Source organism: Reyranella sp. GW821-FHT14A01, assembly GCF_058803965.1.
In genome coordinates this window covers 1-56,694 of record NZ_JBXAPM010000016.1, presented here as the reverse complement: position 1 = coordinate 56,694, position 56,694 = coordinate 1, and the positions used below count along the sequence as shown (strand labels likewise).

Genomic DNA, 56,694 nt, shown 5'->3' with positions numbered 1-56,694 from the left:
CCGGCGTGATCCAGCGGCCGACGCAATCGATCGTCTCCGCGGCGGCGAGCGCCGGTGCCTCCGCCGCCGCGCCGGCATAGACGATGCGCCCGTCGCGCGCGGCCACAAGCCCGTCTTCGACGAGGCCCAGCCCCTCGCCCGTCAGGGTCGCGAGGCGTGCGTTCTTCCAGAGGCGGTCACATTGCATGGCGGCCTTATTATGACTATACATAATGGCATGTCCAGAACCGGTCTCTGGTTTCGCTCCCTGCTCCTGCCCGACGGCTGGGCCGACGGCGTGCGCCTCACCATGGTGGACGGCCGGATTGAAACCTTGATGAAGGACACCCCGGCCGAGGCGGGGGATGAAATCCACGGGATCGGCCTGCCCGGACTGCCGAATCTGCACAGCCACGCCTTCCAGCGCGGCATGGCGGGTCTGACGGAGCAGCGTGGCAGCACGAGCGACAGTTTCTGGACCTGGCGCGAGGCGATGTACCGCTTCGTCGACCATATGGGGCCCGAGGAGGTCGAGGCGATCGCCACCCAGGCCTTCCTCGAAATGCTCGAAAGCGGTTTCACCCGCGTCGGCGAGTTCCACTACGTGCATCACGACCCGAGCGGCGTGCCCCATGCGAATATCGCGGAACTGGCGACGCGGATCGCCGCAGCGGCCGGCGAGACCGGCATCGCGCTGACGCTCCTCCCTGTCTTCTATCTCCATGCCGGATTCGGCGGCCTGCCCGCCGCGCCGGGCCAGCGGCGCTTCATCAACGATGTCGATCGTTACGCCAGACTGATCGAAGCCAGCCGCAAAGCCGTGTCATCGTTACCCGGTGCAGTGGTCGGCATCGCGCCGCACAGCTTGCGCGCGGCGACGCCCGAGGAGATCACGGCCATCCTGCCGCTCGCGGATAGTGGCCCCGTCCACATCCATGTTGCCGAGCAAACCAAAGAGGTCGAGGACTGTCTCGCCTGGTCGGGCAAGCGGCCGGTCGAGCTTCTGGTCGATCGCCTGCCGGTCGATGAGCGTTGGTGCCTCGTCCATGCCACGCATGTCACCGAGGCCGAGAGCGCCGGCATCGCGGCCCGTGGTGCGGTCGTGGGCCTCTGCCCGATCACCGAAGCCAATCTCGGCGACGGACTCTTTCCTGCGCAATCCTTCATGGAACGTGGCGGCCGGTTCGGCGTCGGCTCGGACTCGAATGTCCTGATCGATGCCGCCGAGGAGCTGCGCCTGCTGGAATACGGCCAGCGCCTCGCCCTGCGCACGCGCAATGCGCTGGCAAAGGCGTCGACACTGTCGGTGGGACGCAGCCTGTTCGACGCAGCCCTTGCCGGCGGCGCACAGGCGCTCGGTGCGTCGTCGACGCTCGCCGTCGGACAGGCGGCTGATCTCGTCAGCCTGAAGGCCGACGACAACGCGCTAGCACATCGCCGTCGCGACCGGTGGCTCGATGGCTGGATCTTCGCGGGCGGCCAGCAAACCGTGGACTGTGTCTGGCGGGCCGGCGCCAAGCTCGTTAAGGACGGCCGGCACATCCATCGCGACGCGATCGGCAAGCGCTACCGGCAGGCGCTGCACAAGGTGCTGCAAGCCTCATGAGCAGTACGCCCGCCTCCCTTCACCAGAAGATCCTCGGCGACCTGCAGGGCAAGATCCTGTCGGGCAAGCTGGCGCCCGGCGCGCGCATCGCCACCGAGCACGAGCTGGCCGAGGCCTACGACTGCTCGCGCATGACGGTGAGCAACGTGCTGGCCAAGCTCGCCCGCGCCGGCCTGATCGAGCGCCGCCGCAAGGCCGGCACCTTCGTGACGCGCCCGCAATCGCAGGCGGCGGTCCTCGAGATCCACGACATCAAGGCGGAAGTGCTGGCGCTGGGCCTGCCCTATCGCTTCGAGCTGGTGTCGCGAAACGCGCGACGCAGCACCGCAGCCGATCGCGAGCGGCTCGACACGAAATCGACCGGCCGCCTCATCGAGCTCGTCGCCCGTCATTTCGCCGGGCCGAAGGTCTTTTGCCTGGAAGAGCGATTGATCAACCTGGAAGCGGTGCCCGAGGCCGCCCGCGAGAGTTTCCAGGACGTGGCGCCCGGGCGATGGCTGCTCGACAGCGTCCCCTGGACCGCGGCGGAACATCGGATCAGCGCCAGCAACGCGTCGGGATCCGTGGCCTCGTCCCTGTCGGTCCGGTCCGGCACGGCCTGCCTGATCGTCGAACGCCGCACCTGGCGCGCCGCCCTGCCCGTCACGCACGTCCGTCTCACCTATCCGGGCGATTCCCACCAGCTCGTCGCGCATTTCACCCCCACGTCCGTCTAACGCCGGCGGAGAATGGCCCGTATCCTGCTCCGGCGGCGCCAAGGAGCGTGAGATATGTCGGAAAGTGGCTGGCAGGTCGGGATCGACATCGGAGGAACCTTCACCGATCTGGTGGCCTTGCTGCCGTCGACCGGCGACGTGCGCTCGATCAAGGTGCCGACCCAGCGCAACGATCCCGTTGCCAGCATCCGCGCCGCCCTCGCGGCGGCCGATCTCGCCGCCGAGTCCGTCGACGATCTCGTCCATGGAACGACGCTCGTCACCAATGCGATCGTCGAGGACAGGGTCGAACCCGTCGCCCTGGTCGCGACTGAGGGCTTCGAGGATGTGCTCGATATCGGCCGCGCGGGTCGCCAGCATCTCTACCGGCTCGACCTGCCGCCACGACGCGAGGCGCAGGTGCCGCCGGAACGCCGCATCGCCCTGGCCGAGCGCGTCGACTTCACCGGCGCAGCCATCCTGAAGCCCGACGGTGCCGCGATCAACGAGGTGGTGATGCAGGCGAAGGCGATGGGCATCGAGAGCATCGCCGTGTCGCTGCTCCACGCCTATGCCAACGCCGACCATGAGCGCACCGTCGGCGCGGCGCTGGCCAAGGAATTTCCCTTCGTCTCGCTGTCGCACGAGGTCAATCCGGAGACGCGCGAGTTCGAACGCACGGCGACCACGGTGCTCAATGCCTCCGTCATGCCCATCGCGGCGCGCTATCTCGATCGCCTGCAGCGCGAGGTGAAAGGCGCCCGCCTGCACGTCATGCATTCGGCGGGCGGCATGGCCTCGCCCGAGGCCGCCGCCAAGCGACCGCTTTCGATGGCGCTGTCCGGCCCGGCCGCCGGTATCTCGGCCGCGGCCAGCGTCGCCGCGTCGCTCGGCCTCGAGAAGGTGCTGAGTTTCGACATGGGCGGCACGACGACCGATGTCTGCCTGATCCTGAACGGTGCGGCCGAGATCTCCACCGATTCCAAGCTCGCGGGCCGGCCGGTGCGCCAGCCCATGGTCGCCGTCGAATCGATCGGCGCCGGCGGCGGCTCGCTGGTGACCTTGGGGACCGGCGGCCTCTCCATCGGTCCGCAAAGTGCCGGCGCGGAGCCAGGCCCCGCCGCCTATGGGCGCGGCGGGACTCGCGCCACCGTCACCGACGCCAACGCGGTCCTCGGCTATCTCGACGCGACGAAGCGCTTGGGTGGCGCCATCTCGCTCGACGTCGCCGCGGCCGAAGCCGCCCTCGCGCCGCTCGCCGCACGTCTGGGCGTCGGCATCATCGAGTTGGCGCTGGGCGTGCAGCGGGTCGCCAACGCCGCCATGGTGCGGGCGCTGGCGAGGGTCACCGTGGAGCGCGGCGTCGACGGGCGTCAATGCACGCTTCTCGCTTTTGGCGGCGCCGGCCCCATGCATGCCGTGGGCCTCGCGCGCGAATTCGGCATCGCCGAGATCGTGGTGCCGCGCTTCTCCTCGGGCTTCTCCGCCCTGGGCTGCATCGTCGCCGACATGAGCTACACCCAGCAACAGGCCGTGCGAATGCTGAGCACGAGCTGGGACGCGACCCGCTTCGCCACCCTCCATGACGGCATGCTCGCCGCGCTGATGGCGCCGCTGCACAGCCACGGGCACGGCGCCGACGAGATCACCGTCGAACGTACCGCCCTCGTCCGCTATGTCGGCCAGAGCTACGCCGTCGAGGTGCCGTTCGCCCAGCCGCTCGACCTCGAACGCCTGGGCCGCGACTTCCGCAAGCGCCACCATGAGATCTACGGCTACGCGACCGAGGAGCATTGGGAGATGCAGAGCCTGCGCATGCGCGCCCTGGTCGCGCGGCGTACGACCTTCGGCCCGCTCGGCATCTCGGGCGAAAGCGCCGTGCCGACTTCCGTCACTCCGTGCTGGTTCGAACCTGCCGCGCCACATCCCACGCCACGTTACGATCGCGACCGGCTGCCGACCGGCGTGCGCATCTTGGGTCCCGCGATCGTCGAGGATGCCTGGTCGACCATCGTCGTGCCGCCCGGTTACACGCTCAGCTCGGACGCGATGGGCCATCTCTGGATTCGCGAGGATGCACGATGAGAAACAGCGTCGATCCCTTCACCGTCGAGGTGATCCGGCATGCGCTGACCGCCGCCGCCGAGGAGATGTCGTTCGTGGTCATGCGTTCGGCGCGCTCGCCCCTGCTGCGCGAGGCCGGCGACCTGTCGTCGGCCCTTACCGACCACAAGGGCGACCTGATTGCGCAGGGCCGGGACATTCCGATCCATCTCGGCGTCATGAGCTTCACGGTGAAGAAGTTCCTGGAACGCGTGCCGGCCGAGCGGCTGCGGCCAGGCGACGTCTGGTTCCTCAACCTGCCCGAGGTCGGCGGCAACCATTTGCCCGACGTAAAGGCGATCCGGCCGATCTTCCTCGAAGGCCAACTGTTCGCCTTCGCCGTCAGCCTCGCCCATTGGGGCGATATCGGCGGCGCCTGGGCCGGCAGCTACTTCGCCGCCGCCACCGAGACCTGGCAGGAAGGCGTGCGCATCCCGCCGCTGCGCCTCTTCACCGCCGACGGCATCGACGAGGAGAAGCGCGACTTCCTGCTGGCCAACCTGCGCGGACCGGCCGAGCGCGAGGGCGACCTGATGGCCCAGATGGCCTCGACCCGCGCCGCCGAGGGACGGTTGCTGCGGCTGGGCGAAGAGCACGGCGCCGCGACCCTGCGCGCCGCGCTCGACCGGCTCGACGACCTGTCCGAAGCGCAGATGCGCGAGGCGATCGCCGGCCTGCCCGATGGCGTCTACGAGGGCGAGGACTTCCTCGACGACGACGGACCGGGAGGACGGCCCGCAGCCATTCGCGTGCGCGTGGAGATCGCGGGCGAGACGGCGAAGTTCGATTTCTCCGGCACCGACGACGCCGTCGCCGGTCCGCTCAACACCACGCCGTTCGTGGCGATGGCGGCCGTCTACTATGCGATCAAGGCGGTCGCCGGGCCGGAGATCCAGCCCAATGGCGGTTGCTATCGTCCGCTGGAAATCCGCACGCGGCCGGGCTCCATCCTCGAACCCGGCATCGACAAGCCCGTGGTCGGCGGCAACCACGAGACCTCGCAGCGCGCGGTCGATGCCATCATGCGGGCCTTCGAGAAGGCCGTGCCCGAGCGGCTCACCGCTGGCGGATCGACCACTGCGGGCCTGCTGATCTTCGGCGGCAAGCGGCGCGACGGCGCCATCGGCACCTTCTATGAGACGCATGGCGGCGGCGAAGGCGCTCGCGTGGATCGCGACGGCACGCCCGTCGTGCGCGTCCATCTCACCAACACGATGAACACGCCGGCCGAGATCGTCGAATCGGAATACATGATCCGCGTCGACGAGCAGCGGCTCCGGCGCGACTCCGGCGGCTCCGGCCGCCATTGCGGCGGCGACGGCATGCGCCGCGCCTATACGGTGATGGAAGACGGGCTTTCGCTCACCACCATGTTCGAACGGCGCGTGATCGCACCCTACGGGCTGCAAGGCGGCGCCGACGGCGCGCCGTTCCGGGTGACGCTCCATCGCGCCGCGGGCGGCAGCCGCGAACTCTCGGGCAAGGAGAACCTCACCCTGGCCAAGGGCGACCGGGTCGTGATGGAAACGTCGGGTGGCGGCGGCTACGGCACGCCCGCCGGGGAGTGAAGCGATGACCTCTGCGAAAGAAGTGCTGTTGCGCCGCGCCGTCGACTGCCATGTGTCGCGCATCTCGCCGGCCGACACCAACAAGTTCGCGATGCTGGTCGATCCCCTCTCCGATCGAACGCCCTTCGTCTCCGCAGTAGAAATCTTCGAGGTCGGCGGCAAGACACCGCCGCACTTCCATGCAACGGCACACGAGATGTTCTACGTGCTGAGCGGAATCGGCCGTTGCCGCTGCGACGACGGCAGCGTCCACGAGATCGCCCAGGGCGATGCGCTGGTGCTGCCGCCCGGCCGCGAGCATGTGATCGAAAACACCGGCACCGAACGGCTCTATTGCCTCACGGTCATGGTGCCCAACGAAGGCTTCGCCGAGATGATCCGCAACGGCCAGCCGATGGCACTGGACGAAGCGGACCGCGCCATTATCGCCGGCCCTCACGCTCCTTAGCGGGCTCCTCACCCGTCGCCATCCGGCTCCAGTCCAGCTCGACCTGCTTGACGTCGTAGGCCTGCAGCGATTCCCAGTGCCGCTGCAGGTCGCCGGCGAACAGGCCGCGCGTGACACCGGCCACCACCTTCGGGATCGCGGTCGTCATGGCGTTGATGCTGCTGCCCGATGGGCCGAAGCTCAAGGTGGCGCCGATGCCGAAGACATGGATGTCGGACAGCCACGGCGCTTCGCCCGGCTTGCGCTCGAGCAGGGCATAGTCCGGGCCGAGATAGGGATAGGCCGCGAGAAGTTCGTCCTCCTCGCCGGGCGGCGGCGTATAGCGGTCCTTCCAGAGCGCGATCTTGTCGGCGAAGGCGGCGAGTTCGGGACGCTGCGCCGGGTCCTGGCGGATGCCGGTGCCGCAGATCGCATAGTCGGCGTGAAACGGCCCGCGAGTCGTTTCGATGCGAATGCGGTCCCCCTCCATGCGCGTATCGGTCCAGGCGCGGTTGAGCTGCATGGTGAAGTTCGGGAAGGCCATGACCCGCTTGTAGGTGTCGGTCGGGAAGCCTTCGCGGGCGGTGAGGATGTTGCCCATGATCCGCCAGCGCCATTCGTCAGGCATCTCGCCGATATGCTTCAGGAAGCCGGCGAAGGTGAGCCAGCGATAGCGCTGCACGACCGACGGCTCGGCCCGGCGCACGAAGAGATGCACGTCGGCGCCGTGTTCGAGCGCCACCGCGGCATTGTCCATCGCCGAGGCACCCGAGCCCAGCACGGCAACGGTCTTCCCGCGCAGGCGCTCGAAGTCGATCATCTCGCAGGTATGGGCGCGGCGGTCCTGTGGCAGCGCGCGCACGAAGTCGGGCATCCACCATTCGCCGGTGCCGTCCTGGCCGGTGGCCAGCACGAGCTTGCGTGCCGCCAGGACTTCGCCGGTCGATAGGGTGACCAGCAGGCAGGTGCCGCCATCGTCGAGCCGGCCGGGTTCGATCGCCGTGGCGGCCACGTCGTTGCGCACGGGGATGTCGAGCACGCGGCGATACCATTGCAGATAGTCGTGCCACGCCCCGCTCGGGATGAGATGCAGGCCCGCGAAGCTGCCGGGCCCGCGCAGCGCGTCGTACCAGGCCTCGAAGGTGAGACTGGGGATGCCCTGATCCGGCCCCGTCTGGTCCTTCGGGCTGCGCAGGGTCGGCATGCGGGCGAAGGTGACCCAAGGTCCTTCCCGGCCGGCCGGGGCGCGATCGATCAGCAGGATGTTGTGCACGCGATCGCGCATCAGCGCGAAGCCGATGCAGAGGCCCGACTGGCCTGCACCGACGATCAACGCGTCGAGGGCCGGCTTGCCCTTGTAGAGTCGCGACGCCATCCACTCCGTACGGGGATGCGCGGTCATTTCGAGGTCCCGCTTCACGCGGGCTTCGAGGGAAGAGAGATCGCCTGTCGTCATGACATCACGCCGTCTTCAAAAGCTCCGTGCGCTGCGGATCGAAATAGGGCACCGCGTCCAGGAGCATACGCGTGTAGGCCGCCTGCGGCCGCTGGAAGATCGACTGGCTCGGTCCCGCTTCGACGACCTTGCCGGCCTGCAGCACCACCAGATCGTCGCACAGCATGCGCACGACGTTGAGATCGTGGCTGACGAACAGCAGGCCGATCCCGTCCTCGCGCCGCAACCGGTCGAGCAGCTGCAGGATGACGGCCTGCACCGACACGTCGAGCGCCGCCGTCGGCTCGTCCAGGATCAGCAGGCGCGGGCGCGGCGCGATGGCCCGGGCGATGCCGACCCGCGCCTTCTGGCCGCCGGAGAGCTGGTGCGGGAAACGTTCGAGCAGGTCGAGCGGCAGCCCGGCCCGGCTGGCGGCCTCGCGCACCCGCGTCTGCAGCGCCGGTCCGTCACGCAGGCCTTCGAGGCGGCGCAGCGGATAGGCGATGCTGTCGAACGCGGTGTGGCGCGGATTGAGACTGTCGTTGGGATCCTGGAACACGATCTGGATGTCGCGGCGGCGCGGCGAGAGGTGGAACTCGCGCGCCGGCGTCCGCGCGATCGACTCGCCGCCGAACACGATGTCGCCATCGTCGGGGTCGATCAGCCGGCAGATCAGGCGCGACAGGGTGCTCTTGCCCGATCCCGACTCGCCCACCAATCCCAACGCGCCGCCCTGGGGAATCTTGAACGACACGTCGTCAACGGCACGCGTCGGGCTGCCGAACGATTTCACGACATGCACCAGTTCGAGCAGCGGCGGCGTACCCGGCTTGCGCTCACGTGGTGCCGTCACGACCGGCGGCGCGTCCGGCGCGAGGTCGGCCAGGGTCGAGGCCCGAGTCGGCGAGGCGGCCACGAGGCGCTTCGTATAGGGATGGGAGGGCGCCTGGAACAGCGCCACGGTCTCGCCCTGCTCGACCACGCGGCCCGCTTCCATCACCGCGATGCGGTCGCACCAGCGCGCGGCAAGGCCGAGATCGTGCGTGATCAGGATCATCGCCATGCCGCGTTCGGACTGGATGCGGGCCAGCAGTTCCATGACCGTCTGCTGCGTCGTCACGTCGAGGCCGGTGGTAGGCTCGTCGGCGATCAACAGGACAGGCTCGCAGGCGATGGCCATGGCGATCATGACCCTCTGGCACATGCCGCCCGACAGTTCGTGCGGATAGGCGCTCAATCGCGCTTCAGGATCGCGGATCAGCACAGCCTTCAACAGGTCGAGCGCCTGGGTCCGCGCATTGGCGCGCGACAGCTTGCCGTGGGCTGCCAGCACGTCGACGATCTGCTGCTCGACCGTGCGGATCGGGTTCAGTGCCGCCCGCGGGTTCTGGAAGATCATCGACAGCGCCGATCCGCGTAGCCGCCGCAGGTCGGCGTGGCCCGCATGCGTGATGTCCCGCCCCTCGAACGTGACGCGACCGCCGGTGATTCTGCCGGCGCGGTCGAGCAGGCGCATCACGGCGAGCGAAGTCACCGACTTGCCCGAGCCGCTCTCGCCCACGATGCCCAGGGTCTCGCCGGCCTTCAGCGCGATGTCGATACCGTGCAGCGCCGTGACGGTGCCGTGGCGCGTCGAGAAGGCGACCTGCAGCTTCTCGACCCGCAGCAGGTCCTGCGTCATGTCCGCATCCGCGGATCGAGGATGTCGCGCAGCCCGTCGCCCAGCAAGTTGAAGCACAGCACCGTCAGCATCAGCGCGAGACCCGGCATCGCCACCAGCCACCACTTGCCGGTGGTGATGAAGCGCGCGCCCTCGGCCACCATGATCCCCCATTCCGGGGTCGGCGCGGTGACGCCGAGGCCGATGAAGGAGAGGCCGGCCGCATTCAGGATCGCCCAGCCGAGATTGAGCGAGATCTGCACCGCCATCGCCGGCAGGACGTTGGGCAACAGCACACGCAGCACCACCGAGAGATGGCTGTCGCCGCAGGCCCGTGCCGCCTCGACCCAGCCGGCGTTGCGCCGCACGTTCACCTCGGCACGCGCGAACCGGATGTAGAAAGGCAGGTTGATGACCGCCGTGGCGATGATGATGTTCTCGACCCGGTTGCCCAGCGCGGCGACCAGGGCCATCGCCAGCACGAACAGGGGGAAGGCCATCAGCACATCGACGAAGCGGCCGACCCAGCGATCGAGGCGCCCGCCACGATAGCCGCAGAAACCGCCGATGACCGCGCCGGCGACGAACGACAGGCTGACCGCCGAGACCGCAATGATCAGGTCGAGGCGCGCCGCCCACATGATGCGGCTCAATATGTCACGGCCGAGCTGGTCGGTGCCGGCGAGATGCACGCGGGACGGCGGCTGCAGCGCCTTCGGCACGTTCGAGGCCACGGGATCGTAGGGTGCCAGGACGGGAGCGAGGATCGCGATCAGGACCAGGATCAGCGTACCCGTGGCCGCCAGCGCCGTGACCGGGTTGGAGCGCAGCACATAGACGATGTGGCGACCGGTGGAGGAGCGGCCCAGCGCAAGATCGCTCATCCGACCGATACCCGCGGATCGGCGATGCCGTAGAGCACGTCGATCGTGACGTTCACCAGGACGAAGATCATCGCCATGAGGAGCACGAAGGCTTGCACCGGCGCATAGTCGGAGGCGAGCAGCGCATCGAGCGCATAGGAGGCGACTCCGGGCCAGGAGAAGACCTTCTCGACCAGCACATTGGCGCCCAGCATGGTGGAGAAAACGATGCCGGTGATGGTCAGCACCGGCAGCAGCGCGTTGCGCAGCGCATAGGCCACGATGATGCGCAGCCGCGACAGGCCCATCGCATGCGCGGTGCGGATGAAGTCGCTGCCCAGCACCGCCAGCATCGAGGCGCGCGTCATGCGGGCGAGCGGCGCCAGCACGAACAGCGCCATCGTGCAGGCCGGGAGCAGGAGCTGCGAGAAGGCCGCCATCCAGCCTTCCCAATCGCCCTTCAGGGCGAAGTCGATCAGGAAGAAGCCGGTGATGTCGGGCGGCGCGGAGGCGAAGATGTCGATGCGTCCCGTCGGATCGGGCGCCCAGCCCAGCAGATAGTAGAAGGCATAGATCAGCAGCAGGCCCGACACGAAGGTCGGCACGCAGACCCCGAGCGTACAGAGCATGCGCACGATATGGTCGATCGCGGTGCCCGGCCGCAGCGCCGCCGCCACGCCGAGCGGGATGGAGAAGATCAGCGCGATGAAGAGCGCCGTGCAGGTGAGTTCGAGCGACGCCGGCAGCCGGCGCGTCATGTCCGATACGACGGGCTGACCCGTCGTCATCGAGCGGCCGAGGTTGCCGGTGGCGACCTCGCCCAGGTAACGCACGAGCTGCACCGGGATCGGCTTGTCGAGACCCATGCTGCGGCGCAGCTCCTCGATCTCCTCCTTGCCGGCGGAGGGGCCAGAGGAGAAGAACACCGCCGGATCGCCCGGCAGCACGCGCATCAGCACGAAGGTGACCACCACCACACCGAACAGGGCCGGGATCGAGGCCAGCAGTCGGCGGCCGACCCGGCGCAGGATGCCGGCCAGCACGGCGCTAGACCCGCTTGAGGTCGCGGAAGTCGGCCTGGCGATAGAACTGGTAGGTGTAGCCGTCGACCGACTTGGCCATCACGGCGTCGTGGTTGGGCTGCCACAGCATGACCAACGGCGTCTCGGCGTTGAACAGCTCGATCATCTGCTTGCAGCCCTCCTCGTACTTCGCCTTGTCGGTCTGGTAACGGGCGTCGAGCGTCAGCTCCTCCATCTTCTTGCTCTTCCAGCTCGCGAAGTTCCAACGCTGGTCGCGCGTGAAGTAGAGATAGAAGAAGTAATAGGTGTAGGGCAGCCACGCGGTTGCGCCGTCGGTGAAGAGCGGCATCTTCTTTTCCGACTCGAGCGTGTTGAACTCGGCGTCGGGCTTCTTCTGGATCTCGACCTGGATGCCGATCTTGCCCAGCGACTCCTTGACCAGCGCCGCCATCGGCTCGGCCGTCGCCGTCTGGCCCGCGGTGAAGGCGAAGGTCGTGGAGAAGCCGTTGGGATGGCCCGCTTCGGCCAGCAGGGCCTTGGCCTTCGCGAGGTCGGTCTTGTTGGGGATCGCCTGCGGGAAGCTCGCATCCGGCGGCACGGTGGCCCAGGTGCCGTTGTAGAGCTTGGTGCCGCGGCCGAAGATCGCCGCCTTGAACATGTCCTCGTAGGGCAGCGCCATGGCAACGGCCTGGCGCACCTTGAGATTGTCGAACGGCGCCATCTGCGTGTTCATCGAGATGTGCGTGAAGCCGTTGGTCTGCGGGATCGAGACGACCTTGGACTTGGCCGACTTCTCGATGGTCGGCAGATCGCTGGCCGCCAGGTCGATGGCGAGGTCGGCATCGCCGCGCTCGATCAGGTTGGCGCGGGTCGCGGGCTCCGGCACGGTCTGGATGATGATGCGCTTGAAGAAGGGCAGCGCGCTGCCGGCGCCGCCGACCCACTTCTCGTTGCGGCGAAGCACAGTGCTCTCGCCCGGCTTGTGGCTGTCCACGATGTAGGCACCGCTGGCGGCGGTGTTGGTCTTCATCCACTCCATCGCCCACGGGTCTTCGGCCGTAGCGTTCTTCTTCGCCAGCTTGCTGTTGATCATGATGGCGTAGCAGACGCACAGGTTCGCGAGCGCCAGCCGATCGGGCTTGTCGAGTGTCACCGTCAGCGTCTGCGGATCGACGATCTTGAACTGGTCGGCGCTGGTCAGCGAGCCGGTGGTGAACTGCGGCGCGGCCAGCGACTTCGCCGTGACGTGCCGGTCGAGCGACCATTTCACGTCCTCCGCCGTCACCGGCGTGCCGTCATGCCAGGTCGCATCGGTGCGCAGGGTGATGGTGATGACCTTATTGTCCGGACTGATGCTGTAGGACTTGGCCAGCTCGCCGCGGATCGTGTCGGGATCGAATGCCCAATTCTCGCCCACCTTCTTGCGGCCGAAGCTGAACAGGCGGTCGTAGACGTTCATGCTGAGGCCGAACGCCTCGCGCGTCGCGCCGGGCATGGTCGTGTCGAGCGTGTTGATGGTTGCGCCCGTCACATAGCGCAGGGTTTCTGCGCGGCTCTGCGCCATCGCAGGCGCCCCCGTGCCCGCCAGAAACGCTGCACCCGCCGCACCTTGCAGAAGAACTCGCCGCTTCATGTCGCCACCATTCGTCGGATGAAAGGACGCCGTCCGCCGCTTTCACGTCACCGATCGCCAGCGCCCCCAGACACTTCGACGATGACGGCATCCCCATGCCCACCCGTTCCAACGGGCCGCGAAACGCGAACAGTCTTTGCGGAATCGACGCAATTCCCATGCCACTGAAGTGACGAATTGAGGGCTAGCGGTTCGCCCGGGTAACGGCAGCGTTCAACAGGAGATTGGCACCCGGCACCGAGCGGGTGAGCTCGATCGCCTCGTTCACGTTGTGGCTGATGCCCTCGAAGCAGGGTGTGAAGATCATCGCGGTCGGCGCCATCGTCGCCACCGCATAGGCATCGTGGCCGGCCTGGCTGCGCATCTCTCGATAGGGCAGGCCGAGTTCCTTTGCGGTCGACTTCAGCAGCTCGATGCATTCGGGCGCAAACAGCTCGCTGCCCCAGCTCCAGCCTTCCGCGACCTCGATCTCGACATTGGCCTTCTTCGCGGCCGCGACGATCGCGGCGTCGACCTCGGCGCGCATCGCCTTGAAGCGTTCGGCATCGATGTGGCGGAAGTCGATGGTGAGCTTGACCTGCTCGGCATAGGTGCCGGCCAGGTTGGGGAAGCTCTCGATCCGCGTCGTCGTGGTGCGGCCTTCGTCGACGGCATAGGCGAGGCCAATATCGTTGACCGCGGCGATGACGTAACCCGCGCCGACCAGCGCGTTGCGCCGCATCGCCATCGGCGTGCCGCCGGCATGGCCGGTATCGCCGTTGATCGTGAGCCGCAGCGCCTGGGTCTTGTAGCCGCCGACCACGATGCCGACGTCGCAGCCCTCGCGGTCCAGCACCGGCGCCTGCTCGATGTGCAGCTCCAGATAGGAATCGAAGGTGCGGCCCACCGGCGCGGAACCGGCATAGCCGATCTCGTCGAGCGCCTGCTCGACCGTGATGCCGGCATCGTCGGTGGTGGCCAGCACGCTTTCCAGGGAGATCACTTTGGCGAAAGCCATGGAGCCCATCATCGGTGGGTTGAAGCGCGCGCCTTCCTCGTTGGTCCAGCAGATGACCTCGATGCCGCGCTTGGTCTGCAGGCCGCGATCGTTCAGCGTGCGCACGACCTCCAGGCCGCACAGAACGCCCAGGATGCCGTCATAGCGGCCGCCGCAGATCTGCGTGTCGAGATGGCTGCCGATGGCGACCGGCGGCAGCGACGGATCGGTGCCCGGCCGCCGCGCGAAGATATTGCCCAGGCGATCGACCTCGACCGTGCAGCCCGCCGTCTTCGCCCAGTCGACGAAGAGGTCTCGCATCTGCTTGTCCTCGGCCGACAGGGCGAGGCGACGCAGGCCGACATCGCGGAAGCGTCCGATCTCCGCCGATCGCTCGAGACTGTCCCACAGGCGCTCGGGATTGACCTCCAGGACATTTGCGACCATGCGGCGCTCCTTTTGCGTGCGGCTTTCTGAACGGGCGGTGGCATTCTACCAAGAAGCATGCCAGCCCTTCGAGAGCAGTGAGCCTTCATGGACAACGAGTACGATTACATCATCATCGGTGGCGGTTCGGCCGGCGCGACGCTCGCCGCGCGGCTGAGCGAGGATCCGGCACTGCGCGTGCTGCTGCTCGAAGCCGGCCGCGACTTTCGCACGGCCGAGACGCCGCATCATTTGCGCATCCCCAATCCATTGCGCGCCATCGGCGACGACAATTACCGCTACCCGAAGCTGCTGGCGCGCCGCACCGAACGGCAGGAGCCCAAGCTCCTGTGGCGCGGCCGCGCGATCGGCGGCAGCTCGACCATCAACGGCCAGATCGCCATCCGCGGCATCCCGGAGGATTTCGAGGACTGGGCGAGCTTGGGCGCCACGGGCTGGGACTGGGACGCCTGCCTTCCCTACTTCCGCAAGCTCGAAACCGATGTCGATTTCGGCGACGCGCCCTATCACGGCAATGAGGGCCCGCTCCCGGTCTATCGTGCGCCCATCGATCAATGGGGCACCGTCGACCGCGCCCTACGGGAGGCGGCGCTCGGCCTCGGTTATCCGTGGTGCGAGGATCACAACGCGCCGACCGGCACCGGCGTCGGGCCCTACGCGATCAACAGCCGGCAGGGCCTGCGCATCTCGACCAACGACGGCTATCTCGAACCGGCGCGCGGCCGGTCCAACCTCACGATCGTCGGCGAAGCCATCGTCGACACGCTGCAATTCGAAGGCAATCGCCCGCATGTCAGCGGCGTCCGCGTGAATATCGGCGGTGAAGCCCGCGACGTGCGGGCGCGCCGCGAGGTCATCCTGTCGGCGGGCGCCATCCATTCGCCGGCGATCCTGCAGCGCTCCGGCATCGGCCCGCGTTCGTTGCTCGCCAGCCTGGGTATCGAGGTCGTGGCCGAGCGGCCGGTCGGCGAGCATCTGCTCGACCATCCGATCCTCGGCCTGATGCTCGACCTGCGCGACGATGCGCGGGTCAGCACGCTGATGCACCGCCACACCAATTGTTGCCTGCGCTATTCCTCGGAGCTGGCGGGCGCGGGCATCAACGACATGATCATGATCGCCGGCAACCTGCGCCCCGAGGAAGATGGCGGCACCGCGCGGGCGCGCCTCGCCGTCTCGGCCTTCCAGGCCTTCAGCGAAGGCACGGTGCGCATCACGACGCGCGATCCCGCCATCGATCCGCAGGTCGACGAACGCATGCTGTCGGACGAAAGCGACCTTGTACGCATGCGGGACGGCGTGCAGCGGATGCGGATCCTTTGTTTGCAGCCCGCCTTCAAGGCGATCTCGACAAGGGTCGAGTACGGCACGACCGGCCGTTCGATCGAGGACCCGTTCGACGCGAAGGCCCTGGACGGTTGGATGTTCGACGAGTGTTCGGATGCCCAGCATGCCAGCGGCACCTGCCGCATAGGCGCGGCGGACGATCCGCACTCTGTGGTCGATCCGGAATGCCGCGTGATCGGCGTCTCAGGCCTGCGCGTCATCGACGCATCGATCATGCCGACCGTCGTGCGCGCCAACACGCATTTCACGACGGTCATGATCGCGGAGAAGATGGCGGACGAGCTGAAACAGTCCCGTCCGCGCAATGTCTTTTAGATAGCGGCGCCTAGGACGGAAGCGCCTTCGCCCGGGCCTTGTTCTGGGCGTCGATGCAGTTCTGGCCCTTGAGCGGGGCGCGAAGCTTCCAGCACATCGTCTCGTCGTCCCGCGTGACGCCCGAGTTACAGAAGAAGACATCCTTCTTCTTCTGCAGCCAGACGCCGCCCGGAACGGCCGCCTTGATCTCGTAGCTGTCGGCCAGCAGGTCGGAGGTCGAGAGGCCCGGCCGCTCCTGATGCTGCGACGCACAAGTCGTTTCACCCGGCATGCTCGACGACTGGGTCACCGCCGCGATCTGAGGGGCGGCCTGCGGTCCGGTCGAATCGGCGAACACGGCCGTCTGGGCATAGGCAAAAGCGGCAATCGACAGGACAGCGCCAGCCACAGCCGAAACGATCAATTTCGTCTTTGTTTCCATAGTTTTAGATCCCAAAAGGTCCCGGGTCGGCGTTCCCACACGCCGACCCGAAAACTCAATTTTCCCACAACACGAACTTAATATTGCATCCTTACAGCAACCTTTCAAGTGGCATTGAAAGTGAAGAAATATACTTGCCGAGTGAGGAAAACCGGGATCAGGCGAGGCTCTTGGAGGCGATCTCAAAGACATCCCGGGACAGGCCCGGCTCCGCGACGATCCGCTGGAGCTCGCGTCTCATCAGCTCCTGGCGTCCCTTGTCGTAGCGGCGCCACGAACCGAGGGGGCTCAACAGGCGCGCGGCGATCTGCGGATTGAGCTTGTCGGTGGCCAGGACCTGGTCGGCGAGGAAGCGGTAGCCGTCGCCGCCGGCCGCGTGGAACTGCACCGGATTGCCCGAAGCGAAGGCGCCAATCAGCGAATAGACGCGGTTGGGGTTCTTGCGGTCGTAGGACGGATGGTCGACGAGGCGCTTCACGCGCTCGAGCGTCCCGTCCGTCGGCGTGCGCGCCTGGATGCCGAACCACTTGTCGAGGACCAGAGGCTCATCCTTCCAGCGCTCGTAGAAAGAGGCGAGCGCCGCCTCGCCTTCGGCGCCGCCCAGTTCCGCCAGCACGGTGAGGCCCGCGATCGATTCCGTCATATTGCTGGCGCGCTGAAAATATTCGACGGCTCGCCGCCGCGCCGCATCGCCCTTGTCGGTCGACAGGTACGACAGCGCCGTGCTGCGCAGGCGACGGCGACCCACATCGTCGGGCGTGAATCGGTAAGGCCCTGTATCGTGGTTGGCGTCGTAGACGGAGCCCCAGCGATCGGCGAGCTGATCGGACAGGACGCCGCGAACGCGCTGCTGCGCAGCCCACAGCCCCTCGATGTCGATCTCCGGCATGAGTTCGCCGAGGAAGGCGAGGCCCGGCAGGGTCACCGCGTCGGCGATGAAGGAACGATCGAGCCGCTGGTCGTCGAGCGTGCGGCGGATGGCGTCGACGAACAGATCCGGCACGGCCATGGGCTGCCCGACCCTGCGCGCCTCGACCATTTCGAGGATCAGCCGGGCGCCGAGCTGCTGGCCCGCTTCCCAGCGCGCGAAGGGATCGCTGTCGTGCGCCATCAGGAAGGTCAGCTCCTCGTCGGAGCGCGGCGCGTCGAGCTTCACCGGCGCCGAGAAGCCGCGCAGCAGTGAGGCGACCGGCTTCTCCGGCACATCCTCGAAGACGAACACGTCGCGCGTCTGGCGCACGTCGAGCACGCGCGTCGTACCGCCGGCTGCCGTTTCGCCGACGAGCTTCAGCGGCAGGTCGCGACCGGCACTATCGAGCAGGCCGACCGACAGCGGGATATGCATCGGCTTCTTCTCGGCCTGTCCCGGCGTCGGCCGCAGGTTCTGTCCGACCGTCATCGTGTAGCGCCGGCTGGCGGCGTCGTAGCTGCCCTCGACCCTGAGGTCCGGCGTGCCGGCCTGGGCGTACCACAGGCGGAACTGGCCGAGATCGACGCCAGATGCATCTTCCATTGCGCTCGCGAAGTCGTCGCAGGTGACGGCGTGGCCGTCATGGCGCTGGAAGTAGAGATCCATGCCCTTGCGGAAGCGCTCCGGCCCCAGCAGCGTGTGCATCATCCGCACCACCTCGGCGCCCTTCTGGTAGACGGTCGCGGTGTAGAAATTGTTGATCTCGATATACGAATCCGGCCGCACCGGATGGGCCATCGGCCCGGCATCCTCGGGGAACTGGCCGGCGCGCAGGCGGCGCACATCGTCGATGCGGGCATCGGCCGCCGAGCCCATGTCGGCCGAGAATTGCTGGTCGCGCAGCACGGTCAGCCCTTCCTTGAGGGAGAGCTGGAACCAGTCGCGGCAGGTGACGCGGTTGCCGGTCCAGTTGTGGAAATATTCGTGGCCGATGACGGCCTCGATCGAATGATAGTCGAGATCGGTCGCCGTCTCGGGATTGGCCAGTACGAGCTTCGAGTTGAAGACGTTCAGCCCCTTGTTCTCCATCGCGCCCATGTTGAAGTCGTCGATGGCGACGATCATGAACATGTCGAGATCGTATTCGAGGCCGTAGACATCCTCGTCCCACTTCATCGACTTCTGCAGCGACTCCATGGCGTGGCCGCAGCGTCCGACATCGCCGGGCCGGACGTAGATGCGCAAGGTCACCTCGCGGCCGGAGCGGGTCGTGAACCGATCCTCCAGGCATTCGAGGGGACCAGCGACCAGGGCGAAGAGATAGGACGGCTTGGGAAACGGATCTTCCCACCGGGCGAAGTGCCGGCCGTCGTCCAGGGCGCCGCTGTCGACCAGGTTGCCGTTGGACAGCATCACCGGCGCCAGCGCCCGGTCGGCCACGATGCGGGTGGTGTAGCGCGCCATCACGTCGGGACGGTCGAGGAAGTAGGTGATCCGGCGGAACCCCTCGGCCTCGCATTGCGTGCAGAAAAGATCGCGGGATTTGTAGAGGCCCGTGAGCTCGGTATTGTCCTGCGGGCGAAGCCGTGTCGCGATCTCGAGTGCAAATTTATCGGGAACGGCACGGACGGTCAGCGTCTCTGCCGTCACCTCGTGCACGGCTGGCTGGCCATCGAGTCGGACGGACAGCAGTTCCATCTTCTTGCCGTCGAGGACCATGTCGGCGGGTTTCGTCACGGCCGCCGGATTGCGCCGAACGACAAGGCGCGCGACGACGCTGGTGGTCTCCTTCCCGAGTTCGACATCGAGGTCGACGGTATCGATCAGGAACGGCGGCGGCGTGTAGTCGACGCGGCGGATCGCCCCCGGCGCAGTGGTCATGTCCTTGCTGATGTCCATGGTTTCTCCATACGGCGGACGCGTCTCTTACCCTAAATCGTGCTTGCCCCGGGTGACGACTCACCGCAATCCTGAGAGATAGATGGCGCTCTTCCCATGGGAATCGCGCTGTTTTGGCACGACACCGTGCCGCAAACCCGCCACATGGCCAATTTAGGCGTCTCAGCAGGTTTTCTCGGATGCGGATGACGATTGGAACCTTGGCGGTACGGACCCTGGGCGTGGGACTGGGAGTGCTCCTTCTCTCCGGATGCGAGGTGTTGCAGGCGGCGCGCAACGATCTCGCAAGCATCGGTTCGTCGCGAGCCCCGCCTTCTGCAGCGACCGCGCGCACGCCCACGCCCCCACCGCGCCCTCCAGCACCCGCACGCCCAGCGAGGCCAACCGGCGTCGTTGCCAGTGCGTCAGCCGATGTTGCGGCCGACGTTGCTCCAGCTCCCGCTCCCGCCGTCGAGACTGCGCCCCCGGTTCTCACGGGCTATCGTGAATCCGAACTGCGCGCCGCGCTCGGTCCTCCGGCAAGCGAGGAGACGCGCCCTCCCGGCAAGCAGTGGCGCTACCGCTTCGACAAGTGCACTCTGGACATCCAGCTCTATCCGGATGTCGAAACCAAGCAGTACGGAACCCTCTCGTACAAGGTGAAGAGCGATGACGACACAGATGAAGGACGACGCCTCTGCCTGGCCCAGCTCCGAGCCCGGCTTCCGGCCGGACGCTGAAGCCGAGGCCGGGCGGCGGGTCCGCATCGCCTTCGTGGAAGACGATGACGATTTCCGCGAGGCCGCCAGCGGCGAGCTGGGCGACTACGGCTTCGATGTCGCGGCCTTCCGCGATGGCACCGGCCTGGTCGAGTTCCTGGAAACCGCCGGCGACATCGAGATCGTCGTCCTCGACTGGAGCCTGCCGCGCGTCTCGGGTATCGACCTGCTGCCCAAGCTGCAGCGCGCCGGCATCAACCTGCCGGTGGTGTTCCTGACCGGGCACAGCGAGCCCAACTACGAGCAGCTCGCGCTGGAGCGCGGCGCCATCGACTTCGTCGACAAGTCGCGCGGCGTGCCGATCCTCGCCCGTCGCCTGCGCCTGATCGCCGATCGCGCCGACAAGCCGGTGAGCGCCGACGGAGAAGGCAACTTCCATTGCGGCCGCCTGCTTCTGAAGCCCACGGTCAGCCGCGCCTTCTGGGACGAGACCGACCTCAACCTGACGGTGACCGAGTTCAAGATCGTGCATACGCTGGCCGCCAACATCGGCAGCTACGTCAGCTACCGCGCCGTCTACGACTGCATGCATTATGTCGGCTTCATCGCGGGGAGCGGTGAGAATGGCTATCGAACCAACGTCCGCTCCTGCATCAAGCGCATCCGCAACAAGTTCCGCGCCATCGATCCGGAGTTCGCCGAGATCCAGAACTACCAGTCGTTCGGCTACCGCTGGGGCAAGGACTAAGCTCCCGGTGCTGCGCCGCCTCGCCGCGTCGCTCACCCTGAAGCTGGTGGCGCTGATCGGCCTGTTCGTGGCGCTGCCCATCGTCCTCTACGGCCAGTTCGAAAGCGCCGACAGCCAGATGCAGATGCTGGTGACGCGCGCCCTCCAGGACCGCAGCGCCCTGATCGCCGAGGCGCTGGCGCCGGTGCTGCGCGAGACCGATCCTTCTGAGCCGATGAGCCTCAACCGCGAACTCGAAAAATATTCGAGCAGCGGCACGGTGCTGAAGCTGATGTTCCAGCCACCCGACGCGCGCACGACGAGCCGTTTCTACCTGGTCGCGTCGGCGCCGCCGCTGGGGCCCGAGGCCGTGACGGCCGAGCTCGAGGAGCTGGGCCAACGCGGCATCCTGCAACGCCTGTCCGAGGCCTGCACCTGGAACGCGTCCGACGAGATGCGCTACCGCCGCGCCGACGGCACCGTCGAGCTGCTGACCTCGATCATCCCGATCCGTGCCCGCGGCAATTGCTGGATCCTGACGACCACGCATGCCGCCTCGGACTTCCTCAATACCTCGATCGGCCGTCCCTACTGGGAGACGCGCGAGATCCGCATCGCCGCCGCGATCTATCTCGTGGGCGCGCTGCTCGCCGTGCTGGTGGCGCTGGGCATCCGCCTCAGCCTCCGCCGCTTCCGCAACGTCGCCGACGAGATCGCGCTGGGCCGCGCCGTCGATGCGACCTTCGTCCAGCGCAACACCGTACCCGAGCTGACGGGCGTGGCGCGCGACTTCGACCGGCTGGTGCACGAGCTGCGTCGCGTGTCGCGGGAGATCCGTCAGTCGGCCGAGGACAATGCGCACTCCTTCAAGACGCCGCTCGCCGCCGTGCAGTCGGCGCTGCGTCCGGTGCGCCGCGTCGTACCGGAGGAAGACCAGCGCGCCCGGCGTGCGCTCGAGATCGTCGATTCCTCCCTCGCCCGCCTGCTGAACCTCGTGAATGCCGCCCAGCGCCACGACATGGGGACGGCCGACCTGATCGACGCGCCGCGCGTGCCCACCGACCTCGCCCTCCTCGTCGAGGATGCGGCGCGGCATTTCCGCGAGATCCTGGCGGCGCGCGACATCGGGCTCGTCGTGAAGCTCGACCGCGGCGCTGTCGTCCGCACGGCGACGGGCATGATGGAGATCGTCCTGCAGAACGTGCTGGAGAATGCCATCAGCTTTTCGCCCAACGGCACGAAGATCGCCGTTTCGCTGCGCGTCTCCACCGACACCGTCGAACTGACAATCGACGACGAAGGGCCGGGCATCGATGCCGAGAAGATCGACAGCGTCTTCCAACGCTACTTCTCTTTGCGTCCCGAGGATGGCATAGGCAGCGACCGTGCCGTCGAGCATTCGGGCCTCGGCCTGTGGATCGTGCGGCGCAACGTCGAGGCACTGGGCGGCCAGGTGATCGCCGCCAACCGCCCGGGCGGCGGCCTGTCGATCAGGATGCTGCTGCCGCGGTTCGTCATTCACTAGCAGCCGTTCGAGAGGTCAGGACATCATGAGCGCTGTCACCGCCGCCCGGAGAATCAGCACGCCGCAGATCCGCGCCCGCAAGGGCGGCGAGCCGATCGTCTGCCTGACCGCTTACACCACGCAGATGGCGCGCTGGCTCGATCCGCATGTCGACTTTCTGCTGGTCGGCGATTCGCTGGGCATGGTGGTCTACGGCTTCGAGAGCACGGTGCCCGTGACGCTCGACATGATGATCGCCCATGGCTCGGCGGTGATGCGGGGTTCGTCGCGCGCCTGCGTGATTGTCGACCTGCCGTTCGGCAGCTACCAGGCCAGTCCCCAACAGGCCTTCCATAGCGCCGCGCGGATCATGGCCGAGACCGGCGCCAGCGGCGTGAAGCTGGAAGGCGGCGAGGTCATGGCCGAGACGGTGCGCTTCCTCACCCAGCGCGGCATCCCGGTCTGCGCCCATGTCGGGCTGATGCCGCAAGCTGTGAATGTCGCCGGCGGCTTCAAGGCGACCGGCCGTTCCGAGGAAGAGGCCAGGCAGGTCACGCGTGATGCCGAAGCAGTGGCCGAGGCCGGCGCCTTCGCGGTCGTGCTGGAAGGTACGCTGGAGCCGGTGGCCGCCGCCATCACCGCATCGATCTCGATCCCGACCATCGGCATCGGCGCCTCGCCGGCCTGTGACGGCCAGGTCCTGGTGTCCGAGGACGTGTTCGGCCTGTTCAGCGATTTCACCCCGCGGTTCGTGAAGCGCTATGCCGACCTCAGCGGAAAGATCTCCGAGGCCGCCGCTGCCTATTCAGCCGACGTGAAGGCCCGTCGTTTTCCCGCGATGGAGCATTGCTTCCTGCCCAAATCCGGTGGTCAATCCAAACCATAAGGGAGGAAACAACCGGATGGAGAGTTTCGACTATGTGATCGTGGGCGCCGGCTCGGCGGGCAGCGTGCTCGCGAGCCGGTTGAGCGAGGATCCCAACGTCACGGTGTGCGTGCTCGAAGCCGGTCCGCGCGACTGGCATCCCTTCATCCATATTCCGGCCGGCTTCATGTACACGCTGGTCGATCCCAAGGTGAACTGGCTCTACAAGTCCGAGCCCAGCGAATGGACCGGCGGCCGCGCGATCGCAGCGCCGCGCGGCAAGACCCTGGGCGGATCGAGCTCGATCAACGGCCACATCTACAATCGCGGCCAGCGGCTCGACTTCGACGGCTGGGCCCAGCGCGGCAATCGCGGCTGGGGCTATTCCGACGTGCTCCCCTACTTCCGCCGCAGCGAGCACCGCATGGCGGGCGATGCCGATCCGACCTTCCGCGGCAGCGAGGGGAACCTGCCGATCACCGATCTCGAATGGCGCGATCCCTTGTGCGAGGCCTTCATCGAAGGCGCCGTCGAACAGGGCATTCCGCGCAATCCGGATTACAACGGCACCAAGCAAGCCGGCGTGAGCTACGTCCAGCGCATCATCCGGAACGGCCGCCGGATCAGCGCCGCCCGCGGCTACCTGCATCCCGCCATGTCGCGGTCCAACCTCACGGTGCGCACCCATGCGCAGGCGACGTCGGTTGTGCTGGAAGGCAAGCGCGCGGTCGGCGTGCGCTACCGCAAGGGCGGCCGCAACGGCACGCCGATGGAAGTGCGCGCCCGCAAAGAGGTGATCCTGAGCGGCGGCACGGTGAACTCGCCGCAGCTCCTGCAGCTTTCGGGCATCGGCCCGGCGCCCTTGTTGAAGTCGCTCGGCATCGAGGTGAAGCACGAGCTGGCGGGCGTCGGCGAGAACTTGCGCGACCATTATGCGCCGCGCTTCGTCGCCCGCGTGAAGAACGCCACCAGCATCAACGAGCGCTCCAAGGGACTGCGACTGGCCGGCGAGATCCTGAAATACGTCACGACGCGCAAGGGCCTGCTGACCCTCAATCCGACGCTCATCTACGTCTTCTGGAAGTCCGACGAGAGCATCGAGAATTACGACCTGCAGCTGACCTTCACGCCGGCCAGCTACAAGGAAGGCGTCCAGTCGACGCTCGACGATTTCCCCGGCATGACCATAGCCTCGTGGCAGCAGCGCCCCGATTCGATCGGCTATGTCCGCGCGCGCTCGGCCGATCCGTTCGAGCATCCCATCATCCAGCCGAACTATCTCGGCGCCGAAAGCGATCGTCGCGTGCTGCTGGCCGGTATGAAGCTGGCGCGGCGCCTGCTGGGTTCGAAAGCACTCAGCAAGTATTACGACCGCGAGGAGTTCCCCGGTTCGGAGAAGCAGTCGGACGCCGAGCTGATGCAGGCGGCCAAGGAACGCGGCACCACGACGTTCCACCTGATGGGCTCCTGCCGCATGGCGCCGGACAACGACCCGACCGCCGTCGTCGACGATCAGCTCCGCGTGCGCGGGCTCGAAGCGCTGCGCGTGGTCGACGCTTCGATCATGCCGACCATGCCGTCCGCCAACCTCAACGCCTCGGTCCTGATGATCGCCGAGAAGGCGGCCGACATGATCCGCGGCAAGCCGGCGCTCGACGCCGTGATGCTGAAGGACTGATGACCGAAGAGGCCGCCATCGACGCCCTCTCCGCGCTGGTGCCGGCGACGCTCCGCGCGCTGCACGCCATCGAGTTCGCGGCGCGGCACCTGTCGCCGCACACCCTGCCGCAGATCCTCGACGCCCTGGCCGGCCGCAACGACGATCTTGGTCCTGCCCTGGCCGCCTCGCGCGCGCTCGACTGGCCGGGACGGCTGGCGCCGGTGCGCGACCATCTGGAGCGGGCGGCGGTGTTTGCCGGCGAGGCCATTGCAGGCCTTCTTGCCGCTCCCGAGGCGCCGCAGCCGATCGTGGCCGCCTATCGCAGCCTGCGCGGCTACCCACGGGCCTGCGAGGCGCTCTATCCGCTGTCGCCCTATCTGAAACCCATCAGCAATTTTTTCCTCGAACAGGACGCGCGCGGCGATGCGGATCTTCAGGCACGCCTGGCCGCCGCCGATCCGACACGCGAAGGCGTCGGCTTCATGCACATCGCCGGGCCGTCCGGCACGCGCGGTGCCTTCTCGCTCTACGTGCCCGAGTATTACGACCCGGCGCGAAGCTGGCCGCTGGTCGTGGCGCTGCATGGCGGCAGCGGCAATGGCGGCGCCTTCCTGTGGAGCTGGGTGCGCGAGGCCCGCACGCGCGGCTTCATCGTGCTGGCGCCCACGGCCTCAGGCGCCACCTGGTCGTTGATGGAACCCGAGATCGATGGTCCGCGCATCGACCGCATGGCATCGGATGTCGCCAGCGACTGGAACATCGATGCGTCGCGCCAGCTCCTCACCGGCATGAGCGACGGCGGCACCTTCACCTATGTCATCGGCCTGCACGGCGATTGCCGCTTCACGCATCTCGCGCCGATCGCCGCCAGCTTCCATCCGATGCTGATGACCTTCGCCGATGCTGACCGCCTCCGCGGTCTGCCGGTGCATATCGTCCACGGCACACAGGACTGGATGTTTCCGCCCGAGATGGCGCAGGGCGCGGAGCGCGCACTGCAGCAGGCCGGCGCCGATGTGACCTATCGCGAGATCTCCGACCTCTCGCACACCTATCCGCGCGACGAGAATGCGCGGATCCTCGACTGGTTCCTGCGGGACGCTGCCTCCTAAACCAACCCCGTCGTCTCGACCGGATTCGAGGTTATCCGGGAAGTCAAGCGACCAAAACCGGGGATTCTTCGGGGGGCCAAGTTCGTTTCATTTGTTTCGGTTATTTCGTTTATTTCGTTTACGAACCTTTACGATGTCGTCGGCGGAAGCCCTGCGGGACGCTACCTCCCAAACAAACCCCATCGTCTCGACCGGAGCGTTTTTTGTCCGCTCTAGGAACGGCGTCCCTCGTCCACCCCAACCGGCGACAGCACACCGGTCGTGACGGGCGGCGGCGGCACCTTGCCGGCGAGCCGCAGCGTGCGCTCCAGCAGCAGCTCGTAGATCGGCCGGCCGCCCAGGGCCTGCGACACGGCGTTGGCGGTCACGCAGGTCACGATCAGCGGCAGGATCAGCGCGTAGCCGTTGGTCAGCTCGGCGGCCAGAACGACGCCGACCAGCGGTGCGCGGATGGATGCGGAGAACAGGCCGCCCATCGCGGCGATGGCGAAGGCGGCTCCCGCCAGCGGCGGCATCGGCACGGCCATCTGCAGCAGCGACGCCGCGATCAGGCCCACGGTGGTGGCAAGGGTCAACAGCGGCGCGAAGATGCCGCCGGGAACGCCCACCGGATAGCTCAGCATCACGCCGACGAAACGCAGCAGGCAGAGCAGCAGCAGGATCTGGATCGGCAGATTGCCGGTGACGATACCGGGGATCAGCAGCTCGCCGCCGCCCACGGCCTGCGGCAGCACGAGCGCCAAGGCGCCGACCGCGGCTCCGACCAGAAGTGCCGGTACGAACGGCACCTTGCGGAAGGTGGCCGCCACCCAGTCGAGCAGGAAGAGCAGCGTGCGGTTGAAGACGATGCCCAGCCCGCCCAGGAACACGCCCAGCACGAAGAAGGCCGGCAGCAGCGACAGCGGCATCTCGGCATTGTCGAGCTTGAGCTGCGGCGCGGTGCCGCCCACCAGCTCCATGCCGATGGCGCTCGCGGTCGAGGCGATGATGACGACGGTGTAGGAACGGAGCGTGTAGCGGAACTGCTTGCGCGTCTCCTCGATCACGAAAAGGATCGCCGCCAGCGGTGCGTTGAAGGCGGCGGCGAGGCCGGCCGCCGCACCGGCGGCAAGCAGGCTGCGCAACTCCGCGTCGCTGAGCTTCATGCGCTCCGAGACCGCCTGAGCGATCGATGCACCCATGTGGATGGTCGGGCCTTCGCGTCCGGCGACAAGACCGGACGACAGTGCGAGCACGCCGCCCACGAACTTCACCGGCAAGACGCGACGCCAGCGCACGTCGCGCAGCCCTTCCATCGCCCCTTCGATCTCCTGCACGCCGCTGCCGGCCGCTTCGGGCGCAATGCGGCGCGTGAGGAAGAAGGCCGCGACCAGCGCAACGGCGGCGATCGCGGCCGCTGCGGCGACGGTGCGAGCCCCGGGGCCCATATACGCCACCAGCCAGGACGGCCAGCGGACCAGCGTATCGACGACGAGATGAAAGGCAGCACCCACGACGCCGGTAGCCAGCCCGCACAGGGCCGCCAGAAAGTAGATGGCGCCATCGGAGATCGATTGCTCTGCCGGCCGATCTCCTGAAGTCACGCGACGCCTCCTCTGGTGCGGCGCAATAATGCCCGGCGAGAGGGACCTGTCAAAGCGTCAGCGCGTGAACACCACGTCGCTGAGGTCGCTGCGCACTTCCCAATGATGCCGCTCGAGTTCGGGATCGAGATGCTCCTCGGCTGGAAAGCCGAGACAGAGATAGGCGACGAGGTTCCAGCCGGCCGGCACGTCGAGCGCCCGCGTCACCTTCTTCGGATCGAGGATCGAGACCCAGCCCATGCCGATCCCGTCGGCGCGTGCGGCCAGCCACAAGGTCTGGATCGCGGCGACGACAGAGTAATGCAGCGTCTCGGGCATGGTCTGCTGGCCGAGGCCGCTGCCGGTATGCGTCCCGTCATCGGAGAAGACCGCGAGATGGACCGGCGCTTCCTTGAGGCCCGCGAGCTTCAGCCCGGCATAGATCGCATGCTTCTCGCCGTCGTAACCGGCCAGCGCCTGCTCGTTGGCCTGCGTGAAGCTCTCGACCACGGCACGGCGGCGCCCGGCCGATTCGACATGCACGAACCGCCACGGCTGGCTGAGCCCGACCGACGGCGCATGACTGGCAATTTCCAACAACGCGTCGATACGCTCGCGCGCCACCGGATCGGTACGGAAACGCCGCACGTCGCGCCGCCACAGGACGAGCTCGCGGAACTCGGCCCGGAAGGCCGCGTCGAAAACCGGATGTGTCATCAACTCCACCGAATGAATGAAAGGAAGAGGACGCTCACCGCCCCTCGCCGATGGCAATGGCGCAGGTCGCCCGCTCCGTCGCCACGCGCGTGCCGAGCAGGCGGCCCTCAGGGCCGGCCACGACCAGAGCCGACGCCTCGGCGATCGAGGGCAGGCTTCCGGCCTTCAGCACCATCTTCGACGGTGTGAGCACACGGCCCGCGACCCTGTCGAGATCGTTGACCGTGCAGGCGACCAGCCTCACCGACAGCCGCCGCACCGCTTCGGCGAAAGCCGGATCGGTTGCCTTCTCCGACTGCGTCGCGACGGCGTCCAGCCGTTCGACGGGCAGGTCGAACATACCGAGCGCCATGCGCACGACCCGCTCGATCTCGTCAGCCGACGTTGCGCGTCGGCAGCCCACGCCTGCGACGATCATGGATACCAGTCTAGCTGATCAGGCCGGCCGCTTCGATGGCGGCAACGCCGCCCGCCACCATCACGAGGCATCCGGCGATCATCAGCGCGGTGCGTTGCGCCGGCCACTTGGTCGCGCCCAGGGTGATCGCGCAGGACGCGACGCCCAGAGCCGTCTGGGCGACCAGCAGGCCCGCGACATAGGCGACGATCGGCACGGCATCGGCGCCGACCAGGACCGCGCCCAGTGAGTAGCCATGCACCAGCCCGGCCACGGCGAAGACGATCGACGCCACCTTGGGGCTCAGCGGCTGGCGCAACAGGATGAGGACGCCGATGACCATCGTCGTCAGCGCCACGAAGGCACCGTCCGCGGGAATGTCGACGGGGCTGAGCTGAATCGCCACGCCGGCGATGGCCGCCAGTCCGAAGGCCAGCACGGGCACGATGCCCCGCGCGGCGATGCCGACCAGGATACCGATGCCGATCATCGCGGCGAGATGGTAGATGCTGATGACGGGGAGGCCGACGCCCTGGATGAAACCTTCGGCAAAGGTCTTGGGCGGATCTTCCTCGATCAACGTCTCGGCAAAGGCCGACACCTGCCCGGCTGCGAGGAACGCAGCCGTCAACATACCCAACCATCGAGTGGAAACCGACATCACCTTCCCAGGGCAAGCTTCTTGGACACGCGCTTGGGACGCGCGTCGGTTCCAGATAGGGTCCGGCATCGTCGCCCGTCAACTCGACTGTTCGCAATGGCGATGAAAATATTGCGAAATTGCGTTCTGCTCTTTATCGGAGGCCCATGCGAGCACGCGCGCTGATGATCCAGGGGACCGGTTCCGATGTCGGCAAGTCGCTGCTGGTCGCGGGCCTCGCCCGGGTTTTCACCCGGCAAGGCCTGCGGGTGCGGCCGTTCAAACCGCAGAACATGTCGAACAACGCGGCCGTGACGGAAGACGGCGGCGAAATCGGCCGCGCCCAGGCCCTGCAGGCGCGGGCTGCGCGTGTTGCCGGGAGCGTCCACATGAATCCAGTGCTCTTGAAGCCACAGAGCGATACCGGTGCCCAGGTCGTGGTTCAGGGTCGCGTGGTGGGCAACACCGAGGCGCGCGACTACCAAGCGATCAAGGCCGGCCTGCTCGGCGCCGTGCTGGACAGTTTCAGCCGTCTCGCCGCCGAGGCCGATCTCGTGCTGGTCGAGGGCGCCGGCTCGGCGTCCGAGGTCAATCTGCGCGCCGCCGACATCGCCAACATGGGTTTCGCGCGGGCGGCGGACGTGCCGGTCGTGCTGGTGGGCGACATCGACCGCGGCGGCGTCATCGCCAGCCTGGTCGGCACCAAGGCGGTGATCGATCCCGACGATGCCGCGATGATCGTGGGCTTCCTGGTCAACCGCTTCCGCGGCGATCCCAGCCTGTTCGCCGACGGCATGTCCTGGATTGCGGCGCGGACCGGCTGGCCCGCGCTGGGCCTCGTCCCCTACTTCGCCGACGCGATCAGGCTGCCCGCCGAGGATGCGCTCAGCCTGCCCGGTCGCACGACAACGAACGGCGCGGTGAAGATCGTGGTGCTGGCCTATCCCCACCTGGCCAACTTCGACGATGTCGATCCGCTGCGGCAGGAGCCCGGCCTCGACGTCGCCTTCGTGCGACCGGGCGAGCCGATCCCCGGCGATGCGACCTTGGTGATCCTGCCCGGCTCGAAGGCCACCATCGCCGACCTCGCCACCCTGCGGGCGGCCGGCTGGGACATCGACCTCAAGGCGCATCTGCGCCGCGGCGGCCATGTGCTGGGCATCTGCGGCGGCTATCAGATGCTGGGCCGGCGCGTTGCCGATCCCGACGGGATCGAAGGACCGCCGGGCAGCGTCGAAGGGTTGGGCCTGCTCGAAGCGGAGACCGTGCTGGGCGGCGACAAGGTCCTGGTCGAGGTCACCGGGAAGACCGTGGCCGATGGCGCGCCGTTCAAGGGCTACGAGATGCATGTCGGACGCACGATCGCGACGGCGCGCCCGCTGCTCGACCTCGACCATGGCGGCAGCGACGGCGCCGTCGATGCGAGCGGTCGGGTGGCCGGCTGCTACATCCACGGTTTGATGGCAGACGATCGCCAGCGGCGTCACTGGCTGCAGCGGATCGGCGCGGCGAGTTCCGGTCTCGATTACGAAGCCGGTGTCGATGCGACGCTCGACCGGCTGGCCGATCATCTCGAGAAACACGTCGACTGCGCGCGCCTTCTCGAACTCGCGCGCCCGCCACAATTCGGTGTTACGAAATGAGCGAGTTCTCTTAGAGGAAGCCGTGACCGATCCATCGCGCAGGACCTTCATCGCCGGCAGTGCCGCCCTCGCCGCGACGGCCGCTTGCGACATGCAAGCCCAGGCGCAGACGGCCGGCATCACCGGCGGCACGGAATCGGCTTTTCCGTCGGCGGATGCGCCGGGCTCGAACGAGGGCGGCTACAACATCCTCTTCATCCTGACCGATCAGGAACATTACATGGGCCCCGGCTGGCCCATCCCGCTGCCGGGCCACGAGCGCCTGCGCCGCACCGGCACCTATTTCGAGAACCACCAGATTGCGTCGGACATGTGTTCGGCGTCGCGCGCGGTGATCTATACCGGCCTGCACACGCCTCATAACGGCATCTTCGACAATGCCGGCGTGCCCTATATGAAGAGCCTGGATCCCAAGCTGCCGACCATCGGCAAGATCCTGCGCAAGCTGGGCTACTACACCGCCTACAAGGGCAAGTGGCACCTGAACGGCGCGATGGCGATGGAGAACCGCGCCGACGACATCAAGGCGCTGTTCGAGACCATGATGGATCGCGACTACGGCTTCTACGATTACACCGGCACCGGCGACTTCATCGAGGGCGCCCAGGGCGGCTATCAGTACGACCAGATCACGGCGGCGCAGGCGATCCAGTGGCTCAAGGCCAAGGGCCGGCCGATGACCGACAAGAACCAGCCCTGGTATCTCGCGGTCAATCTGGTGAACCCGCACGACGTGATGTGGGTGAATACCGACAAGCCCGGTGACAAGCCTGTGCAGGCGGTCGAGGCCAAGCTCAGGATCGCCTATCCGCCCAACGATTCGTTCTACCGGCAGGAGTGGAACGAGATCCCGCTGCAGAAGACCTGGCAGCAGTCGCTCGACACACTCGACCGCGTGCCCGCGCATCGCATCTACAAGGAAGCCAACGCCATCCTGACCGGGCTGATCCCGCAGGAGGAGTGGCGCATGCGGCTGCGCCAGAACTACTACTTCAACGCCATCCGCGATGCAGACCAGCAGGTCGTGCAGGTGCTCGACCAGCTCGACCAGCTCGGCCTCACCGACAAGACCATCGTGATCTTCACGTCGGATCACGGCGACCTGCTGGGCAGCCATGGCGGCCTGCAGGGCAAGGGCACGACGACCTATCGCCAGCAGAACCATGTGCCGATGCTGGTGGTCCATCCCGAGATCAAGGGCGGCCAGCGCTGCCTCGAACTCACCTCGCATCTCGACTTCGTGCCGACCATCGTCGCCCTGACGGGCAAGTCCACCGCACCGGTGGCCGACACCATAGAGCGGATGAAGGGTCAGGACTTCTCGGCCCTGCTGCGCCAGCCGGTGAATCCCGCCTTCACGCAGAGCCGCGGCGGCACCTTGTTCTGCTACAGCCAGCTCATGGTGCACGACGCGAAGTTCACGAAGGAACTCTACGAGACGCTGCTCGACAAATCGATCGCCCGCTCGGACCTGTTCAAGAAGATCGAATCGTTCCCGATCGACTGGAAGCTGCGCGTCTGTATCCGCTCCATCGTCGACGAGCGTTACAAGTTCAGCCGCTACTTCTCGTTCCGCGGCTTCAACACGCCGGAGACGCTGGAGCAGCTCCGCGCCAACAACGACCTCGAGCTCTACGACCTGGTGAACGACCCCGACGAGACCGTGAACCTCGCCCACGACTTCGAGCGCAACCGCGACCTGATCTCGACGATGAACACCAAGCTCAACGCGCTGATCGCCCGCGAGATCGGCACCGACGATGGCCGCTTCATGCATCTCGACCAATGGATCGACTGGAAGGATGCGAAGCCGGGCGCGGTCAATCTTTGAGGGAAGAAAGCGAAAGGTCCTTCGCTGCGCTCAGGATGACAATGTTTTCTGTAAGGGCGCACCGAGCCAACCCCGACAAAATTGTTATCCTGAGCGCAGCGAAGGACCTTTAGGTGCCGCAGAACGTTCGGTAAACGCCCTGATCCGGCGGCGCCGGCTCGGCATAGACCTCAAGACCCGCACGTTCCTCGTACGGCTTCGCCAGCACCGTGAGCAGTTCCTCGAACGGCGCGTAGTCGCTGCGTTCGGCTGCGGCGGTCAGCGCCAGCTCCACGCGATGGTTGCGCGGGATATAGATCGGGTTCACGGCATGCATCGCGGCGCGCCGGCTCGCGCCGTCCTGCGGCTCGCGGGCCAGGCGCTCGCGCCAGCGCGGGAGCCAGGCGTCGAAAGCTTCGGGCTTGTTCGCGAACAAGTCGCGCACCGCGGCATCGGCCGCCGGATCGGCGGCGGCGTCGCCCAGGCGGCGGAAGGTCAGCGTGAAATCGGCCTGGCCGTCGGTCATCGCGTTGAGCAGGTCCTGCGCCAGCGCAGCATCGCCCTCTTCCTCGGTGAACAGGCCGAGCTTGCCGCGCAGGCCGCCGATCAGCGCATCGACATAGCGCGCGCGATAGGTGCCCAGCACCTCGTTGGCGATGGCCAGCGCCTTGTCACTGTCCTCGGCCAGCAACGGCAGCAACGTCTCGCCGAAGCGTGCCAGGTTCCAGTGCGCGATGCTCGGCTGATGGGCATAGGCATAGCGGCCCTGCTGATCGATCGAGCTGAACACCGTCTCGGGATTGTAGGCGTCCATGAAGGCGCAGGGGCCGTAGTCGATGGTCTCGCCGGCAACCGAGCAATTGTCGGTGTTCATCACGCCATGGATGAAGCCCACCAGCAGCCATTTGGCGACCAGCGCCGCCTGCCGGCCGATCACGCTCTCGAACAGCGTGCGATAAGGTTCGGCAGACGCCCGCGCCTCGGGGTAATGACGCGCGATCACATGGTCGGCGAGCAGGCGCAGCGCCTCGGTGTCGCCGCGCGCGGCGAAGAACTGGAAGGTGCCGACACGGATGTGGCTCGACGCGACGCGCGTCAGCACGGCCCCCGGAATTTCGCCGTCGCGCCAGATCGGCTCGCCCGTCGTGACGGCGGCCAGCGAGCGCGTCGTCGGGATGCCGAGTGCCGCCATCGCCTCGCTCACGATGTATTCGCGCAGCACCGGCCCGACCGCGGCGCGGCCATCGCCGCGGCGCGAGAAGGGCGTCGGGCCCGAGCCCTTGAGCTGGATGTCGCGGCGCACGCCGTCACGGTCCACGACCTCGCCCAGCAGGATGGCGCGGCCGTCGCCGAGCTGTGGCACGAAGTTGCCGAACTGATGGCCGGCATAGGCCATGGCGATCGGCTCGGAGCCCGGCGCGACCCGGTTGCCCGCGAGCATCTCGACGCCTTCGGGCGAGGCCAACGCGGCAGGATCGAGGCCGAGTTGCAGGGCGAGCGCATGGTTCAGCTTCACCAGCCGCGGGGCCGCCACCGGTGTCGGGTTCAGCCGCGCGTAGAACCGCTCCGGCAGCTTCGCGTAACTGTTGTCGAACGGCAGGGCGGCCAGGCTGTCCATCGTCTACTCGTCGTAACGGGCTGTGGTAACGCCGGTCATGCGGTCGTAGTGGAGCGAGATCTTCTCCAGGGTGCAGAGATTCAGGTAGCCCCAGACCGCGGGCGGACCGCCATCGGCGAAACCGACCTTGAGGTCACCCATGCACCAGTCGGGCGATGCACGGAACGAAACCTCACGGGCTTCGCCCGGCTTGATGATCGGCGGACGCAGGAAGTTCGGCCCGTACATGTTGAGCTGGGTCGGCGAAACCGAGAGCTGGGAGATCGGGTATTGCATGGAATTCTTCAGCCGGAAGGTGGTTTCCTGGGCGGAGGCCTGCCCGGCGAAAAGGACCAGGGCGGCGACGGCCAGACTGCACAACTTGAACAAAACAACCTCACAGCGATCGACGGGTTGCGGGTGACTCTGTCGCAGATCGCCGAAGCGCGCTAGAGGGGAAGGATGACGCTGCTGATCAGCCATCCGTCATTCCTCGAGCACGATACCGGCGATTACCATCCGGAACGGCCCGATCGGCTGCGCGCGGTGACGGCGGTACTGGCGGACGAGGAATTCGCGGACCTCACCCGCCTGATCGCGCCCGAGGCCACGATCGAGCAGCTGACGCGTGTCCATCCGCCGGAATATGTCGACGCCATCCTGGGCATCCGGCCGCCGGAAGGCGAGCTGGTCCATGTCGATGGCGACACCGTGATGAGCGCCGGCAGCGCCAACGCCGCCCGCCATGCTGCCGGCGCCGTCGTGGCCGCCGTCGACGGCGTGCTGGGCGGCCAGGCCCGCACCGCCTTCGCCGCCGTCCGGCCGCCCGGTCATCACGCCACGCCGGACGTACCGGGCGGCTTCTGCCTGTTCAGCAATGCCGCGATCGGCGCCCTGCATGCCCGGGCGGCCTACGGCGTTCAGCGCATCGCCCTGGTCGATTTCGACGTCCATCACGGCCAGGGCACCCAGGCCGTGGTCGAGACCGACCCCGACCTCTTCTATGCCTCGTCGCACCAGTATCCGCTCTATCCCGGCACCGGCTCGCCGCGGGAGCGCGGCATCGACGGCAATGTCGTGAACGTGCCCCTGCCCGCCGGCAGTGGCAGCGCGGCGTTCCGGGCCGCCTGGGCCGACCGCCTCCTGCCGGCGCTCGACAATTTTGCGCCTGAGCTGATCATCGTTTCGGCCGGCTTCGACGCCCATCGCCGCGACCCGCTGGCACAGCTCGATGTCGAGACCGAGGACTTCGTCTGGCTGACCGAGGAGCTTCTGGCCATCGCGCAAAGGCATGCAAGGGGCCGCCTGGTGTCCGTCCTCGAAGGCGGCTACGACCTCGCCGCGCTCGCCGAATCGGTGGCGGCCCATGTGCAGGCATTGATGCGGTCCTGAAAACCGACTTGCGCCTGTAACATTCCCGGGCGAATTTCCGGGCGCGTGAAAAGTAACAGCCTCTGCATCTTCCTCGGCACCCTTCTCTGGGTTGCTGCCGCCGTGCTTGCCGGTCCGGTACTGGCTGCCGGCGGCGCTCATGTCGTCGACGATTCCGAGGTCGAAACGCCCGGCACCTGCCACGTCGAATTGTGGGTCGTCGAATTCGTGCCCGGCGACGGTTACGGCAACTTCGCGCCCGCCTGCACCACTATCAAGATGCCGTGGCTCGAGATCGGCGCGGCATACCAGCACTATTGGGACGAGGTCATCGGCGGGCCGCTGCTCGGCCCGCAGATGAAGATCAACTTCCAGCCGTCCGCCATGGGCGTGGGCTTCGGGCTCGGCATGAACGCCGGCCTCAATGTGAGCACCGGCGAACTGGGTCTGGCGAGCCTGATCGGCCTGGTCACGATCCCCGTCACGGAGAAGTTCAGGATCAATCTGAACGGCGGCTGGAGCTATTTGCGCGGCGACAACCCCACCGCTTTCTTCTGGGGCGGCCAGGTCGAAGTCGATGTCGGCTGGGACGTGACGCTGATGATGGAGGCGTTCGGACGCCAGCCCGGCGTGATCGGCAACCAGATGGGGCTGCGCTACACGCCCGCCGCCCATCCGCGGTTCGATTTCGACCTGCTCGTGGGCACCACCTACGATGCCGTGAACACGAAGTTCTTCACCCTGGGTGTAACCATCCGGTTCTGAATTCGTCGCAGGGCGGAGACGCCGTGCGCGTGATACCGAGCGGCCCATGGCGGCCAGGCGATCACTTCACGAGACGTTGAGGGGCGGCCCGGTAGGGTCGGGCGTCGCCGCGATCGCTGCTGTCCTGCTCGCGGCATTGCCTGCACAGGCCGAGGATCCCCCCGCGCCGCGCTCGGGCTTCTATGTCGGCGGCCATGTCGGATACCTGTTCGGCAATGCCACCGCCACCTTCGCCGATCCGATCCCCGGCGCGACCGCCGGCGGCACCACGCCGTACGGTGCCTTCTTTGGCGGCGTACAGGCCGGCTACGAGCATTATTTCCCGTCGCGCCTGATGCTGGGCGTCGAACTCGACATGTCCTTCGCCAGCGCCGAGGACCTGGCACAGGTCCTGTCCTACCGGGCGACGGCCACGGCGGCCGCCAACCAGCAGCTCGAATATCTCGCCAGCCTGCGCGGTCGCGTCGGTTATGCACTGGACCGGTGGACGCCCTTCGTCACCGGCGGCATCGCCTGGGCCAGCACGCGTTCGGATCGCGTCGATCTCACGACGGGCAACGATGCCGCGACGCCGGGCAATGTCCGCACCGGCTATGTGCTGGGGGCCGGCGTCGATTACCGACTGGACTCTCAATGGTCGGCGCGCGCCGAGTATCTCTACACTAGCCTGCCGCTGAACGGATTCACGTTCGCCGCACCCGCCCGCTACGATTCAGCCTATGACCTTCACCGGATCAGGCTTGGCCTGAATTACAAGTTCGGCGCCCGCGAAAAGGATTCGGACGAGAAGCCCGACCGCGGGCCGGGTTCCTGGGAAATCCACGGCCAGACGACCTTCATCTTCCAAGGCTATCCGCCGATCGCCGCGGCCTATTCCGGCGCCAACAGCCTGCCGCCGGAGGGGCAGAGCCGCGAGACCTGGACCGTCTCGGCCTTCCTCGGCGTGCGTCTCTGGGAGGGCGGTGAGTTGTACTACAACCCCGAACTTCTGCAGGGCTTCGGCGTCGCCAACACGACCGGCGCCGGCGGCTATCCCAACGGCGAGGCCCAGAAGTCGAACTTCCCCTATCCGCGCTACAACACCTCGCGCCTGTTCCTGCGCCAGGAGATCGGCCTCGGCGGCGCGCGGGAGAAGGTCGAGGGCGAGTACGGCCAGCTCTCGGGCGAGCGCGACGTCTCGCGCGTGACGCTGCAGGCCGGCAAGTATTCCGTGAAGGACCTCTTCGACGGCAACAGCTACGCCGAGGATCCGAGGGTCGACTTCCTCAACTGGTCGATCTGGGCCTCGGGTGCGTTCGACTATCCCGCCGATCGTCTCGGCCTGACCTGGGGATTCACCGCCGAACTCAACCGTCCGAGCTGGGCCGTTCGCGCCGGATATTTCCTGGTGGGTAACGAGCCGAATGCCAACACCTTCGACCTCGCCCTGTTCTCGCGCGGCGGCTATGTCGGCGAGCTGGAGCTGCGCTACCGGCCGTTCGACCGGCCGGGCGTGGCGCGCCTCGGCACCTGGATGAACAGTGCCTTCTCCGGCTCCTACAACGAGGCCGTCGCGCTGGCAGCGATGACGCCCGGCCTGAACGCCAACGACACGATCGCCCAGACGCGGCGCGGCCGTACCAAGTACGGCTTCTATCTCAACCTCGAACAGGAGATCACCGACGATATCGGCCTGTTCGGCCGCTTCAGCTGGAACAACGGCGTGTCGGAGATCATGGCCTTCACCGACATCGACGCCAGCCTCTCGCTGGGCGCCTCGATCAAAGGCACACGCTGGGGCCGGCCCGACGACCGGATCGGCATCGCGGGCGCGCTGAACTCCCTCTCGCCCAATCACAGCAGTTACCTGGCGGCCGGTGGCCTGGGTGTCCTGGTGGGCGACGGCGCCCTCACCTATGCCTCGGAAGCCGTCGTCGAAACCTACTATGCCTTCCAGCTCACGAAGGGCCTCGTCGCGACCGCCGACTATCAGCTCCTGGTCAACCCCGCCTACAACGCGGTGCGCGGACCGGTGCATGTGTTCAGCGGACGCCTCTCGGCACGCTTCTGACGAAACAGGAACGATCATTGGAGCGCGCAACTCCAGTTGCGCTCAAGCTTGATGGATCGGCAAGACATGAGCGCAACTGGAGTTGCGCGCTCCAATGAGCCGCTGAGATGTGGACCCGACCCGGCCCCTACTTCTCGTCCATGTGCCAGGTGCCGTTCCAGTCGGCCGGAGCGCCCTTTTTCAGAAATCTCCGGCAGCGCGCGATGAAGACCTGGCAGGGCGCGTCTTCCTCCCGCATCGCCGCGGCGGCCCGGAAACCAGCCAGCGCCTCGTCGAAGCGCCCCGCGACATAGGCAAGGCGGGCGGCATCCCATGTGGCGAGGAACGACGCATGCTCGCCCCGCTCGCGGCTCTCGCCCATCGGTTCGTAGACATCGTGCGCCTCGGTGGTGCCGACGGCGACGACGCGATCGATATGGCGCCACGCGAACAACCCGGATGTCGCCTTGGCGATCTCGCCGCTCGCCAGGATTTCCGTGCCATAGATCTTGTTCATGCCTTCCAGGCGCGACGCCTGGTTGGCGACCTGTCCGACCAGCGTATAGTTGATGCGTTCGCGTGCACCGACATTGCCGACCACCGCAGGGCCGGTGTGCAGGCCGAACCGCGTGCGGAAGCCCGGCCGGCCGCGCTCGTGCCATTTCTCCGACAGCGCGCGGCTGGCGGCGGCGGCCTGCAGCGCGCCGCGACAGGCATTGGCGATGTGCTCCGGATCGGTCTCCGGCGCGTTCCAGAACGCCATGATGCCGTCGCCGATATACTTGTCGATCATACCGCGATTGGCCGTTATCGGAGAGCCCAGCACCTCGAAGTAGCGCGACAGGCGGCTGGTCAGCAGCTCCGGCTCCATCGTCTCGGTGAGCAGCGAGAAGCCCTCGATATCCGTGAACATCACCGTGATCTCGCGACGCGTGCCGCCGATGCCGCTGCTCTCGGGCGAGCGCATGATCTGCTCCACGAGGTTGCGGGAGACATAGCGGCCGAAGATCTCGAGTCCTTCGCGCATGTTCTCGACCGCATCGGACAGGCGTGCGATTTCGCTGATGCGGCTCTGTACGGGTTGCTTGTCGGAGAAATCGAGCCGGCGGATGCGCTCCGTCTTGAGCGTGATGCGCGCGATCGCGCGCGACAGGACGAGCGACGCCACCAGCGCACCGAGCACCGCGAGCGCCACGGCGAACGCCGCCACGATGGCGGCCCGCTGCAGCAGGACCTGCGACTGCGCCGTGAGTTCGAGGACCGGCACCGCCGCGGCGACGACGAAGCGTTGTTCCAGCAGTGCCGGCATGCGATGGACCAGCAGGCGATACTGGTGGCCTCCGGCCTCGACACGGCGGTCGATCCTGGCGTCCGTGGTGATGACGTCTCCCACGGCCTTGCGCAGCATCTGGCGCACCTGGGCGTCGCCCGGCAGGCAATCGGGCAATGTCGGTGCGCAGGGTGCGGATTCGATATCGACGACCCCTCCGGAATGGCCGATCACGATCACGGAATTGGCGGTGATCTTGTAGGCGGTGAGCAGCTCGGACAGGGTGCGCAACGTGAAGTCGAAGCCGATGACCCCGATGCCGCTGCGCAGTGGCATGCCCGCGGATATGCCGATATCGGCCGTTTGCTCGAAACGGTAGGGGTCGGTCAGGATCGGCGCCTTGGCCCGCATGGCATCGACGTACCAGGGCCGCATGCGGGCGTCGAAATTCGAGGTGGTCGTCTGGCTGCCGCTCCGGCCGCCGTCGGGCATGTAGAACCAGTAGGTTTCAGGCCGCGGCGGCTTCCCCGCCTCGAGCACACGCACGATCATCGCCTCGCCATCGGGTGCGTCATACTCCAGTCGCTGGGAGACGGTCAGGTTCCCCGTCCGGCCGGCATAGATGAAGCTGCCGTCGGCATAGCCGACGAATGCCGATTGCACCGTCGGGTGACGGCTCAGCATGGATACGAGCTGGCGGCGACGCTCCTCGTCGGCGACCGGGTTCTCCGTGGCGTTGAAGCTCGGCCCCTCGGCCAGTGTCTGCCCGACGGATATCACCACGTGCAGGCCATCGGAGAGGAAGTCTTCCACGGCCGCTTCGAGGTTGGAGACTCTCTGGTCGGCGCTGCGCTGCTCGAGCTGGTCGACGGACCGCCAGCCAAGCCACAGCAGGACGCAGCTGAGCGGCACGATGACCAGTGCCATCAGCGTCAGAAGCGTGACGCTGAACGGTATTGATCGCCGCGCCGGCCTTACGTCTTCTTTCGACAACGGATGAAGCCGGAAAGCCTAAGCCTTCACCGCATTCCACTTGCAGCCGCCGTCCTGGGTCTGGGCGACAAGGGTGGGCGGCGTGGCGCCGAGATCGGCCGTGTAGGTCAGGTTCATGCGGCCGAGATTGAAATGGCCTTCATAGACGTTCGCGCGGATCGGCTTCATCTTCACGTCGATGCCGCCGGCCGACTTCAGCTCGACCTGGCCATTGACGATCGAGAAGGTGTGCTCCCGCGTGAAGGAGGAGTCGGCCATGATGCAGCCCGAGATGCTGTTCGGATTCTCCTTGAACCAGAACTTCACCTCGACGTTCTGCTGAGCGCCAGCGGCGAACGGCATCAGGCTCAGAAGGGCGACAGTGGCGATTCTCTTGATGAACATGATGCGCGTCCTTCGTTAGCCGGGGCTGCCGTCCATCCTACCGCAGCCCGGCGGCGTCGTCAGTCCTTGCTGCGCAGCAGCCCGTAGGCAGCGCCCGCGATCGCGCCGCCGAGGAGCGGCGCCACCCAGAACAGCCAGAGCTGCGACAAGGCCGCGCCGCCGACGAACAGCGCCGGCGCCGTGCTGCGGGCGGGGTTCACCGACGTATTGGTCACCGGAATGGTCACCAGATGGATCAGCGTGAGTGCGAGGCCGATCGCGAGGCCGGCCATGCCCGGCGTGACCCGCTTGTCGGTGGCACCCAGGATGATCGTCACGAAGCCGAAGGTCATGACGACCTCGATGACCAGCGCGGACGTCAGCCCGTACTTGCCGGGGGAGTGGTCGCCATAGCCGTTGGTCGCGAAGCCGCCGATCTCGGCACCTGCCTTGCCGGTGGCGATGACATAGAGAATGGCCGCGCCCGCGATGCCGCCCAGTACCTGCGCGATCACATACTGCAGCACCTCAGCGAAGGGAAAGCGGCCGGCGACGGCCAGGCCGACGGTGACGGCCGGATTGAAGTGGCCGCCCGACACGCCGCCCACGGCATAGACCATCGTGAGGACGGTGAGACCGAAGGCCAGCGCCACGCCGGCAAAGCCGATACCAAGTTGTGGGAAGCCGGCGGCCAGCACGGCGCTGCCGCAGCCGCCCAGCACCAGCCAGGCGGTCCCGAGAAACTCTGCATAAAGGCGATTGCTCATAGGCATCGATCTCTCCCCGGAAAACACACCGCGAAAGCGTACGATATCGGACAGGGATGTGCCCGCGATTTAAGCAGTCGCTTGTGCACATCCGTGGACGATGGGCTCGCTGCACATGCGAAGCGTCACCGAACGGAAACCCCTCGTTCACGGAAGCGTCCTAGCGTGCCGCCTCGCCTTTTGGGGGTCACACCATGTTTCTGCGCCGTCGCGCCTTGATCGCTGCATCGGGCCTTGCCGCCACCAGCTTCGGCCTGCCTCGCGTCGCCCTGGGACAGGCAGACCGTCGGCCCACCATCACCATTGCGGTGCAGCAAATCGCCAACAGCGCTGCCCTGGAGCCACTGCGCGAGCAGTCCAATGTCGGCCAGCGCGTCTTCTCCTTCATGTTCGAGCGCCTGATCATGCAGGACCTGCTCGCCAAGCTAGAGGAGGTGCCGGGCCTCGCCGAGAGCTGGAAGCGCATCGACGAGCGCACCGTCGAGTTCACCCTGCGCAAGGGCGTGAAGTTCCACAACGGCGACGAGATGACGGCCGACGACGTGGTCTTCACCTTCAGCCGCGACCGCATGTTCGGGCCGGACTACGACATCACCTCGAACAAGACGCTGTTCACCTCGGTGCTGATCCGCGACGCGGTGCAGGGCAAGAACCTGCCGCCGGAAGTTCCCGCCGTCGCCAAGCGCCTGTTCCCGGCGCTGGAGAAGGTCGAGGCCGTCGACAAGTACACCGTGCGCTTCACCAACCGCACGCCCGACGTGACCATGGAAGGCCGCATCGGCCGTCTCGGCAGCGACATCGTCTCGCGCCGTGCCTACGAGGAAGCCAAGAGCTGGCTCGACTGGGCGCGCGCGCCGGTCTCGACCGGCCCCTACAAGGTGCGCGAGTTCGTGCCCGACCAGTCGCTGACCCTCGACGCGCATGACGACTACTGGGGTGGCCGCCCGCCGCTCAGGAGCGTGCGCATCATGGTGGTGCCCGAGGTCGCGACCCGCATCAACGGCCTGCTGGCCGGCCAGTTCGACTTCATCTGCGACGTGCCGCCCGACCAGATCCCGGGCATCGAGAAGAACCCGAAGTTTGAGGTGCTGGGCAGCACCATCGTCAACCACCGCATCACGGTGTTCGACAAGAACCATCCCCGCCTCGCCGATCCGCGCATCCGCCAGGCCTTCACCCACGCGATCGATCGCAAGGCGATCGTCGACGCGCTGTGGTCGGGCCGCACGCGGGTGCCGCCGGGCCTGCAGTGGGAATTCTACGGCCCGATGTTCGTCGAGAACTGGACGGTGCCGAGCTACGACCTCGGCAAGGCCAAGGCGCTGCTGAAGGACGCCAACTACAAGGGCGACCCGATCCCCTACCGCCTGCTCAACAACTACTACACCAACCAGGTGTCGACGGCGCAGGTGCTGGTCGAGATGTGGCGGGCCGCCGGCCTCAACGTCCAGATCGAGATGAAGGAGAACTGGCAGCAGGTCTTCGACACCAACAGCCCGCGCGCCGTGCGCGACTGGTCCAACAGCGCCGGCTTCAACGACCCGATCTCCTCGATCGTCGCCCAGCACGGGCCGCAGGGCCAGCAGCAGCAGGTCGGCGAATGGACCAACGAGGAGATGAACAAGCTCTCGGTCGCGATGGAGGTCGAGACCGACATGCAGAAGCGCCGGGCGATGTTCAAGCGCATGCTCGAGATCTGCGAGCGCGAAGACCCCGCCTACACGGTGCTGCACCAGAACGCGACCTTCACGGCCAAGCGCCGGGACATCAAGTGGAAGGCCTCGCCGTCCTTCGCCATGGAGTTCCGCGCCAACAACTTCTCGACCTGAGGGCGCCTCGATGACGGCTCCCCTCGTCGCGGTGCGCGACCTCACGGTCGATTTCGGTAACGGCGCGCAGGGCTCGCGCGCCGTCGACGGGGTGACCCTCGAGATCGCGCCGGGCGAGGCGCTGGGCATCGTCGGTGAATCGGGCTCGGGCAAGAGCGTGACCTGGCTAGCCGCGCTTGGTCTCCTGCCGACCAAGGCCCGCGTGACAGGCTCGGTCCGTCTCGAAGGGACGGAACTGGTCGGCGCTTCTCGCGGCGACCTCGAGAAGGTGCGCGGCGACCGCATCGCGATGATCTTCCAGGACCCGTCGAGCTGCCTCAATCCGGTCCATCGCATCGGCCGGCAGCTCGTCGAGGCGCTCGGCCTGCATCGGGAATTGTATGGACGCACCGCCGAGGCCGAGGCGCTGCGCCTGCTCGACCAGGTGGGGATCGCCGATGCCCGCCGGCGCCTGTCGGACTATCCGCACCTTCTCTCCGGCGGCCTCAACCAGAGGGTCATGATCGCCATGGCGCTGGCCGGCGAGCCGGACCTTTTGATTGCCGACGAGCCCACCACCGCGCTCGACGCCACGATCCAGGCGCAAATCCTGGCCCTGCTGGGACAGATCCGCCACGACATGGGCATGGCGATGGTGCTGATCAGCCACGATCTCGGTGTCGTGGCCGAGAATGTCGACCGGGTGGCCGTGATGTATGCCGGCCGCCTCGTCGAGGAAGCGCCCGGCGCCGACCTGTTCGCAGGGGCACGTCATCCCTACACACAGGGTCTGCTCGCGGCGCTGCCCGCCCTCACCGGTCCACGGCGCCGGCTGACCGCCATTCCGGGCACCGTGCCGGAACCGGGCAACGTGCCCGCCGGCTGCCGCTTCTCGCCCCGCTGCCCCGTCGCCGAAACACGTTGCGCAACCGTGCCGCCACCGGCGCGCAACGTCGGCTTCCTCCACGTCACCGCCTGCCACCGCCAGCTCGAGGCGGGCGTCTCGGTCTGGAGCCAGCCGCAGGCCGCCGAATGAGCCCGCTGCTGCAAGCCAGCGATCTGCGCCGCCACTACCAGGTCCGGGCCGGACAAGGTCTCTTTGCACCGAAGGCGGTGCTGCGCGCCGTCGACGGCGTGTCACTCACACTCGAGCCCGGCCGGACCCTGGGTCTGGTGGGCGAATCGGGCTGCGGCAAGTCGACAACCGGCAAGCTGGTGCTGGGACTGGTGCCGCCCACCGCCGGCACGGTGCTTTATCGTGGGGCGCCGCTGCCACGCCTGAATACGCCGGCCTGGCGCGGCCTGCGCCGGCATATCCAGATGGTCTACCAGGATCCGCTGGGCGCGCTCGACCGCCGCCTGCCGATCGGCAGCCAGATCGAGGAGCCGCTGGTCATCCATGAACAGGCCGCGGCCGACGAACGCCGCGACCGCGCGCTGGCCGCGATGGAATCGGTCGGCCTGCAGCGCCACCAGTACGAACGCTATCCGCACGAACTGTCGGGCGGCCAGCGCCAGAGGGTGGTGCTGGCGCGCGCCCTGATGACCAGCCCCGACCTGCTGGTCTGCGACGAGCCGGTTTCGGCGCTCGACGTCTCCATCCAGGCCCAGGTCGTGAACCTGCTGCTCGACCTGCAGGAGCGGCTGGGCATCGCCTATCTGTTCATCAGCCACGACCTCAAGGTGGTGCGCCAGGTGAGTCACGACGTGGCGGTCATGTATCTCGGCCGCATCGTCGAGCAGGGCGAGGCCGAGAGCCTGTTCGCGGCGCCGGCACACCCCTATACGCGGGCCCTGGTGGCGGCGATCCCGACCGTGAACTCCGGCAGCGGGCCCAAGCGCGAGCGCATCCTGCTGCAGGGCGATCCGCCGAACCCGGTGAACGTGCCCTCGGGCTGTTCCTTCCACACGCGTTGCCCCTTCGCCACCGCGCAGTGCCGCGCCGAGGCGCCGACACTCCAGCCGCTGGCCGGCGGCCGAATGGTCGCCTGCCATCGCGTCCACGAACCCGCGCTGCAGGTCGCCGCCTGATGCTGATGTTCGCCACCTCGCGCCTGTTGCGCGCGGGCCTCACCATCCTGTTCGTGATGACCTTCGCCTTCGTGGTGCTGCGGCTCTCGGGCGACCCGGCACTGATGATCATGTCGGTCGACGCGCCGCCCGAAGCGATCGCGGCCTTCCGCGAATCCTGGGGACTCAACCAGCCGATCTGGGAACAGTATCTCGCCTATATCGGCCACGCGCTGACCGGCGACTTCGGCAAGTCGATGCGCGACGGACGGCCCGCCATCGACCTCGTGCTGGAGCGCGTGCCGGCGACGCTCGCCATCACCCTGCCGGCGCTGGCGCTCAAGATCGGCCTCGGCATTCCCGCCGGCATCTATGCCGCGCTCCATCGCAACTCGATGGCCGACCGGCTGACCATGGCCGCCTCGGTCGCAGGCTTCACCATGCCGAGCTTCGTGCTGGCCTTGCTGCTGGTGCTGGTCTTCGCGGTCCAGCTCGGCTGGCTGCCAGCCAGCGGCAGCGTGGGCATTGCCTCCGCCATCCTGCCGATCGTGACCTTAGGGACTGGAGGCGCCGCCATCATGGCGCGCTTCACGCGTTCGGCCATGCTCGAAGTGCTGGGCCAGCCCTATATCCGCGCCGCCTCTGCCAAGGGCGTGACCTGGCGCACCGTCGTGACACGCCACGCGCTCCCCAATGCCGCCATCCCGACCGTCACGATCATCGGCTTCATGGTGGGCAGCCTGGTGGCCGGCGCCGTCGTGGTCGAAAGCGTCTTCGCCTGGCCGGGAGTCGGACGGCTGCTGGTGTCGGCCGTGGCCAACCGCGACCTCGCCGTCGTGCAGGCCATCCTGATGGTGATCGCGGCGTGGATGGTGATGGCCAACCTCACCGTCGATCTAGCCTATGGCTGGCTCGATCCGCGCGTGCGCGGCGCCGCTGCGCACTGACGGGACCCGCCATGGCCATCGCCGAAAAAGCACCCGCCGTTCCGGTCCTCGGCCGGATCCTCGCTTTGCCTCTTGGAGTCATCCTGGCGTCCGCCTGGCTGATCCTGATGGTGGTGACCGCGCTGGGCGCCGATTTCCTGCTGCCCTATTCGTTCACCGCCTTGGACCTCAAGGCGCGGCTGGCGCCGCCGGTCCTGCTGGGTGGCACTTGGGCCCACGTGCTGGGCACCGACGAGCTCGGCCGCGACGTGCTCTCGCGCCTCATCATGTCGATCCGCATGAGCCTGCTGATCGCGCTGTTCGGCACGATCATCGCCGCCACGCTCGGCACCGCGCTGGGCTTCCTTGCCGCACACTTCCGCAGATGGGTCGAGCAGATCGTGCTGATGGCCATCGACTTCCAGGCCAGCATGCCCTTCATGATCATCGCGCTGTCGGTGCTGGCCTTCCTGGGCAACAGCCTGCCGCTGTTCATCGCGCTGATGGGCTTCCATTCCTGGGAGCGCTACGCCCGCATCGCACGCGGCCTGACGCTCGCGGCCAACGAGCAGGGCTATGCCGCCGCGATCCGCCAGCTCGGCGCCAGTCCGGCGCGCATCTACGGCCTGCACATCCTGCCCAACATCGCCTCGACCCTGATCGTGTCGATGACGCTCACCTTCCCCGAGATCATCCTGCTGGAGAGCGGCCTCTCGTTCCTGGGCCTCGGCGTGCAGCCACCACTCGCCTCGCTCGGCAACATGGTGGGCTACGGCCGCGAGTACATCAGCCACGCGCCGTGGATCATGCTGGCGCCGGCCGCCACGATCGTGCTCACGACCTTGTCGATCAGCCTTTTGGGCGACTGGCTGCGCGACCGCCTCGACCCGACGTTGCGTTAGAGCAGGACGGCTCAATGGAGCGCGCCACTCCAGTGGCGCTCATATCTTGTTGATCAACGAAGCTTGAGCGCCACTGGAGTGGCGCGCTCCTCCGAAGCCGAATGATCCCTCTACGCTCGCTTCTTCCCCTGCGGGTAGACCGTCTCGCCGCGCTTCAGCATCTCAACGAAAGTCGCAATCTTCTTCTTGCGACCCGCCTCGGTCTTCATGTTCTCGGTCCGGAAGACGAGCGCGAAGCGGTTCTGGGCGGTGAGCGTCGCGAGCATCGCTTTGGCCTTGGGCTCGGCATCGACGGCGGCCTGCAGGTCGTCGGGAATCTTCGAGCCCTTGGTCCGGTAGGCGCGATCCCAACGACCGTCCTGCTTCGCTGCCTCGACCTGCTTCAGCCCGTGCGCGGTCATGCGCTTTTTCTCGATCAATCGGGCGACGTTATCGACGTTGATCTGGCTCCAGACGCTCCTGGCGCCGCGCGGCGTATAGCGCTGCAGGAAGCTCTTGTCGTCGAAGCCCTTGCGGATGCCGTCGATCCAGCCCCAGCACAGAATGACGTCGATCGCCTCCTTAGGGGTGATCGACTTCAGGCCGGAGCCGACCTTGTGGATCTTGATCCAGACTTCGCTTTCCTTGTCGTGATGCTTGCCCAGCCATTTATGGAAGCTGGCTTCCGTCGGGAACTCGTGGACCTTGGCCGGGTCGACCGTGACCGGCGCCATCAGCAAACCCGGTAACGTTCGACGGCTTCCATATCCAACTCGATGCCAAGACCCGGACCCTCCGGCAGAACGACGTGGCCGTCTTCGAGCTTGAGCGGCGTCTTCAGCAGCTTGGTGCGCAGCTCATTGTCGCTCATGTCGTATTCCAGCATCGACGGATGCGGCGGATGCTCGGTGTGCGGCGTTGCCGGCAATGAAGCGAGGAAGTGGCAGGCCGTTGCGAGACCCACCGCGCCGCCCCAGACATGCGGCGCGACCCGCAGGTTCTGCGCATGCGCCAGCGCCACGATGCGCTTGGCCTCGGTGATGCCGCCGACACCCGGGATCGAGGGCTGCACGATGTCGATGCAGCGCCCGTCGATCAGCGCGCGGAAATCGCGAACCGTGTGATGCGCCTCGCCCGCCGCCAGCGCGATGGGCGAGCGCGCCCGCAGCTCGGCATAGCCGCGGAAATCGCCCGGCGGCAGCGGCTCCTCGATCCAGTGGATGTTGAACGGCTCGATCGCCCGGGCGCATTCCAGCGCCACGTCGGCGGTGTAGGCGCCGTTGATGTCGACCAGCAGCAGCTTGTCCGGCCCGATCGCCTCGCGCGCGAGCTTCACCCTCTCGACATCGCTCTTGATGCCGCGGCCGATCTTGATCTTGGTGCCGGCATAGGGATGGTTCGCCGCCTCCGCCATCATGTGCTCGAGCTGGCGGTCGGGATTGTTGGAGAAGAAACCAGTCGAGGCATAGGCTGGAAAGCGCGTGGCGCCGCAGCCGCCGATCAGGTCGCAGACCCTCACGCCGAAACCGCGGGCGATGGCATCCCACAGTGCTACGTTGATGCCGGCGAGACACGAGGTGAGCTGGTTGCCGACCCCGAGATGATAGATCGCGTTGCGCACCCGCGCCTCGACATGGTCGAAGTCGAAGATGCTGCGGCCGACGAACATCGGCTCGAGCATGCGGAAATATTCCCGCGTGACCATCGGATTGCCGAAAGCCTCGCCGACGCCCGTCACGCCCTGGTCGGTCTCGACCTCGACCAAGCCGCCCTGGCGACGGAAGCCGCCGCCGCGCGACATGCCGTAGGCTTTTTCCGGCGCGAAGGCATATTCGAGTCCGATGAACGAAAGACGCCGGATCGTCGGCATGGCAGCTCCTGCAAATCCCGCGCTATGGTGGGGCCCAAAGCCAATCGGAGGCAACCGCTCATGACCAGCATTCCCCAGGGCATTCCCAAGACCCATCGCCGCGTCGTTCTCGTGCGTCGTCCGCCCGGCGAGCCGGCCGAATCCGATTTCCGCGTCGAGGAGGCGCCGGTGCCCGAGCCGCGCCATGGCGAGGTGCTGGTGAAGGTGCATTACCTCTCGCTCGATCCCTACCAGCGCGGCCGCATGCGCGACGCCGCCTCCTACGCCTCTCCGGTCGGCCTCAACGAGGTGATGACCGGCGGCACGGTGGGCGAGGTCGTGGCCTCGCAGAATCCTGCCTTCAAGGTCGGCGACATCGTCGAGGATCGTCTCGGCTGGCAGGAATATGCGATCGGCGGCGGCCCCGCGCTGCGCAAGGTCGATCCTTCGCTGGCGCCGATCTCGACCGCCAACGGCGTGCTCGGCATGCCGGGCATGACCGCCTATTTCGGCCTCCTCCATGTCGGCCAGCCCAAGCCCGGCGAGACCGTCGTCGTGTCGGCCGCCTCCGGCGCGGTCGGCCAGGTGGTGGGCCAGATCGCCAAGATCATGGGTTGCCGCACCGTCGGCATCGCCGGCGGCGCGAAGAAGTGCGCCTTCGTGAAGGACGAGCTCGGCTTCGATACCTGCATCGACTACAAGGCGGAGAAGGACCTCGACGCCGCGCTGCGCGCCGCCTGCCCCAACGGGCCCGATGTCTATTTCGACAATGTCGGCGGCGAGATCACCGACGCCGTGCTGCGCAACATCAACTTCTTCGGCAGGGTGGCGCTGTGCGGCTCGATCTCGCAGTATAACGCGACCGGCGCCTCGATGGGCCCGCGCCTGCTCGGCACCTTCGTCGGCAAGCGCGTGATGGCGCGCGGCTTCATCGTCACCGACTTCGCGCAGCATTACGGCCCGGCCATGCGCCAGATGGGCGAATGGATCCGCGACGGCAAGCTCAAGTACCGCGAGGACATCGTCGAGGGCATCGACAAGGCACCCCGCGCCTTCATCGGCCTGCTGCGCGGCGAGAACTTCGGCAAGATGCTGGTCAAGCTCGCATGAGCTACGACGCGCCCTTCGCCGGCCTGAAAGTCGTCGACCTGAGCCAGGGCATTGCCGGCCCCTACTGCGCCATGCTGCTGGCCCAGCACGGCGCCGAGGTGATCAAGGTCGAGGGCATCGGCGAGGGCGACTGGGCGCGCATCCTGGGGGTGCACTACGGCAGTCACAGCGCCTTCTCGATCATCGGCAACATGGGCAAGCGCAGCCTCTCGGTCGATCTCAAGAGCGAGGCCGGCAAGGAGATCGTGTGGCGCTTGCTGAAGGAGGCCGACATCTTCCTCGAAGGCTTCAGGCCGGGCGTGATCAAGCGCCTGGGCTTCGACTATGAAACGGTGTCGGCCAAGGTGCCGCGCCTGCTCTACGTGTCGATCTCGGGCTTCGGCCAGACCGGGCCCCTTTCCGAACGGCCGGCCATGGATCCGGTTCTGCAGGCCTATACCGGCCTGATGGCGGAGAATCGCGGCGAAGACGGGATTCCTCATCGCGTTCCGGTGATCGTCGTCGACATGTCGACCGCGCTCTACGCCTTCCAGGCCGTGAGTGCCGCGCTCTATGCGCGGCGCGACGAGGCGAAAGGGCGCTACATCGATGTCAGCCTTATGCAGTCGGCGACGGCGCTGCAGTCGATCCGGCTGATGGCCTGCCATCTCGAAGGCGGCACGATGAAGCCGGGCGGCGTGCCCGGCGGCGTATTCAGGACGGCGGACGGCTGGATGTCGATCCTCGCCATCAAGGACAGCGATTGGCAGAGCCTCTGCAAGCTGATGGATGTGCCCGCGCTGGCGCACGAAGAACGCTTCGCCACGCCGGCGGCACGCATCGCCAACGAAGCAGCACTCTATGCGATCGTGCGACCGATGATCGAGGCGAAGCCGTCGGCGCACTGGAGCCAGAAGCTCACCGAAGCCAAGCTGATGCACGAGCGGCTGAACAGCTACGCCGACTTCATCGACCAGCCGCACGTCAAGGAAACCGGCCTGATCCACTGGCTCGAACAGGCAGGCGTGCCGACGAAAGTGCCGGTCCCCGCTTTGCCCGGCATGCTGCCGCCGGAACCGGGCACGGCCCGCGCCGAAGCACCGGTGCCCGGCCAGCACAGCCGCGCGATCCTGGGCGAACACGGCTACTCCGAGGGCGAGATTGCTTCCCTGCTCGCCAACGGCACCATCGCGACGGGTTAGCGCTACGCGTCGAATTCCCGAAGGCAACGCTCGACGCGCCGCATCAGCCCGTCTTCCAACCGTCCAAGGATCGGATGCCGGAGACCGTCGTCATGCAGCCGATGCGCGACCTCGGGAATGGTCGTCAGCATGTCCCGGCAAAGTCTGCGTACCCGGATCGACAGGCTTCCCTCCGGCAGGTTCAGCTCCTGCTCGGTCCTCGTCCACTGTCTCGGTCCGATGCGGGCAAGGAAATACTCCCGGCCGACTTTCATCGCGAGCTTGAGTCGCCGCTCGTCGAGAGCGTCATAGGGCAGTGCGCTGGCGAGGTCGTAAAGGGGCGCCAGTCGCACCCGGCCTCGCGGCGCATGGAGAAGCGAATAGTTCTTGGCATGCGCGTCGGTGCCGCCGATCAGCCAGTTGAAGATCAGCGCCTGCACGAACGTGTCGACATCGGCCTGGGGATCGCTCGAGTGCCGGCGCAGCAGGTCCACGATGTCGGCCGGCGTCGGGCCACCCTCGTTCTGGTACTTGGATGTCGGCATGACGCCCAGCCCCTGGCACATATCCTCCTGATGGACGCGGGCGATGCCGCGCGATGTCGAGCGCCGGTCGTAGCGTTCGACCACGATCGCAACCTCATCCTCGAAACGCTTCACCTCGCTGAAAGCGGCAGGAAGGTTCAAGGCCCGGGCGAGGACGAGGCAGAAATGCTCGTTCTCGGCATGCCCGTCGAACTCGTCGCTCGGCGGCTTCAGGATGTGGGTCGTCGGCACGCGTCCCGACGGCACGCCCCAACGCCGCTCGCGCAGCAGCAGGGCCGTTTTCGCCTGCGCACCGGCCAGGCTGAACTGACCCGTGTCCCCCGGCAGGCGCATCGCCGTCCCGTCGCGCCGCAACATCCGCAATCGCTCCGCCACATCGTGCTCGGTCAGCCACTCGACCCGCGGCGCATCGAAGGCCGGGTCGTCGAGCCTCTCCCGGCGGACGAACTGGACGGCGCCGGCGCAATCCTCGCCGACATTGGCAATGAGGGCGAAGGGATTGCGGGCCGAGACGTGAAACATCCTGGCCCACTTTGCAAGCACGAGTTCGTTGTCCGGCAACAGGCCCCAGATGAAGGCCTCGATCTTCGGGCTGGGATGTTCGGCTGCCTCAAGGGGCAAGGACAGCGAGACCGGCATCGCCACGTCCGACTGCAGCCACTGCCGATCATATGTGAAGGCCAGTTTACCATCACGATTACGCGTCACCTCGCCCGCAACGGCACCGCCCAGCAGCACGACGAGACGCCGATCTGTCATCGCCGCAACCCTCTCGCCCGTTCGATCACGGCATCGATGTCGACATCGAGGCCCAGGTCTCGGCGGCGGCCTTCGACCGGCGACGCCTCACTCTCGCGCTGCGACGGCGTTTCTTCCGAAGAGACTTCAAGCTGCAGGTCGAGTACTCGCAGAGTGCGCAGCAACAACCCGATCTCGGCCCGTGACTTCCCGGCTTCTATCTCGACGATCCATTGCCGGCTCACGCCAACGCGTTCGGCAAGCGACTGCTGGTCCCAGTTCAGTTGGCGGCGGCGGTGGCGGATGGCGGCGCCCAGCTCCGCAACGGTGTGGACGGGCATCAGATCCTCGTGTCGTCGAACGGCGACATATTAGCATTGTCGCCGTTCGGCGACAAGAGCGTGTCGTCGAACGCCGACATATTTTTGATTGTCGCCGAACGGCGACACCGCCCCTACACTATCGGCCCTGATCGGAGGAAACTTTGCCCGCACTCAAGAAGGCCGTCGTGGTCGGCGCCCTGGGCGTCATCGGCCGCTACATCGTCGAAAGGCTGGTGGCCGAGGGCGACTGGCAGGTGATCGGCCTGTCGCGCCGGCCGGAGAAGGACGGGCCGCGCTACCGCCACGTCTCGGTCGACCTGCTCGACCTCGACGACGTGGCCGCGAAGCTGAGGGACCTGCGCGACGTCACGCACATCTTCTATGCCGCCTTCCAGCCCGGCACCGGCAATGCGGCGGGCTATGCCTCGGTGATCGCGCCCAATCGCGACATGCTGGTGAACTCGGTCACCGCCATCGCCCAGGCGTCGCGCAAACTGCAGCGCGTCGTGTTGGTCACCGGCACCAAGTATTACGGCACGCATCTCGGCCCGCTGAAGACGCCGATGCGCGAGACCGATCCGCGTCACATGCCGCCCGACTTCTACTTCGATCAGATCGACTGGCTGATGGACTTCCGGCGCGGCAAGAAGTGGAGCTGGACGGAGCTCAGGCCCCAGACGCTCTGCGGCTTCGCGCCCGGCACGGCGATGAGCATCATGCCCGCAATCGCCGTCTATGCCGCGATCTCCAAGGAACTCGGCCTGCCGTTGCGCTTTCCCGGCAAGCCGGGTGCCTACGGCACGATCTACCAGGTGACGGAATCCTCGCACTTCGCCGGCGCCGCCCTCTGGGCCGCGACCGAGAAGCGCGCCGCCAACCAGGCCTACAACATCACCAACGGCGACTATTTCCGCTGGCGCAACGTCTGGCCCCGTATCGCCGAGGTCTTCGACATGAAGGTGGGCGAGCTGCAGACGATCAGCCTGACCCAGCACATGGCCGACAAGGAAGAGCTGTGGGCGGAGATGACGAAGAAGTACCGGCTGAAGAAGTTCGAGTTCGGCCAACTCGTCGCCTGGCCGTTCGCCGACTATGTGTTCGGCTCCGACTGGGACGTGATGTCCGATGTCACAAAGAGCCGGCAGCATGGCTTCCACGAGGTGGTCGACAGCGAAGCCATGTTCGAGCGCCTGCTGACGCGTTTTCGCAAGGAGCGTATCGTACCGTGATTACCCTGCTCGATCCTGCAAGCTATCGCCGCACGCCGTGGAAGAACGGCGGCGGCACGACCGTCGATATCGCCTATTCGGGCGACGTCTGGCGGTTCGGCCGCACCCCGATCGTGCAGCCCGGTCCTTTCTCCGACTACACGGGCTTCGACCGCGTCCAGGTCCTAGTCTCCGGCAGCGGACTCGTGCTGGAGACGCCCGAGGGCGAGATCGACGTGCGCCAGCCTTTCCGGCCGGTGCACTTCAGGGGCGAGACACCGATCGTGAGCCGGCTCGAGTCGGGGCCGGTCGAGGTGGTCAACCTGATCGGCGACCGGGCGCAGGTGACGGTCGACATCGCGGCCCTCGACGAGGGCCGCACGCTCGTCCTGAAGCCCGGCACGCACATCGCCTATAGTCCTCACGGCGATGCCGCGGTGTCGGTACAGGGCGAGGAGCGCAAACTCGCCTCGGACTATGCGCTGCGGCTGGACATCACCGGCCCGACGCGGCTGAGCGGCATCGTGGGCTGCCTGCTGGTCGGCAGCATCATCTAGGGACGGGAGACGAATTCGATGCGGATCGCGGTTGTCGGCGCCGGGGGCGTCGGAGGCGGATATGGCGCGGCACTCGCGCATGCCGGGGCGGACGTCACCTTCATCGCGCGTGGCGCCCATCTGGCGGCCATGAAGCAGAACGGACTGAGGGTCGACAGTCCGCGCGGCAATACGCACCTGCAGCCGACGCAGGCCACGGAGAATCCGGCCGAGGTCGGCCCGGTCGACTATGTGCTGTTCTGCGTGAAGCTGTGGGACGTCGACAGCGCGGGCGCGGCGATCAAGCCGATGATCGGTCCCGACACCGCGGTCATCACGCTCCAGAACGGCGTCGATGCCCATGAGCGGCTGATCCCGATCCTCGGCGCCCGCGCCGTGATGCCGGGCGTCGCCAATATCAGCGCGACCATCGCCGAGCCGGGCCTGATCCGCCAGACCGGCACGGTCATGCGCATGGTGTTCGGCGAGCCCGACGGCAACCGCAGCCCGCGCGCCGTTTCCTTCCTGGAGATGTGCAAGAAGGCCGGCATCGAGGGCGTGCTGAGCGAGGCCATCCTGACCGACCTCTGGATCAAGTTCGTGCTGCTGGCCTCCAATGCCGGCGTCATGGCGCTGACACGCCTGCCGGTCGGCAAGCTGCGCGACGATGCCGACGTCAACGCCATGTTCGGTGCCGCCTACGCCGAAGTGGCCGCGGTCGGCCACGCCCTGGGCGTCACCCTGCCCGGCGACATCGTCGAACGGACCTTCAACTTCAACCGCAACGCGCCGCCGGCCCTGATGGCGTCCATGGCGGTCGACCTGCTGCGCGGCAACCGGATCGAGCTGCCCTGGCTGTCGGGCAAGGTCGTGGAGCTGGGCAAAAAGCACAATGTCCCGACACCGACACATGCGCTGATGTATGCTGCGCTGAAGCCCTACATCATGGGCACGCCAGCCTGAGGGAAACCATGCGCGTCCTGCTCGTCCTATTGTTCGCCCTTGCCGCGGGCAGCGCTTCGGCCGCCGACCTCAAGCTGCTGACCGCCGGCGCCTACAAGTCGGCCGCCATCGAGATCGTCGCCGACTTCGAGAAGAAGAGCGGCCACAAGGTCACGATCGACACCGGCACGGCCGGCGCGCTGCAGAAGCGGGTGTCCGGCGGTGAGTATTTCGACGTGCTGGTGATCCCGCCGATCGCCATGGCGCCGCTGTTGACGACCCGCGTCGACGAGAGCAGCGCCAAGGAGCTCGCCCGCGCCGGCGTCGGCCTGGCGATCAAGCAAGGTGCGCCCGTTCCCGACATCTCCGAGGTCGACGGCTTCAAGAAGGCGCTGCTGGACGCGCGCGCCATCGCCTATATCGATCCGGCGGCCGGCGGCTCGAGCGGCATCTACCTCGCCCAGCTCTTCCAGCAGATGGGCATCGCCGACCAGCTCAAGCCCAAGAGCGTGCTGGTCCAGGGCGGCCTGGTCGCCGACCGCATCGTCGACGGCAAGGCCGACATCGCGCTCCAGCAGAGCAGCGAGCTGATGGGCGTGCCCGGCGTGCAGTTCGTCGGCCCGATCCCGCTGATGGTGCAGAACTACACGATCTATTCGGGCGGCGTGGCCCTGGGCTCCGGCAACCGCGCCGCCGCCGACGCGCTGCTGCTGGCGCTGGCCAATCCCGAGAACGGGAAGATCCTGAAGTCGAAGGGCCTCGATAGTCCCTGAGGCGGCAATAAGGATCCTTCGCTGCGCTCAGCAACCATTAAGATTGAACTGTCATGCGACAGTGTTGCGAGCTGAGATCCACGGGGTGC

Annotated in this window: 50 protein-coding genes (1 of these 50 only partly in view); 28 read left to right on the top strand and 22 right to left on the bottom strand. The window is 67.0% G+C overall.

Annotation, left to right across the window (positions count from 1 at the left end; genetic code table 11):
• Positions 1–187: the 5' portion of an imidazolonepropionase gene (gene hutI, locus AC1ROX_RS25485; protein ID WP_493130527.1), read on the bottom strand. The gene continues 1,013 nt to the left of window position 1, outside the view; the window shows 187 of its 1,200 coding nt (coding positions 1–187); it begins with the start codon at positions 185–187; its stop codon lies off the left edge, out of view.
• 30 nt (positions 188–217) lie between these two features.
• Between hutI and AC1ROX_RS25480 the strand changes: the two genes are divergently transcribed.
• From AC1ROX_RS25480 to AC1ROX_RS25460, 5 genes are read left to right on the top strand one after another with little or no spacing between them, the layout of a single operon-like run.
• Positions 218–1,585, top strand: a complete 1,368-nt coding sequence (locus tag AC1ROX_RS25480; RefSeq protein WP_493130720.1) for a formimidoylglutamate deiminase — start codon at positions 218–220, stop codon at positions 1,583–1,585.
• On the top strand, positions 1,582–2,301 hold the full coding sequence (hutC, locus tag AC1ROX_RS25475; RefSeq protein WP_493130525.1) for a histidine utilization transcriptional repressor HutC: 720 nt from the start codon (positions 1,582–1,584) through the stop codon (positions 2,299–2,301). The genes AC1ROX_RS25480 and hutC overlap by 4 nt, the downstream gene beginning before the upstream one ends.
• 54 nt (positions 2,302–2,355) lie before the next feature.
• Complete coding sequence (locus AC1ROX_RS25470; protein ID WP_493130522.1) at positions 2,356–4,365, top strand: hydantoinase/oxoprolinase family protein; 2,010 nt, start codon at positions 2,356–2,358, stop codon at positions 4,363–4,365.
• Positions 4,362–5,951, top strand: coding sequence for a hydantoinase B/oxoprolinase family protein (locus AC1ROX_RS25465; RefSeq protein ID WP_493130519.1), 1,590 nt, complete (start codon positions 4,362–4,364; stop codon positions 5,949–5,951). The genes AC1ROX_RS25470 and AC1ROX_RS25465 overlap by 4 nt, the downstream gene beginning before the upstream one ends.
• Before the next feature lie 4 nt (positions 5,952–5,955).
• Positions 5,956–6,399: a cupin domain-containing protein gene (locus tag AC1ROX_RS25460; RefSeq protein ID WP_493130517.1), complete on the top strand. Its 444-nt coding sequence runs from the start codon at positions 5,956–5,958 to the stop codon at positions 6,397–6,399.
• Here the strand turns inward: AC1ROX_RS25460 and AC1ROX_RS25455 are convergent.
• The 6 genes from AC1ROX_RS25455 to AC1ROX_RS25430 form a co-directional block, all read right to left on the bottom strand.
• A complete protein-coding gene (locus AC1ROX_RS25455) occupies positions 6,374–7,834 on the bottom strand; it encodes an FAD/NAD(P)-binding protein (RefSeq protein WP_493130515.1) in 1,461 nt (486 codons plus the stop codon). The genes AC1ROX_RS25460 and AC1ROX_RS25455 overlap by 26 nt on opposite strands.
• Positions 7,835–7,838: 4 nt before the next feature.
• Positions 7,839–9,494: a dipeptide ABC transporter ATP-binding protein gene (locus AC1ROX_RS25450; RefSeq protein WP_493130513.1), complete on the bottom strand. Its 1,656-nt coding sequence runs from the start codon at positions 9,492–9,494 to the stop codon at positions 7,839–7,841.
• Positions 9,491–10,357: an ABC transporter permease gene (locus tag AC1ROX_RS25445; RefSeq protein WP_493130511.1), complete on the bottom strand. Its 867-nt coding sequence runs from the start codon at positions 10,355–10,357 to the stop codon at positions 9,491–9,493. Before AC1ROX_RS25445 ends, AC1ROX_RS25450 begins: the two co-directional genes overlap by 4 nt.
• On the bottom strand, positions 10,354–11,379 hold the full coding sequence (locus tag AC1ROX_RS25440; RefSeq protein ID WP_493130509.1) for an ABC transporter permease: 1,026 nt from the start codon (positions 11,377–11,379) through the stop codon (positions 10,354–10,356). Before AC1ROX_RS25440 ends, AC1ROX_RS25445 begins: the two co-directional genes overlap by 4 nt.
• A gap of 4 nt (positions 11,380–11,383) precedes the next feature.
• A complete protein-coding gene (locus AC1ROX_RS25435) occupies positions 11,384–12,991 on the bottom strand; it encodes an ABC transporter substrate-binding protein (protein ID WP_493130507.1) in 1,608 nt (535 codons plus the stop codon).
• 184 nt (positions 12,992–13,175) lie between these two features.
• Entirely contained in the window at positions 13,176–14,414 is a 1,239-nt protein-coding gene (locus AC1ROX_RS25430) for a Zn-dependent hydrolase (protein WP_493130505.1), read from the bottom strand.
• Positions 14,415–14,501: 87 nt separating this feature from the next.
• Here AC1ROX_RS25430 and AC1ROX_RS25425 point away from each other — a divergent pair, with 87 nt between their 5' ends.
• Positions 14,502–16,076, top strand: a complete 1,575-nt coding sequence (locus AC1ROX_RS25425) for a GMC family oxidoreductase (RefSeq protein ID WP_493130503.1) — start codon at positions 14,502–14,504, stop codon at positions 16,074–16,076.
• A gap of 10 nt (positions 16,077–16,086) precedes the next feature.
• On the opposite strand, the gene AC1ROX_RS25420 is transcribed toward AC1ROX_RS25425, so the two are convergent.
• Positions 16,087–16,479, bottom strand: a complete 393-nt coding sequence (locus tag AC1ROX_RS25420) for a hypothetical protein (RefSeq protein ID WP_493130501.1) — start codon at positions 16,477–16,479, stop codon at positions 16,087–16,089.
• A gap of 175 nt (positions 16,480–16,654) precedes the next feature.
• A complete protein-coding gene (pepN, locus tag AC1ROX_RS25415; RefSeq protein WP_493130499.1) occupies positions 16,655–19,306 on the bottom strand; it encodes an aminopeptidase N in 2,652 nt (883 codons plus the stop codon).
• A 648-nt stretch (positions 19,307–19,954) separates the two neighbouring features.
• On the opposite strand from pepN, the gene AC1ROX_RS25410 reads away from it, so the two are divergent.
• Genes AC1ROX_RS25410 through AC1ROX_RS25390 form a run of 5 tightly spaced genes read left to right on the top strand, consistent with a single transcriptional unit; the run spans position 19,955 to position 25,872 of the window.
• Positions 19,955–20,752, top strand: coding sequence for a response regulator transcription factor (locus AC1ROX_RS25410; RefSeq protein WP_493130497.1), 798 nt, complete (start codon positions 19,955–19,957; stop codon positions 20,750–20,752).
• A gap of 7 nt (positions 20,753–20,759) precedes the next feature.
• A complete protein-coding gene (locus tag AC1ROX_RS25405) occupies positions 20,760–22,256 on the top strand; it encodes a sensor histidine kinase (protein ID WP_493130495.1) in 1,497 nt (498 codons plus the stop codon).
• A gap of 25 nt (positions 22,257–22,281) precedes the next feature.
• Positions 22,282–23,121: a 3-methyl-2-oxobutanoate hydroxymethyltransferase gene (gene panB / locus AC1ROX_RS25400; protein ID WP_493130492.1), complete on the top strand. Its 840-nt coding sequence runs from the start codon at positions 22,282–22,284 to the stop codon at positions 23,119–23,121.
• Between the two features lie 16 nt (positions 23,122–23,137).
• Positions 23,138–24,778, top strand: a complete 1,641-nt coding sequence (locus AC1ROX_RS25395) for a GMC family oxidoreductase (RefSeq protein WP_493130489.1) — start codon at positions 23,138–23,140, stop codon at positions 24,776–24,778.
• Positions 24,778–25,872 (top strand): carboxylesterase family protein, encoded by a 1,095-nt coding sequence (locus tag AC1ROX_RS25390; RefSeq protein WP_493130487.1) that lies wholly within the window; start codon positions 24,778–24,780, stop codon positions 25,870–25,872. The genes AC1ROX_RS25395 and AC1ROX_RS25390 overlap by 1 nt, the downstream gene beginning before the upstream one ends.
• A 212-nt stretch (positions 25,873–26,084) precedes the next feature.
• Here AC1ROX_RS25390 and clcA read toward each other — a convergent pair whose 3' ends face one another.
• From clcA to AC1ROX_RS25370, 4 genes are read right to left on the bottom strand one after another with little or no spacing between them, the layout of a single operon-like run.
• On the bottom strand, positions 26,085–27,455 hold the full coding sequence (clcA, locus tag AC1ROX_RS25385) for a H(+)/Cl(-) exchange transporter ClcA (protein WP_493130485.1): 1,371 nt from the start codon (positions 27,453–27,455) through the stop codon (positions 26,085–26,087).
• A 57-nt stretch (positions 27,456–27,512) separates the two neighbouring features.
• Positions 27,513–28,151 carry a 5,6-dimethylbenzimidazole synthase gene (gene bluB / locus AC1ROX_RS25380; RefSeq protein ID WP_493130483.1) on the bottom strand — a complete coding sequence of 213 codons (639 nt, stop codon included), beginning with the start codon at positions 28,149–28,151 and terminating at the stop codon, positions 27,513–27,515.
• Between the two features lie 34 nt (positions 28,152–28,185).
• A complete protein-coding gene (locus tag AC1ROX_RS25375; protein ID WP_493130481.1) occupies positions 28,186–28,569 on the bottom strand; it encodes a cobalamin biosynthesis protein in 384 nt (127 codons plus the stop codon).
• Between the two features lie 10 nt (positions 28,570–28,579).
• Entirely contained in the window at positions 28,580–29,182 is a 603-nt protein-coding gene (locus AC1ROX_RS25370; protein ID WP_493130479.1) for a HupE/UreJ family protein, read from the bottom strand.
• 173 nt (positions 29,183–29,355) lie between these two features.
• On the opposite strand from AC1ROX_RS25370, the gene AC1ROX_RS25365 reads away from it, so the two are divergent.
• Positions 29,356–30,831, top strand: coding sequence for a cobyric acid synthase (locus AC1ROX_RS25365; RefSeq protein WP_493130477.1), 1,476 nt, complete (start codon positions 29,356–29,358; stop codon positions 30,829–30,831).
• 22 nt (positions 30,832–30,853) lie between these two features.
• Positions 30,854–32,662: a sulfatase family protein gene (locus AC1ROX_RS25360; protein ID WP_493130475.1), complete on the top strand. Its 1,809-nt coding sequence runs from the start codon at positions 30,854–30,856 to the stop codon at positions 32,660–32,662.
• A gap of 109 nt (positions 32,663–32,771) precedes the next feature.
• Here AC1ROX_RS25360 and AC1ROX_RS25355 read toward each other — a convergent pair whose 3' ends face one another.
• Both AC1ROX_RS25355 and AC1ROX_RS25350 read right to left on the bottom strand, forming a co-directional pair.
• Positions 32,772–34,259: a protein adenylyltransferase SelO gene (locus tag AC1ROX_RS25355; RefSeq protein ID WP_493130473.1), complete on the bottom strand. Its 1,488-nt coding sequence runs from the start codon at positions 34,257–34,259 to the stop codon at positions 32,772–32,774.
• A gap of 3 nt (positions 34,260–34,262) precedes the next feature.
• Positions 34,263–34,535 carry a hypothetical protein gene (locus AC1ROX_RS25350; RefSeq protein ID WP_493130471.1) on the bottom strand — a complete coding sequence of 91 codons (273 nt, stop codon included), beginning with the start codon at positions 34,533–34,535 and terminating at the stop codon, positions 34,263–34,265.
• Between AC1ROX_RS25350 and AC1ROX_RS25345 the strand changes: the two genes are divergently transcribed.
• Genes AC1ROX_RS25345 through AC1ROX_RS25330 form a run of 4 tightly spaced genes read left to right on the top strand, consistent with a single transcriptional unit; the run spans position 34,530 to position 38,424 of the window.
• A complete protein-coding gene (locus AC1ROX_RS25345) occupies positions 34,530–34,691 on the top strand; it encodes a hypothetical protein (RefSeq protein ID WP_493130469.1) in 162 nt (53 codons plus the stop codon). The two genes, AC1ROX_RS25350 and AC1ROX_RS25345, sit on opposite strands and share 6 nt — an antisense overlap.
• 9 nt (positions 34,692–34,700) lie before the next feature.
• Positions 34,701–35,630: a histone deacetylase family protein gene (locus AC1ROX_RS25340; protein WP_493130467.1), complete on the top strand. Its 930-nt coding sequence runs from the start codon at positions 34,701–34,703 to the stop codon at positions 35,628–35,630.
• Between the two features lie 45 nt (positions 35,631–35,675).
• Complete coding sequence (locus AC1ROX_RS25335; protein ID WP_493130465.1) at positions 35,676–36,374, top strand: PA4824 family protein; 699 nt, start codon at positions 35,676–35,678, stop codon at positions 36,372–36,374.
• A gap of 46 nt (positions 36,375–36,420) precedes the next feature.
• A complete protein-coding gene (locus AC1ROX_RS25330; protein WP_493130463.1) occupies positions 36,421–38,424 on the top strand; it encodes a carbohydrate porin in 2,004 nt (667 codons plus the stop codon).
• A 127-nt stretch (positions 38,425–38,551) separates the two neighbouring features.
• Here AC1ROX_RS25330 and AC1ROX_RS25325 read toward each other — a convergent pair whose 3' ends face one another.
• The 3 genes from AC1ROX_RS25325 to aqpZ form a co-directional block, all read right to left on the bottom strand.
• Positions 38,552–40,600, bottom strand: a complete 2,049-nt coding sequence (locus tag AC1ROX_RS25325; protein WP_493130461.1) for an adenylate/guanylate cyclase domain-containing protein — start codon at positions 40,598–40,600, stop codon at positions 38,552–38,554.
• 84 nt (positions 40,601–40,684) lie between these two features.
• On the bottom strand, positions 40,685–41,050 hold the full coding sequence (locus AC1ROX_RS25320; protein WP_493130459.1) for a hypothetical protein: 366 nt from the start codon (positions 41,048–41,050) through the stop codon (positions 40,685–40,687).
• Positions 41,051–41,109: 59 nt separating this feature from the next.
• The gene (gene aqpZ, locus AC1ROX_RS25315) at positions 41,110–41,796 is read right to left on the bottom strand and encodes an aquaporin Z (protein ID WP_493130457.1); all 687 of its coding nucleotides are present in this window, start codon (positions 41,794–41,796) and stop codon (positions 41,110–41,112) included.
• A gap of 194 nt (positions 41,797–41,990) precedes the next feature.
• On the opposite strand from aqpZ, the gene AC1ROX_RS25310 reads away from it, so the two are divergent.
• The 5 genes from AC1ROX_RS25310 to AC1ROX_RS25290 are packed head-to-tail and all read left to right on the top strand — an operon-like array spanning position 41,991 to position 47,442.
• Positions 41,991–43,625: an ABC transporter substrate-binding protein gene (locus AC1ROX_RS25310; RefSeq protein ID WP_493130455.1), complete on the top strand. Its 1,635-nt coding sequence runs from the start codon at positions 41,991–41,993 to the stop codon at positions 43,623–43,625.
• A gap of 10 nt (positions 43,626–43,635) precedes the next feature.
• The gene (locus tag AC1ROX_RS25305; protein WP_493130453.1) at positions 43,636–44,640 is read left to right on the top strand and encodes an ABC transporter ATP-binding protein; all 1,005 of its coding nucleotides are present in this window, start codon (positions 43,636–43,638) and stop codon (positions 44,638–44,640) included.
• Positions 44,637–45,635 (top strand): ABC transporter ATP-binding protein, encoded by a 999-nt coding sequence (locus AC1ROX_RS25300; RefSeq protein WP_493130451.1) that lies wholly within the window; start codon positions 44,637–44,639, stop codon positions 45,633–45,635. Before AC1ROX_RS25305 ends, AC1ROX_RS25300 begins: the two co-directional genes overlap by 4 nt.
• Positions 45,635–46,561: an ABC transporter permease gene (locus AC1ROX_RS25295; protein WP_493130449.1), complete on the top strand. Its 927-nt coding sequence runs from the start codon at positions 45,635–45,637 to the stop codon at positions 46,559–46,561. The genes AC1ROX_RS25300 and AC1ROX_RS25295 overlap by 1 nt, the downstream gene beginning before the upstream one ends.
• Before the next feature lie 11 nt (positions 46,562–46,572).
• Positions 46,573–47,442 carry an ABC transporter permease gene (locus AC1ROX_RS25290; RefSeq protein WP_493130447.1) on the top strand — a complete coding sequence of 290 codons (870 nt, stop codon included), beginning with the start codon at positions 46,573–46,575 and terminating at the stop codon, positions 47,440–47,442.
• Between the two features lie 110 nt (positions 47,443–47,552).
• Here the strand turns inward: AC1ROX_RS25290 and AC1ROX_RS25285 are convergent, their stop codons facing one another.
• Together AC1ROX_RS25285 and AC1ROX_RS25280 are read right to left on the bottom strand one after the other, a co-directional pair.
• Entirely contained in the window at positions 47,553–48,155 is a 603-nt protein-coding gene (locus AC1ROX_RS25285) for a YdeI/OmpD-associated family protein (RefSeq protein ID WP_493130445.1), read from the bottom strand.
• Positions 48,155–49,291, bottom strand: coding sequence for a mandelate racemase/muconate lactonizing enzyme family protein (locus AC1ROX_RS25280; protein ID WP_493130443.1), 1,137 nt, complete (start codon positions 49,289–49,291; stop codon positions 48,155–48,157). Before AC1ROX_RS25280 ends, AC1ROX_RS25285 begins: the two co-directional genes overlap by 1 nt.
• Before the next feature lie 60 nt (positions 49,292–49,351).
• Here AC1ROX_RS25280 and curA point away from each other — a divergent pair, with 60 nt between their 5' ends.
• Together curA and AC1ROX_RS25270 are read left to right on the top strand one after the other, a co-directional pair.
• Positions 49,352–50,380, top strand: a complete 1,029-nt coding sequence (gene curA / locus AC1ROX_RS25275; RefSeq protein WP_493130441.1) for an NADPH-dependent curcumin/dihydrocurcumin reductase — start codon at positions 49,352–49,354, stop codon at positions 50,378–50,380.
• Entirely contained in the window at positions 50,377–51,561 is a 1,185-nt protein-coding gene (locus AC1ROX_RS25270; RefSeq protein WP_493130439.1) for a CaiB/BaiF CoA transferase family protein, read from the top strand. Before curA ends, AC1ROX_RS25270 begins: the two co-directional genes overlap by 4 nt.
• A 2-nt stretch (positions 51,562–51,563) precedes the next feature.
• Here AC1ROX_RS25270 and AC1ROX_RS25265 read toward each other — a convergent pair whose 3' ends face one another.
• Positions 51,564–52,844, bottom strand: a complete 1,281-nt coding sequence (locus AC1ROX_RS25265; protein ID WP_493130437.1) for a type II toxin-antitoxin system HipA family toxin — start codon at positions 52,842–52,844, stop codon at positions 51,564–51,566.
• Complete coding sequence (locus tag AC1ROX_RS25260; RefSeq protein ID WP_493130435.1) at positions 52,841–53,164, bottom strand: helix-turn-helix domain-containing protein; 324 nt, start codon at positions 53,162–53,164, stop codon at positions 52,841–52,843. The genes AC1ROX_RS25265 and AC1ROX_RS25260 overlap by 4 nt, the downstream gene beginning before the upstream one ends.
• Before the next feature lie 143 nt (positions 53,165–53,307).
• On the opposite strand from AC1ROX_RS25260, the gene AC1ROX_RS25255 reads away from it, so the two are divergent.
• Genes AC1ROX_RS25255 through AC1ROX_RS25240 form a run of 4 tightly spaced genes read left to right on the top strand, consistent with a single transcriptional unit; the run spans position 53,308 to position 56,605 of the window.
• Positions 53,308–54,375 carry an SDR family oxidoreductase gene (locus AC1ROX_RS25255; RefSeq protein ID WP_493130433.1) on the top strand — a complete coding sequence of 356 codons (1,068 nt, stop codon included), beginning with the start codon at positions 53,308–53,310 and terminating at the stop codon, positions 54,373–54,375.
• Positions 54,372–54,911: a HutD/Ves family protein gene (locus AC1ROX_RS25250; RefSeq protein ID WP_493130431.1), complete on the top strand. Its 540-nt coding sequence runs from the start codon at positions 54,372–54,374 to the stop codon at positions 54,909–54,911. Before AC1ROX_RS25255 ends, AC1ROX_RS25250 begins: the two co-directional genes overlap by 4 nt.
• 18 nt (positions 54,912–54,929) lie before the next feature.
• A complete protein-coding gene (locus AC1ROX_RS25245; RefSeq protein ID WP_493130429.1) occupies positions 54,930–55,853 on the top strand; it encodes a 2-dehydropantoate 2-reductase in 924 nt (307 codons plus the stop codon).
• Positions 55,854–55,861: 8 nt separating this feature from the next.
• Positions 55,862–56,605, top strand: a complete 744-nt coding sequence (locus tag AC1ROX_RS25240) for a substrate-binding domain-containing protein (RefSeq protein ID WP_493130427.1) — start codon at positions 55,862–55,864, stop codon at positions 56,603–56,605.
• The last annotated feature ends 89 nt before the right edge of the window (positions 56,606–56,694 follow it).

What these genes read in the sequence shown, in the direction of transcription:
- AC1ROX_RS25470 (WP_493130522.1), top strand. Translation starts at nt 2,356, where the DNA reads ATGTCGGAAAGTGGCTGGCAGGTCGGGATCGACATCGGAGGAACCTTC.
- AC1ROX_RS25355 (WP_493130473.1), bottom strand. Translation starts at nt 34,259, where the DNA reads ATGGACAGCCTGGCCGCCCTGCCGTTCGACAACAGTTACGCGAAGCTG.
- AC1ROX_RS25265 (WP_493130437.1), bottom strand. Translation starts at nt 52,844, where the DNA reads ATGACAGATCGGCGTCTCGTCGTGCTGCTGGGCGGTGCCGTTGCGGGC.
- AC1ROX_RS25285 (WP_493130445.1), bottom strand. Translation starts at nt 48,155, where the DNA reads ATGGCGCCGGTCACGGTCGACCCGGCCAAGGTCCACGAGTTCCCGACG.
- AC1ROX_RS25310 (WP_493130455.1), top strand. Translation starts at nt 41,991, where the DNA reads ATGTTTCTGCGCCGTCGCGCCTTGATCGCTGCATCGGGCCTTGCCGCC.
- AC1ROX_RS25435 (WP_493130507.1), bottom strand. Translation starts at nt 12,991, where the DNA reads ATGAAGCGGCGAGTTCTTCTGCAAGGTGCGGCGGGTGCAGCGTTTCTG.
- AC1ROX_RS25245 (WP_493130429.1), top strand. Translation starts at nt 54,930, where the DNA reads ATGCGGATCGCGGTTGTCGGCGCCGGGGGCGTCGGAGGCGGATATGGC.
- AC1ROX_RS25305 (WP_493130453.1), top strand. Translation starts at nt 43,636, where the DNA reads ATGACGGCTCCCCTCGTCGCGGTGCGCGACCTCACGGTCGATTTCGGT.
- AC1ROX_RS25395 (WP_493130489.1), top strand. Translation starts at nt 23,138, where the DNA reads ATGGAGAGTTTCGACTATGTGATCGTGGGCGCCGGCTCGGCGGGCAGC.
- AC1ROX_RS25370 (WP_493130479.1), bottom strand. Translation starts at nt 29,182, where the DNA reads ATGTTGACGGCTGCGTTCCTCGCAGCCGGGCAGGTGTCGGCCTTTGCC.
- AC1ROX_RS25445 (WP_493130511.1), bottom strand. Translation starts at nt 10,357, where the DNA reads ATGAGCGATCTTGCGCTGGGCCGCTCCTCCACCGGTCGCCACATCGTC.
- curA (WP_493130441.1), top strand. Translation starts at nt 49,352, where the DNA reads ATGACCAGCATTCCCCAGGGCATTCCCAAGACCCATCGCCGCGTCGTT.
- AC1ROX_RS25375 (WP_493130481.1), bottom strand. Translation starts at nt 28,569, where the DNA reads ATGATCGTCGCAGGCGTGGGCTGCCGACGCGCAACGTCGGCTGACGAG.
- AC1ROX_RS25410 (WP_493130497.1), top strand. Translation starts at nt 19,955, where the DNA reads ATGACGACACAGATGAAGGACGACGCCTCTGCCTGGCCCAGCTCCGAG.
- AC1ROX_RS25340 (WP_493130467.1), top strand. Translation starts at nt 34,701, where the DNA reads ATGACGCTGCTGATCAGCCATCCGTCATTCCTCGAGCACGATACCGGC.
- AC1ROX_RS25280 (WP_493130443.1), bottom strand. Translation starts at nt 49,291, where the DNA reads ATGCCGACGATCCGGCGTCTTTCGTTCATCGGACTCGAATATGCCTTC.
- bluB (WP_493130483.1), bottom strand. Translation starts at nt 28,151, where the DNA reads ATGACACATCCGGTTTTCGACGCGGCCTTCCGGGCCGAGTTCCGCGAG.
- AC1ROX_RS25295 (WP_493130449.1), top strand. Translation starts at nt 45,635, where the DNA reads ATGCTGATGTTCGCCACCTCGCGCCTGTTGCGCGCGGGCCTCACCATC.
- hutC (WP_493130525.1), top strand. Translation starts at nt 1,582, where the DNA reads ATGAGCAGTACGCCCGCCTCCCTTCACCAGAAGATCCTCGGCGACCTG.
- AC1ROX_RS25455 (WP_493130515.1), bottom strand. Translation starts at nt 7,834, where the DNA reads ATGACGACAGGCGATCTCTCTTCCCTCGAAGCCCGCGTGAAGCGGGAC.
- AC1ROX_RS25465 (WP_493130519.1), top strand. Translation starts at nt 4,362, where the DNA reads ATGAGAAACAGCGTCGATCCCTTCACCGTCGAGGTGATCCGGCATGCG.
- AC1ROX_RS25390 (WP_493130487.1), top strand. Translation starts at nt 24,778, where the DNA reads ATGACCGAAGAGGCCGCCATCGACGCCCTCTCCGCGCTGGTGCCGGCG.
- AC1ROX_RS25290 (WP_493130447.1), top strand. Translation starts at nt 46,573, where the DNA reads ATGGCCATCGCCGAAAAAGCACCCGCCGTTCCGGTCCTCGGCCGGATC.
- AC1ROX_RS25430 (WP_493130505.1), bottom strand. Translation starts at nt 14,414, where the DNA reads ATGGTCGCAAATGTCCTGGAGGTCAATCCCGAGCGCCTGTGGGACAGT.
- AC1ROX_RS25480 (WP_493130720.1), top strand. Translation starts at nt 218, where the DNA reads ATGTCCAGAACCGGTCTCTGGTTTCGCTCCCTGCTCCTGCCCGACGGC.
- AC1ROX_RS25425 (WP_493130503.1), top strand. Translation starts at nt 14,502, where the DNA reads ATGGACAACGAGTACGATTACATCATCATCGGTGGCGGTTCGGCCGGC.
- AC1ROX_RS25240 (WP_493130427.1), top strand. Translation starts at nt 55,862, where the DNA reads ATGCGCGTCCTGCTCGTCCTATTGTTCGCCCTTGCCGCGGGCAGCGCT.
- AC1ROX_RS25330 (WP_493130463.1), top strand. Translation starts at nt 36,421, where the DNA reads ATGGCGGCCAGGCGATCACTTCACGAGACGTTGAGGGGCGGCCCGGTA.
- panB (WP_493130492.1), top strand. Translation starts at nt 22,282, where the DNA reads ATGAGCGCTGTCACCGCCGCCCGGAGAATCAGCACGCCGCAGATCCGC.
- AC1ROX_RS25450 (WP_493130513.1), bottom strand. Translation starts at nt 9,494, where the DNA reads ATGACGCAGGACCTGCTGCGGGTCGAGAAGCTGCAGGTCGCCTTCTCG.
- AC1ROX_RS25270 (WP_493130439.1), top strand. Translation starts at nt 50,377, where the DNA reads ATGAGCTACGACGCGCCCTTCGCCGGCCTGAAAGTCGTCGACCTGAGC.
- AC1ROX_RS25365 (WP_493130477.1), top strand. Translation starts at nt 29,356, where the DNA reads ATGCGAGCACGCGCGCTGATGATCCAGGGGACCGGTTCCGATGTCGGC.
- aqpZ (WP_493130457.1), bottom strand. Translation starts at nt 41,796, where the DNA reads ATGAGCAATCGCCTTTATGCAGAGTTTCTCGGGACCGCCTGGCTGGTG.
- AC1ROX_RS25350 (WP_493130471.1), bottom strand. Translation starts at nt 34,535, where the DNA reads ATGCAATACCCGATCTCCCAGCTCTCGGTTTCGCCGACCCAGCTCAAC.
- AC1ROX_RS25460 (WP_493130517.1), top strand. Translation starts at nt 5,956, where the DNA reads ATGACCTCTGCGAAAGAAGTGCTGTTGCGCCGCGCCGTCGACTGCCAT.
- AC1ROX_RS25260 (WP_493130435.1), bottom strand. Translation starts at nt 53,164, where the DNA reads ATGCCCGTCCACACCGTTGCGGAGCTGGGCGCCGCCATCCGCCACCGC.
- AC1ROX_RS25320 (WP_493130459.1), bottom strand. Translation starts at nt 41,050, where the DNA reads ATGTTCATCAAGAGAATCGCCACTGTCGCCCTTCTGAGCCTGATGCCG.
- AC1ROX_RS25325 (WP_493130461.1), bottom strand. Translation starts at nt 40,600, where the DNA reads ATGGCACTGGTCATCGTGCCGCTCAGCTGCGTCCTGCTGTGGCTTGGC.
- pepN (WP_493130499.1), bottom strand. Translation starts at nt 19,306, where the DNA reads ATGGACATCAGCAAGGACATGACCACTGCGCCGGGGGCGATCCGCCGC.
- AC1ROX_RS25300 (WP_493130451.1), top strand. Translation starts at nt 44,637, where the DNA reads ATGAGCCCGCTGCTGCAAGCCAGCGATCTGCGCCGCCACTACCAGGTC.